37 protein-coding genes and 1 tRNA gene are annotated in these 43389 nt (G+C 60.9%); 13 read left to right on the forward strand and 25 right to left on the reverse strand.

Annotation, left to right across the window (positions count from 1 at the left end; translation table 11 throughout):
- Nucleotides 1-520 precede the first annotated feature (520 nt).
- Nucleotides 521-2836: a YhgE/Pip domain-containing protein gene (locus ACTHXA_RS13525; protein ID WP_441673254.1), complete on the reverse strand. Its 2316-nt coding sequence runs from the start codon at nucleotides 2834-2836 to the stop codon at nucleotides 521-523.
- Nucleotides 2833-5769 (reverse strand): MMPL family transporter, encoded by a 2937-nt coding sequence (locus ACTHXA_RS13530; RefSeq protein WP_441673256.1) that lies wholly within the window; start codon nucleotides 5767-5769, stop codon nucleotides 2833-2835. Before ACTHXA_RS13530 ends, ACTHXA_RS13525 begins: the two co-directional genes overlap by 4 nt.
- A gap of 209 nt (nucleotides 5770-5978) precedes the next feature.
- On the opposite strand from ACTHXA_RS13530, the gene ACTHXA_RS13535 reads away from it, so the two are divergent.
- On the forward strand, nucleotides 5979-6179 hold the full coding sequence (locus ACTHXA_RS13535; protein WP_441673258.1) for a hypothetical protein: 201 nt from the start codon (nucleotides 5979-5981) through the stop codon (nucleotides 6177-6179).
- A gap of 128 nt (nucleotides 6180-6307) precedes the next feature.
- The gene (locus ACTHXA_RS13540) at nucleotides 6308-7360 is read left to right on the forward strand and encodes a hypothetical protein (RefSeq protein WP_441673260.1); all 1053 of its coding nucleotides are present in this window, start codon (nucleotides 6308-6310) and stop codon (nucleotides 7358-7360) included.
- Between the two features lie 136 nt (nucleotides 7361-7496).
- On the opposite strand, the gene ACTHXA_RS13545 is transcribed toward ACTHXA_RS13540, so the two are convergent.
- The 5 genes from ACTHXA_RS13545 to ACTHXA_RS13565 all read right to left on the reverse strand — a co-directional run bounded on the left by ACTHXA_RS13545 (nucleotide 7497) and on the right by ACTHXA_RS13565 (nucleotide 11811).
- The gene (locus ACTHXA_RS13545; protein WP_441673262.1) at nucleotides 7497-8174 is read right to left on the reverse strand and encodes a vitamin K epoxide reductase family protein; all 678 of its coding nucleotides are present in this window, start codon (nucleotides 8172-8174) and stop codon (nucleotides 7497-7499) included.
- A gap of 3 nt (nucleotides 8175-8177) precedes the next feature.
- The gene (locus tag ACTHXA_RS13550) at nucleotides 8178-9047 is read right to left on the reverse strand and encodes a thioredoxin domain-containing protein (protein ID WP_441673264.1); all 870 of its coding nucleotides are present in this window, start codon (nucleotides 9045-9047) and stop codon (nucleotides 8178-8180) included.
- A 106-nt stretch (nucleotides 9048-9153) separates the two neighbouring features.
- Nucleotides 9154-10518: an FAD-binding protein gene (locus ACTHXA_RS13555; protein ID WP_441673266.1), complete on the reverse strand. Its 1365-nt coding sequence runs from the start codon at nucleotides 10516-10518 to the stop codon at nucleotides 9154-9156.
- Between the two features lie 104 nt (nucleotides 10519-10622).
- Nucleotides 10623-11669, reverse strand: coding sequence for a LacI family DNA-binding transcriptional regulator (locus ACTHXA_RS13560; protein WP_441673268.1), 1047 nt, complete (start codon nucleotides 11667-11669; stop codon nucleotides 10623-10625).
- 70 nt (nucleotides 11670-11739) lie between these two features.
- Nucleotides 11740-11811: transfer RNA gene (locus ACTHXA_RS13565), tRNA-Lys, on the reverse strand.
- Between the two features lie 120 nt (nucleotides 11812-11931).
- Between ACTHXA_RS13565 and bcp the strand changes: the two genes are divergently transcribed.
- Nucleotides 11932-12417 (forward strand): thioredoxin-dependent thiol peroxidase, encoded by a 486-nt coding sequence (gene bcp, locus ACTHXA_RS13570; RefSeq protein ID WP_441673270.1) that lies wholly within the window; start codon nucleotides 11932-11934, stop codon nucleotides 12415-12417.
- A 12-nt stretch (nucleotides 12418-12429) separates the two neighbouring features.
- Here the strand turns inward: bcp and ACTHXA_RS13575 are convergent, their stop codons facing one another.
- Nucleotides 12430-12825 (reverse strand): hypothetical protein, encoded by a 396-nt coding sequence (locus tag ACTHXA_RS13575; RefSeq protein WP_441673271.1) that lies wholly within the window; start codon nucleotides 12823-12825, stop codon nucleotides 12430-12432.
- A 185-nt stretch (nucleotides 12826-13010) separates the two neighbouring features.
- Here ACTHXA_RS13575 and ACTHXA_RS13580 point away from each other — a divergent pair, with 185 nt between their 5' ends.
- Nucleotides 13011-13259 carry a WhiB family transcriptional regulator gene (locus ACTHXA_RS13580; protein ID WP_441673273.1) on the forward strand — a complete coding sequence of 83 codons (249 nt, stop codon included), beginning with the start codon at nucleotides 13011-13013 and terminating at the stop codon, nucleotides 13257-13259.
- A 142-nt stretch (nucleotides 13260-13401) separates the two neighbouring features.
- On the opposite strand, the gene ACTHXA_RS13585 is transcribed toward ACTHXA_RS13580, so the two are convergent.
- From ACTHXA_RS13585 to ACTHXA_RS13595, 3 genes are read right to left on the reverse strand one after another with little or no spacing between them, the layout of a single operon-like run.
- A complete protein-coding gene (locus tag ACTHXA_RS13585) occupies nucleotides 13402-14937 on the reverse strand; it encodes a sensor histidine kinase (RefSeq protein ID WP_441673275.1) in 1536 nt (511 codons plus the stop codon).
- Between the two features lie 9 nt (nucleotides 14938-14946).
- Nucleotides 14947-16473 carry a nucleotide-binding protein gene (locus tag ACTHXA_RS13590; RefSeq protein WP_441673277.1) on the reverse strand — a complete coding sequence of 509 codons (1527 nt, stop codon included), beginning with the start codon at nucleotides 16471-16473 and terminating at the stop codon, nucleotides 14947-14949.
- 2 nt (nucleotides 16474-16475) lie between these two features.
- Nucleotides 16476-17093, reverse strand: coding sequence for a hypothetical protein (locus tag ACTHXA_RS13595; RefSeq protein ID WP_441673279.1), 618 nt, complete (start codon nucleotides 17091-17093; stop codon nucleotides 16476-16478).
- A gap of 124 nt (nucleotides 17094-17217) precedes the next feature.
- Between ACTHXA_RS13595 and ACTHXA_RS13600 the strand changes: the two genes are divergently transcribed.
- Complete coding sequence (locus tag ACTHXA_RS13600) at nucleotides 17218-17490, forward strand: helix-turn-helix domain-containing protein (protein ID WP_441673281.1); 273 nt, start codon at nucleotides 17218-17220, stop codon at nucleotides 17488-17490.
- 26 nt (nucleotides 17491-17516) lie between these two features.
- Here the strand turns inward: ACTHXA_RS13600 and ACTHXA_RS13605 are convergent, their stop codons facing one another.
- Nucleotides 17517-18116, reverse strand: coding sequence for a hypothetical protein (locus tag ACTHXA_RS13605; RefSeq protein ID WP_441673283.1), 600 nt, complete (start codon nucleotides 18114-18116; stop codon nucleotides 17517-17519).
- A 180-nt stretch (nucleotides 18117-18296) separates the two neighbouring features.
- Between ACTHXA_RS13605 and ACTHXA_RS13610 the strand changes: the two genes are divergently transcribed.
- Nucleotides 18297-18821: an Rv3235 family protein gene (locus tag ACTHXA_RS13610; RefSeq protein WP_441673285.1), complete on the forward strand. Its 525-nt coding sequence runs from the start codon at nucleotides 18297-18299 to the stop codon at nucleotides 18819-18821.
- Nucleotides 18822-18833: 12 nt separating this feature from the next.
- On the opposite strand, the gene ACTHXA_RS13615 is transcribed toward ACTHXA_RS13610, so the two are convergent.
- The 3 genes from ACTHXA_RS13615 to ACTHXA_RS13625 form a co-directional block, all read right to left on the reverse strand.
- A complete protein-coding gene (locus ACTHXA_RS13615; RefSeq protein WP_441673287.1) occupies nucleotides 18834-19568 on the reverse strand; it encodes a tyrosine-protein phosphatase in 735 nt (244 codons plus the stop codon).
- Nucleotides 19569-19576: 8 nt separating this feature from the next.
- Nucleotides 19577-22633, reverse strand: coding sequence for a preprotein translocase subunit SecA (secA, locus tag ACTHXA_RS13620; RefSeq protein WP_441673289.1), 3057 nt, complete (start codon nucleotides 22631-22633; stop codon nucleotides 19577-19579).
- A 92-nt stretch (nucleotides 22634-22725) separates the two neighbouring features.
- On the reverse strand, nucleotides 22726-23475 hold the full coding sequence (locus ACTHXA_RS13625; RefSeq protein WP_441673291.1) for a TetR/AcrR family transcriptional regulator: 750 nt from the start codon (nucleotides 23473-23475) through the stop codon (nucleotides 22726-22728).
- A 105-nt stretch (nucleotides 23476-23580) separates the two neighbouring features.
- On the opposite strand from ACTHXA_RS13625, the gene ACTHXA_RS13630 reads away from it, so the two are divergent.
- A complete protein-coding gene (locus ACTHXA_RS13630; protein ID WP_441673293.1) occupies nucleotides 23581-24540 on the forward strand; it encodes an NAD-dependent epimerase/dehydratase family protein in 960 nt (319 codons plus the stop codon).
- A gap of 19 nt (nucleotides 24541-24559) precedes the next feature.
- Here the strand turns inward: ACTHXA_RS13630 and ACTHXA_RS13635 are convergent, their stop codons facing one another.
- The 7 genes from ACTHXA_RS13635 to mtrA all read right to left on the reverse strand — a co-directional run bounded on the left by ACTHXA_RS13635 (nucleotide 24560) and on the right by mtrA (nucleotide 31479).
- Entirely contained in the window at nucleotides 24560-24889 is a 330-nt protein-coding gene (locus ACTHXA_RS13635; protein ID WP_441673295.1) for a helix-turn-helix domain-containing protein, read from the reverse strand.
- Between the two features lie 70 nt (nucleotides 24890-24959).
- Nucleotides 24960-25244: a type II toxin-antitoxin system RelE/ParE family toxin gene (locus ACTHXA_RS13640; RefSeq protein ID WP_441673297.1), complete on the reverse strand. Its 285-nt coding sequence runs from the start codon at nucleotides 25242-25244 to the stop codon at nucleotides 24960-24962.
- 359 nt (nucleotides 25245-25603) lie between these two features.
- Nucleotides 25604-26293 (reverse strand): ribosome hibernation-promoting factor, HPF/YfiA family, encoded by a 690-nt coding sequence (hpf, locus tag ACTHXA_RS13645; protein ID WP_441673299.1) that lies wholly within the window; start codon nucleotides 26291-26293, stop codon nucleotides 25604-25606.
- Nucleotides 26294-26424: 131 nt separating this feature from the next.
- Nucleotides 26425-27105: a ComF family protein gene (locus tag ACTHXA_RS13650; RefSeq protein WP_441673301.1), complete on the reverse strand. Its 681-nt coding sequence runs from the start codon at nucleotides 27103-27105 to the stop codon at nucleotides 26425-26427.
- Nucleotides 27106-27193: 88 nt separating this feature from the next.
- A complete protein-coding gene (locus ACTHXA_RS13655; RefSeq protein ID WP_441673303.1) occupies nucleotides 27194-28888 on the reverse strand; it encodes an LpqB family beta-propeller domain-containing protein in 1695 nt (564 codons plus the stop codon).
- On the reverse strand, nucleotides 28885-30792 hold the full coding sequence (gene mtrB, locus ACTHXA_RS13660) for an MtrAB system histidine kinase MtrB (protein WP_441673305.1): 1908 nt from the start codon (nucleotides 30790-30792) through the stop codon (nucleotides 28885-28887). Before mtrB ends, ACTHXA_RS13655 begins: the two co-directional genes overlap by 4 nt.
- Nucleotides 30793-30795: 3 nt before the next feature.
- Complete coding sequence (mtrA, locus tag ACTHXA_RS13665; protein WP_441673307.1) at nucleotides 30796-31479, reverse strand: MtrAB system response regulator MtrA; 684 nt, start codon at nucleotides 31477-31479, stop codon at nucleotides 30796-30798.
- 140 nt (nucleotides 31480-31619) lie between these two features.
- On the opposite strand from mtrA, the gene ACTHXA_RS13670 reads away from it, so the two are divergent.
- From ACTHXA_RS13670 to ACTHXA_RS13690, 5 genes are read left to right on the forward strand one after another with little or no spacing between them, the layout of a single operon-like run.
- Complete coding sequence (locus ACTHXA_RS13670) at nucleotides 31620-33383, forward strand: glycerophosphoryl diester phosphodiesterase membrane domain-containing protein (protein WP_441673309.1); 1764 nt, start codon at nucleotides 31620-31622, stop codon at nucleotides 33381-33383.
- Nucleotides 33384-33385: 2 nt separating this feature from the next.
- Nucleotides 33386-34057: a DUF4129 domain-containing protein gene (locus tag ACTHXA_RS13675; protein WP_441673311.1), complete on the forward strand. Its 672-nt coding sequence runs from the start codon at nucleotides 33386-33388 to the stop codon at nucleotides 34055-34057.
- Nucleotides 34054-35427, forward strand: coding sequence for a DUF4350 domain-containing protein (locus ACTHXA_RS13680; RefSeq protein ID WP_441673313.1), 1374 nt, complete (start codon nucleotides 34054-34056; stop codon nucleotides 35425-35427). Before ACTHXA_RS13675 ends, ACTHXA_RS13680 begins: the two co-directional genes overlap by 4 nt.
- Nucleotides 35417-36370 carry an AAA family ATPase gene (locus tag ACTHXA_RS13685; protein WP_441673315.1) on the forward strand — a complete coding sequence of 318 codons (954 nt, stop codon included), beginning with the start codon at nucleotides 35417-35419 and terminating at the stop codon, nucleotides 36368-36370. The genes ACTHXA_RS13680 and ACTHXA_RS13685 overlap by 11 nt, the downstream gene beginning before the upstream one ends.
- Before the next feature lie 2 nt (nucleotides 36371-36372).
- Nucleotides 36373-37680 (forward strand): DUF58 domain-containing protein, encoded by a 1308-nt coding sequence (locus ACTHXA_RS13690; protein WP_441673317.1) that lies wholly within the window; start codon nucleotides 36373-36375, stop codon nucleotides 37678-37680.
- Nucleotides 37681-37844: 164 nt separating this feature from the next.
- Here ACTHXA_RS13690 and ACTHXA_RS13695 read toward each other — a convergent pair whose 3' ends face one another.
- The 3 genes from ACTHXA_RS13695 to ACTHXA_RS13705 all read right to left on the reverse strand — a co-directional run bounded on the left by ACTHXA_RS13695 (nucleotide 37845) and on the right by ACTHXA_RS13705 (nucleotide 42328).
- Nucleotides 37845-39647, reverse strand: a complete 1803-nt coding sequence (locus ACTHXA_RS13695; RefSeq protein ID WP_441673318.1) for a fibronectin type III domain-containing protein — start codon at nucleotides 39645-39647, stop codon at nucleotides 37845-37847.
- 165 nt (nucleotides 39648-39812) lie between these two features.
- Nucleotides 39813-41330, reverse strand: a complete 1518-nt coding sequence (locus tag ACTHXA_RS13700) for a fibronectin type III domain-containing protein (RefSeq protein WP_441673320.1) — start codon at nucleotides 41328-41330, stop codon at nucleotides 39813-39815.
- Nucleotides 41331-41332: 2 nt separating this feature from the next.
- Nucleotides 41333-42328 (reverse strand): stage II sporulation protein M, encoded by a 996-nt coding sequence (locus ACTHXA_RS13705; RefSeq protein WP_441673322.1) that lies wholly within the window; start codon nucleotides 42326-42328, stop codon nucleotides 41333-41335.
- Nucleotides 42329-42344: 16 nt separating this feature from the next.
- Between ACTHXA_RS13705 and ACTHXA_RS13710 the strand changes: the two genes are divergently transcribed.
- Nucleotides 42345-43214 carry an RDD family protein gene (locus tag ACTHXA_RS13710; RefSeq protein ID WP_441673324.1) on the forward strand — a complete coding sequence of 290 codons (870 nt, stop codon included), beginning with the start codon at nucleotides 42345-42347 and terminating at the stop codon, nucleotides 43212-43214.
- Nucleotides 43215-43389: the final 175 nt, after the last annotated feature.

Below are 43389 nucleotides of genomic sequence, written 5' to 3' on the forward strand. Positions count from 1 at the left end.
AAAATGGCATTAGACAATAAAAGTGCACACTGTTGAGTTCTCAAGAATCGGATACACTCTTCGCAGCCACCCAATATCTCTCGATATCTTCTGGTCTTTTGCTCGGAGGCAACTTCTCTAGCTTACATCAGATTTTCTACTGTGTCAAATCCGCTTTTCTGTGATGTGAATCATCAGATTTGGCGATTTGAGTTCTCGTCACCCTGCTGGGCATCGGAGTTGACTCGCTTTGACCGAGAGGCTGTTAGGCCCTGATGTCGTGTTGCCGTTTCGGGCAACTTGTATAACTTACAACTGTTTCTCTGGCCGTGTCAAATCCGCTTTTCTGTGATGTGAATCATCAGGATCTGCGAGTTGAGTGCTCTTCGTTCTTGGAACATCGGAGCTTGCTCGATATCTGACTCGGGCGGTGAGGCCCTGTTGTGAAGTTATGTTGCTGTCGTTTCCGGCAGCTGGATAAGCATAGGACACACTTTCGTGAAATGCCAAATCAGCCTTCCAAGTCGGGCACGTGCATGACTCAAACCCTGACTTGATCGGGCTTTGTTCCCTGCGCATTCAACGTATTCGCATCAACTCGTCTTTTCCTGGCAAGGACGATTGCGGTGATCGCCACGGCGATCACCGCAATAAGTACGAGCCCTGCCACACCCGAGAACACGGTGACCGCTGCGCCTCCGGCATAGATGGGTTGGAGTGCCGACACAATTTGGCTAAGCGGCATGAAGCCTGACACCGCGGCCACCCACTCCGCACTGAATTCGAGCGGGGTGAAGCCGCGCAGAAGCAGCAACTGCACCAGTAAGAGTGCTGCGGAAAACACCGTCGCAGTTCTTCGACTGAGGAGCGAGGCGAGCAGCAGATGCACAGCGGCGATGGCAAGGGTCGCAACAACGGCGATGAGGAACGTTCCCAAGAAGCCGAGCCACGGGGCACCCAAAAAAATATGCGCCGCTAATGACAGGGCTGCGGCGACAATCCCTACCGGAATCGTCAGCTTTCGTGCCGCAGTGAGCAAAATCGCCGATGTTTTGGCGCTCGACTCGAGCACGTCGTCGGCAACAACCCGCCGACGAGCCGCGGTAATCATCGCTGCGAGCCAGATTCCCACGGCTAGCCCAATGGCTCCGAGCACGCCACCGAACGTGGGGTCGTTTTGTGCCGTGGTTTCGGAGACGATCGGTTCAGACACCACGTCAGCAAAGGTCTGGGGATCTCCCACTGCGGTTGCCGCTTGATCTGCGCCGTCCTGAAGTCCCTGCGCCATGGTGCCGGCGCCGTCTTCGAGTTCGCCGATTCCGTCACCGAGTTCGCCGCCACCTTCGAGGAGTTCCTGTTGGCCATCGCTCAGCTCGCCCAACCCATCGGCCAATTCGCTGGAGGCGTCTCCGAGTTGGCTCGCGCCGTCCACGAGTTGCGGCCCACCGTCGATGAGAAGCGTTCCACCCTCAATGACCTGTTCGCCACCGGTGGTGAGTTCTTCAGACCCATCGATGAGTTGGTCGCCGCCACTGACGAGTTCACCGCCGCCAGCGGATAGCTGTTGCGCACCATCGTTGACTTGCGAAACGCCGTCCGTATACGCAGTGATTCCGTCCGCAAGTTGGCTGAGGCCGTCTCCAGCACCCGTGAGCGCACCGAGCCCGTCGATAGCGGCATCCAATTCTGTTTCGATTGTGCCGAGGTCAATTCCCGAGGTGTCGATTGCATCGCCGAGGGCCGCAAGTGAATCCCGGCAATCTTGCGCCGTGGAGGGATCAACGGCTTCAAGCTGTTCGCAATACCCGAGCAATGCACTCGGGTCGAATCCCTCGAGTCCACTAATCAGCGGTGCGAGCTGTTCGAGCTGTCCTGCAGCTTGCTCAATTTCTGGCCCATAGTCCCGGAGTTGCCCGGCCATTTCGTCGAGTTCATCCGCTGCAGTGCGCAGATCCCCAGAGTTGCTATCTAATTGATCCAGACCGTCCGCGAGCTCATCGACTCCATCGGCAAACGTCCCGACCCCGTCAACGTAGGTGGTGACACCGGTCGAATATTCGGATACGCCGCCCACATACTGGTTCACCCCGTCGATATAGGTTCCGACGCCGTCGGTGTACTCCTCGACGCCACCCCGCAAGCTGTCGACACCGCCCGAGAACTGCACCGCACCGTCGTGAGCCGAAGCAGTACCGTCGGCGAGTTGTTCACTGCCGTCCATGAACTGAGCGAAACCACTGTCGAGCTCGCCCACACCATCCCGGAGTTGAAATGCCCCGTCTGCTGCTTCTTGGAGGCCTTCAGCCGATTCGTTCAACCCGTCGGCGAGCCCCAAGGCAATTGAATTCGTGATGGTCTGGCCGAATTGCGCGGTGAGCCCCTCGAACACGTCCTGACTTACCGCGCCAGTGAGCCAGTCTTTCGATTGGTCGGTCGTGATGTCGATGCGGGCGCTGTGCGGCTCCCCGCCCGAGAGGGATGCGATGCTTTCGGAGAAGTCTTCCGGGATCGTGACCGAGACGAAGGCGTTACCGGCGTTAAGTTCTGATTGCGCCGTTTCTTCGCTCGCGAGTTGCCAATCAAATTGGTCAACGTTCTCCGTGCTGGTGAGCCAACTCACAAGCAGTCGACCCGCGACGATTTGTGTCTCGGAACCGTCCATATTCGCTTGGGTTGCGCCCTGATCGTTGTTGACGATGAGGGCCGGAAGCGTCCCGGTGCGCGCTTCGGCGCCACCGAGTGCCGCAAAATACATCCCGACGAGCGTGAGCGGTAAGAGCACCGCGAGGAGCAGATTCCGTGCTCGCGCCCCGGCGAAGCCAGTCGCGGCATTTCGGGTTCGGGTGCTTGCGCTCATGCTCTCGCGTCCTTTCCAATAACCAAGCCAGACAAATGATTGGCAGCATCCGGGGCGATACGAAGTTCATGCAGTGATCTACCGAGATCGCTGAGGTCAGATTCGGGTTGCTGCAGATCCACGGACTCTTCGACACCAATCACGAGCGTGGTATCGGTCTTGATCAGCCGCGTCACTGCGCGTACGACCGATACGACTAATGGAGCCGCCGAGTCTGTGTGCGCCATCGCACCAAAATCCAACACGAGCACTTCTGGCATTTCCACAATCGTCATTCCCGCGATCGCGACCGCGCGCGCGATCGGGTCCAGTGCATCCAATTTGCTTGCGGCACTCAGGCCGCCCGGGTGACCAATCGCGCGGAGTGCAGCATTGAGTTCGTCAATGACGAGGCGAATCTCCGACTCGGGGATTTCTGACCGCAGGGTGCTTCGTCCATAGGTGCCGTGCCTGCCGATTAATTGGCCGAGATTCAGCGAGCGCGTCCGGTCACTCATGCCATCCAAGTTGCTGATTCCAACCCGAGAAATGAGGCTGGCGCTGTCTCCCGGAACCGTTCGACCGAGGATCTGTGCCCGCCCGTCGACAGGGTCGATGCGTCCCGCAATCGTGGCCTCGAGAAGTCGGCGGGACGCCACGTCACCGTAAAGCAGCAGCAGTCCGCCTGCTGCAATCTCGCAGGTGACCGGCGTGCTCGGCGCGTGTTCATCGTCGACTCGAAGGTCCTCGAGCGCAATTGCTGCCTGATGGTCCTCGGCCCAGCGCGCCCGGTCGCGATACTCACGCAGTGCCTCACCTTCAATATCGAGATCGGGCAGGATGCGATCAAGCCAGGTTGGCAGCCGCCAGGCTCGTTCCCCAAACATCGACATGAGCGCCGGTACGAGTGTCATGCGCACCAGGAAAGCGTCAAAGGCGATTCCAGCGGCAAGTCCGAGCGCGATCACCTTAATTACGCCGGCGCCCTCGGGCACGAACGCAACGAACACGAAGAACATGATCAGCGCCGCGGCAGTCACGACGCGAGCCGCGTTCGAGAATCCCTCTTCAATCGCATCCCGTGCCTTGGCCCCGCGAACGTGTGCCTCGCGCATCCCGGAGACAAGGAAGACCTCGTAGTCCATCGCGAGTCCGAACACGATCGCCAAGAGAATGATCGGCAGGAACGCGATGATTGGGCCCGGCACGATGCCCATGAAGTCGCCGAGAATACCGTCTTGGAAAACGAGTACGACGACGCCGAAGGCGGCAAATGCGGAGAGCAAGAAGCTGAGTGCCGCTTTGAGTGGCACGAGCACCGAACGGAAGACCATCATCAGCAGGATGAAACTCAGCCCGACGACCACACCCGCAAAAGGCAGCAGTGCGTTGTTCAGCCGATCGGTGATATCGATTTGCACCGCCGTGGCACCGGTGACGGAGCTCACCGCACCGTACTCCGCCTCGATTTCGGGTGCGAGCGCTCGGATTGCCTCTACGGTGTCGAGAGTTGCGGGGTCCGCCGGCCCCGTGGTTGGAACGACCTGAATGATCGCGGAGTCGACGGTCATGTTCGGGATGGCGCCACCAGCGTCCGAGACTCCCTCGGTGTCGGCAACCAGGTCGCTGATTGCCTCGAGGTCTTCAAGCAGGGTCTCATTCGATACCTGTGTGATGTCGAGCATGACCAGGAGCGGGCCGTTCGTCCCCTCGCCGAAGTGCTCAGTGATGATGTCGTAGGAGTCTCGGGCTGTCGCACCCTCTGCTTCACTCTTGCCCGAGGGCAGCGACGTCTCCATGTGCAACGCGGGAAGCGAAAGGGCGCCGAGCAAGCCAACGACGAGGATGGCGAAAAGGATGGGGGCACGCAGTACCGTACGGACCCACCGCCGACCCATGGTCGGTTTGGCATTCTGTCCAGTCTCTCTACGCCACGCCCGCGTGCCCTGTTTTGGCCGCAGTTTTTCGCCGGCAAAGCCGAAGAGCGCGGGTAACAGGGTCAGGGATGCGAGCAGCGCCAGGAACACACCCGCGGCCGCCGCGATGCCCATTACCGAGAGGAAGGGGATGCCGACAATCACCAGTCCGAGTAACGCAACCATCACGGTTGCTGCCGCGAACGCCACAGCCGAGCCGGAAGTGCCCACGGAGGTTGCGGCGGATTCTTCTACGGCTTCACCTTTGGCGAGCTGGTTTCGGTGCCGCGACAAGATGAAGAGGGCATAGTCGATGCCGACTGCTATTCCGATCATGACGGCCAGGAGCGGGCTCGCGCTCGAGACAGTGATGAATCGGGTCACAAAGAGCAGTGCGCCCATCGTGGTACCAACCGCGACAAGTGCGGAAGCCAGTGGCAATCCAGCCGCCAGTACCGATCCAAAGGTCACGATCAGGACGATGGCGGCGAAGAGCACCCCAATGGCCTCCGTGATCGTCACGCCATATTCAATGTTCTGGTACAGCGTCCCACCAAACTCAACGGTGAGCCCGAGTGGTTCGAGAGTCTCCGCAATCTCAACGACCGCGGCTTTGTCCTCTTGCAGGTCGCTAATGATTTCGGTGTCGAACTGCAGCTGAATGATTGCTGCCTGACCGTCTTCGCTCAAGCTTCCGGTCGCGTATTCCGAATTCGGGTCCAGCGCCTGCGCCATGTGCTCGAGTTCGTTGAGCTCTTCTGTGACTGTAGAGATCGCTTCGCGATGATCGGCAATACTGCCGTCTTCCGCTTCAATGACAACTTGCGCGCTCGTCCCCGCCACTTCCGGGAACACCTCGCTCAGCCGGTCAAGGGCATCCTGCGACTCGGTCCCGGGAATCTCGAAGTCTTCTTTCATCTCGCCGCCGAAGCCGAGCCCCAGTCCGAGGGTGGCGGCAAGCAGCGCCATCCAAGAGATCAGTACCGGCCAGCGGTTGCGAAATGAAAATTTGCCGATCCGGTACAGAAGCAGCGCCAAGTGTTTTCCTCACCTAAGAACAAGCCCGTGGCGAGTGATTTTGCGCAGAACAATACCCAGTCCACAGTGCGATGCCCATAAAACTATCGCGAATGTCTGAGTGTGTCGCGGCTTCGCGAGTGTGTGTGGCCGACCTGCAGTTGACAGCAGCTACGCTGTTCCTATTGGCGATCATCGTCGGAAGATTTGCACTTAGCTAAGGAGCCCAGATGCGAAAGTACCTCCTCAACGGCGCACTTATCTCAGCAGTGTTCAGCATCGTGCCAACGATGAAGCGCGCGCAGGAAGCCCGCTCGCCTTGGACGACGGTAATGCAGTTCGTGCTTTGGGGCGCCACCGTTGCGCTTGCCGTACTCGCAGTGCGTGAGAACGCGGAAGCAGTCCGCGAAGAAGAGGCGCTCGAAGCCTAAACACCTCCGCGTCACACCAGTCGCGTAGCCGAAAACTTTCTGAGTACTCGGCCGAATATCCGTGTGGCGGCAGCAAAACTCCAGATCCCGGACCTAGGCTTCACGGAAGCCACGAAAGGGGTCTTCGGATGTTTGGCTGGTTCCGCAAACTTACACAGCGGACGACGGATGAGGAATTCGCACCGTCGTCCCCCTCGGACGCGCCGGAAGATACCGGCCTCGCTCCCGAGCAAAATCAACTTCCCACTCCGGCCGCACCAGCCGAGCCTTCGCGCACCCGCGGTCCGGAACCGGCACCCATTCGGCACGCGCAGCCACAGCGACGCGTACAGCCACAGCAATCGGTACCGCTCGAGGAGCAACTGGTCGAGGTGTACACGCCCGAGCCCATGCCTGAGCCACCGACGTTCGCACCGCCCGAGCCGGCAGCGGCTCCGGTGAACCAGGCGCCGGCGCCGCAGGCTCGCCCTGCACTCTCCGAGGCTTCGTCAGCGCGCAGTGTGCAGGAGATCGCGCAGCCGAAGAACGCTCGGCAGGAATTCGCACAACGTGAGTTCGCCCAAAACACACGTCCCGAGCCCGTGGTCGAATCGACGGTCACTCAGCCTGATGCTCCCGCCGAAACTCCCGTTGCGCAGACCACCGCAGCGCACGCACAAGCAGCCTCGGCGGTCACCGCGAACGATGCGCCTTCCGCCGAACTTGAAATCCAGGCCGAAGCTGAGCCAGAGTCCCCGCTCGAGGCGGAGTTTGACGGTCTTCTGTCGGCACCTTCGCCGCGACCGGCGATGCCCCTGAGCGCGCACCCAAATTTCGCGGGGCTTGGCCTGGCGAAATGGGAGCCGGTGGCACCACGACTGCTTGAGCCTGAGGCAGCACTGACCCCCGAGGCACAGGAACAGCTGCTCAAACTTTTTGACGACCTGTTTGGCCCCTGCGGACGGTATCGCCTCGAGTGGCGTACCGAACGTCACCCGGGCGATGACGCAATGTTTGCCGAGATCATGACCTCGGACTTGGTTCGCCGAGTCCAGAACACGATCGCCGACGTGGCCGAACTTGAACGGCCCACGCCGCCGAAGGCAATCGGCCCGGCGTTCCGGGACCGCGAAGAAGAAGTCCACGAGGAGTCCAGCGGCAGCGAGGACCAAGCCGCGGCCGAGTACCGCCGGGCAAGCTAGCGACTCGCGGGAGCTCGCAAGCCGCGCTCCCGCATCCGAAGACCCTAAAAGGCTCGGGCGAGGTGATGAAAATCACCTCGCCCGAGCCTTTTGCATAGGAGTTCACTCCGAGCCTGCCGGCAAGAATCGGTGGCAGCTAGATCATGGACAAGCGGATCGCATCCCACATACCCGCGAGCACCAAGCCGATCACTGCGAGGTACCAGATCACGATGACCACCCAAGCCCACTGCGTCAGGGCCCGGCCGGCCGGGATCGCGGCCTTACCGAGGCGGCCCTGCGCAAGATTACCGATGGTCGTAATCGACACCAGCGGAATTGTGAATGCCCAGATGATCATGCACCACAGGCACAGTGCGCGGAGCTGAAAACCGCTGAACCACTGTAAATAAGTGATCAGTACTGCGGCACCGATCAGTCCGATCTGCAGACAGATCCAGTACCAGTTCGGAAGCTTCGATCCGGTGAGCAAGACGACGCCTGTGACCACCGTGATCGTGAAGCAAATGAGACCGAGGATGATGTTCGGGAAGCCGAGGACGGCGCCCGCGCTCGAACTCATTGCCGGTTGGCAGGTCACGAACAGGTTGATGTCGCACACGAGTTGCGCATCGGGTTCCGTGAGTGAGTGCAGGTACTCGAGCGTGAGACTGAAGCTTGCAAGCAACCCAACGCCGCCAAAGACAATCAGTGCCCAGGCAAGGCCACGGTCCCGAAAAAGCCAGGGAAGTGGTGCCTCGTTTCCTGCCGCCGCTGCATCCGAGGGTTCGACTGTGTCGACCGTCTCGATGTCAGTGCTGTCGGCTGCGGCCATCGGTTATCCCGCCGGTGTTTCGACTGGGGTCTGCGCTGTCGTCTCTGCGGGAGTCTCTACGGCCGTCTCCGCAGGAGTCTCCACGGGCGCGGCGCTCGATGCCCCAACCAGTGCGCGGAGTTCGTCTCCGCTCGCGGGAAGCGTTTCCTGAAGTTCACCGTTGACGAGCACGGAAGGCGCGCCGTTGATGCCTGCACCGCGTGCATCGTTCGTCGAGTTGTTCAGCCACGCGGCGTAGTCACCGTTCTCGGCCGCCTCAATGGCTTCTTCCGAGGTCACGCCCATCGCGGGCAGCATCGCCGCGTAGTCGCCGTAGGTCATCGTCGATTGCTGTTCAGCGGGAACTGCGAACAGGCCGTCCATGACGGTGAAGAACAGCTCTGGCTGGTACTGCACGACCGCAGCAGTGGTTGCGCCTGCGAGCAGGCCGTACTCGCTCACGTAGCGGATCATGTGGAAGTTGACCTTGGTGTCACCGTCACCGATGATCTGCTGAATGTCACCGCCAATGGCTGCGTGGTAATCGACACAGTGCGGGCAGGAGTATTCGAAGTAGAAGTCGATCGTATTCGACGCATCCTCGTTGCCCACGACTATGCCGCTTTCTGAGGCGACGATCGGTACCTCAACCTGTTCACCGGCCGAGTTACTCACCGCAACGGTCCCAGAGGACTCGGGAATGTTTTCGTTGCCGAACCAGCGCGGCCCAAACACCACGAGGAGCACGATGCCGGCGATCACGACGATCGCGCCAATGACAATGCCGAGCTGAGTGAACATCCGGTTGCGACGCTTGCGCGCTTCTTCCTTTTGCCGAAGTGCGTTTGCTTCTTCGCGAAGCTTGCGGATGTGTTCGCGATCTTTAGTCGCCATAGTGCTGAGGTTTCCGTTTCAGATTGGTTCGTCGTCACGCAGCTGCAAAAATTAGTTAAGGATGCAACTGCCATGCAGCAGGGTACCTGGTCACCCCTTGGACTGACTAGTGGGCCAAGAGCCTGCGTAGGGCAGGGTTGTCGGTGCGTCCGTGTGGGTCCAAGTCAGTCCGGATGTGGCCAAAGTCACCATAGCGAGGCATTACGTACGCCGCCTCCGGACCATTGAGCGTGTGCCAGCCGCCCCAGTTGGGCAGCCCACCAAGGTCGATGAAGAGGTTCTCAGCCTCACGCAGTGCCTTTTCATTGTCCGAGGTGAAGTTCCCGGGAAGCTGCATGCAGACGGCCACGACATCTTGAGCATATGCGGGTGATAGCCAGACGCTGTCCCCGGCCACGAGTGAAATCCGCACATTTGCGGCGGCAAACTTCTTTTTGTCCTGGGCCACGAGCTGTTCAATCGCAGCAACTACTGCGCGAGCATTCTTGGTTGGAAACTGGTACTCAACTTGCAGCCCATAGTCCGCATCCCCACTAATCTGGCGCTTCGATCGCACACCTTCGCTGTCTCCGCGATCAAAGAGGTTCGCCACCCGATCAATCGTGGGCGCGAGGAAGGGCAAAAACTTCGCGAGTCGGGCGCGAACTCGCGATCGCTTCCGCGGCTTCGCTTCAAGTTCGGCGGGCGGTGTCTTGGCGGCGATGGCAGGCTGGTCTTCTTCGAGCCAGCCGACCGTCAAGAATGCCTGGTCGGTGTGCGGCCGCCAGTCCACGCGATAAAAATCAGTCTTTGCACGAGCCTCGGGAATATCAGCGATAAGTCGCTCAATGTCGCGACGCTTGCGACTCACCCGCAGCGCCTTATTGCGCCGGAATCGCACGGTGACCTCCGCAATTACGCCCAGCGCGCCCAAGCTGAGGCGTACCGCTGGCAGGTACTGCGTGTTGAGACGCTCAGAGATCGTGAGGACCTGTCCCTCTGTGGTAACGAGGGTGACACCGTAAATCAGCGCCGAGAAACTCGCTTCGCGCGGAGCGTAACCGTGGGCGCCGGTGGACACGGCACCGCCCAGCGTCGCTTCACCGTCGCCGGGAGCACCAACCATGGTGGCACCATATTTTTCGAGTTCGGCAACGGCTTCGTCCACCGTGGTGCCGGCGAGGAAGGTGGCCACCCCTGCCTTGTCATCAACCCGGACCATGCCGCGCAGCTGACTCGTGTCGATTTGCACGCCGCACGCTGCTGCTATGCCAGTGGTCGCAATGCCGGATCCGGTGGCGTGCAGTTGCTCACCATTGAGCGCCGCTTGCCGAACCGCAGCCACGATCTCGTTGACCGTTGACACTTTGACGATCCTGGAGGGAAAGCTGCTTGCCGTACCCGCGCGGTTTTCCCAACGCAGCCCGGTTCGTTCGCGAGAAACATCGGTACTCTGTGCGGCTTTCGTTGCGAGCCCGCTCGATGTGGTCACCAGTTCCGCCTTCCTAAGACTTGGCCTGCACCCATTCTGTCCGATTCCCGTGACCGCCACACAACAGACGGCCGTGTAATCAGGACTTTGGCGCTCATAGAACTCTACTCGGTGACGCGCTCCTCAAGTGGCGTCGCGGTGGATGCGCGAATCACCAAATCCACCGGACTCACCTCGACGAGGGGGTTGTCGGGAACTTCGTCGAGGACCCGAAGCATGAGTCTGAGGCAGGCAGCACCGAATTCTCGAGGATGCAGGTCCAGGGATGTGATCTCGGGTTCAGTAAAACTCAGCAGCGGCGAATCGGCAGCGCTTGCTAAGAGGAGATCACGACCGGGAGTCCGCCCCACCGCAGAAGCAGCCGCAAGCACCTCGAGCACAGTGCCGTCCGTCATGGAGATGATTGCGTCAATTGCGCGGTCGCGGACCAATTCGTCGGCAACCCCGCGCACCTCCGCCGCGCTGCCGGGAAAGCTGGTGTCGCGGATACGTGGCTTGATCCCACGAGATTGGCACCAGTTCACGTAGGCGGCTCGGGCCGAACTCGCCCAGTCGGTGGAACCGACCGGGGCGATCAACGCCGGGTTCTGCGCGCCCTGCACGGTGAGATGGTCGAGCAACTGTTGAAAGGTATTCGCGTGATCGCCGTGCACGATACCGCGCACCGCATCCGCAGGCGCGGGCGGCCGCTCCCCCGTCACCACCGGAATCTTCGCTTCCCCAGCATCCCGCAGCATCGGATCGTCCTGTTGGGGGTCAAAAACCACCAGACCGTCGACCTCGGCCATTGAATTTGCCGCGTGTTCCCCCGCCATAACGGCCACGAGTGTTCCCGATTCGCGGGCAGCATCCACAGCCCCGAAGGTCACATCCATGTAGTAGCCGCGTTTGCTCGCATTGGGCGGCAAACACAGTCCGATGATGCCGGAGCGCTGCGTACGCAAATTACGTGCGGCGCGATTCGGTCGATAGCCGAGTTCCGCGGCGGCTTGTCGCACCCGTTCGCGAGTGGCTTCGGCGACGCGCCCTCGATTCGTGAGCGCAAAGGATGCCGCCGACCGCGATACCCCGGCGAGATCCGCGACATCCTGCAATGTCACCACCGAACGACGACTCGCTGCCCGAGCCGAAGCATCCTCGTCGAAAGCCATACTGAAAAGCTAGCACCAACGAAAATGCTCCGGGCCACAGCAGAATTCTGCTGTGGCCCGGAGCTTCACGTGCGCCCCCCGGGGCTCGAACCCGGAACCCATTGATTAAGAGTCAATTGCTCTACCATTGAGCTAGAGGCGCCTGCCGCAGTCGCGACTGAGCGAGCTTAGCACCATTCCCTCACGGCGCGCAAATCATTTCTCGCGAAGCACTCACGACCCGCAGTGCACAATGGAACGGTTACCGATCTTAGGAGCCGATTTGACGAAGAACCCAGCTGAAACTGCTCGACTGCAGCCCGGCGACACCGCACCGTCGTTCACGCTAGAGAACCAGGATGGCGAGAAAGTTTCACTCGCCGACTACGCGGGTCAGCAAGTCGTGTTGTACACCTATCCGCAGGCATTTACGCCAGGATGTACGAAGGAAGCGTGTGACTTCCGCGACAGCGAGGCTCGCCTCACGGCCGCGGGCTACACCGTCCTCGCGGTGTCTTCTGACCCGATTGAGAAGCTCAAGCGATTCAAGGATGAAGAGCAGCTGCCGTTCACCTTGCTCAGCGATCCGGACCACAAGGTGCAAGAAGCGTACGCAGCTTACGGTGAAAAGCAGAACTACGGTCGCACCTATGTCGGGGCGATCCGGTCGACGTTCCTCATCGATGGTGATGGCAAGATCATCGAGGCGCTCTACAACGTCAAGGCAACAGGTCACGTGGACCGCGTCTTGAAGAAGCTCGCGGCCTGAGCCGCGGTTCGATCAGCGGCGCCGCAGGTGTTCGGTGGCGGTGGGGTGGAAGAGCAGCACCAAGACCACAAGTGACACCAACGCGAGCGCCCAGCCGAGGACCTGGGCGATATCGCCCTGCAGGATCACCACCGCCACCGCTGTCTGCAGCACTTGCCAGACGATTCCTGCACTGCGCGCCCAGGTCTGGCCGCGAAGTATTCCAAGTGTGACTGCCGCCAGAAATGCGGCGCCGATTGCAGCCAAGATGACGAGCGCGATCGAGGTTGCCACCGAGAGTGCGGGCTGGGTGATCAGTTCGTAAATAAGAAACCCGGCAACACCGATCATCATGATCGATTCGAGCCCAATCAGTGCCGTTAGCACCAAAATGGGCCACTGTGGGGCCACTTTTGCGTGTTCGCTCATGGCGCCTCCGAAAACATTTTCCTTGAACCGCGTGCAACGGCGTGGCAAGATAATACTCCAGATCATGACAACAACCGCTGAGTTCCGTATTCCTCAGATTTCAGCGACGGCAAGTTGTCTCGCAGCTCCCAATTCGGAGCTATTTTCTCGTGCGCGATCTTCGCGTAGACAAGGAGCACCATCCCATGGATTGGCGTGACAGTGCAGCATGCCTCGAGTACGACCCCGAGCTTTTCTTTCCTGTAGGAAATACCGGGCCAGCACTCGAGCAGATTGACTCGGCGAAAGCAGTGTGTGGCCGCTGCCGAGTAACGGAGCAGTGCCTCCAGTACGCACTCGACACCAATCAGGATTCTGGAGTGTGGGGTGGCCTCTCCGAAGATGAGCGCCGCGCACTTCGCCGCCGCGCCGCACGCGCGCGCCGCGCTTCCTAGCGAGCACTAGCGACTTTCGAGCCAAATGAAGTGGGATGAGCCTGGCTCATCCCACTTCAGTTTGTGTTCCAAGCACCTCCGCAGATTCGTGCGCGGTTGTGCGCGTGGGCCTGGCTCGGTTTCGATCTCGACCAGTTTCGGCCTAGATCGTGTCGACAGGTTCGGTGTTTGAGGTCACGCCCCAGCGCTTCGGGATGCGGATCCCAACTTTCGTTCCCTCGTCCGGAACCGAGTGCCAGCCAATCGTCCCCGCGAGTTCCCCTTCAACCAGGGTTCGCACGATCTGGGTGCCAAGTCCCTTCCCCTCGTGCCCGCCGACCATCCCACGGCCGTTGTCGCGAACTTCGATTTCGAGGAAGTCTTCTTCCCGCTTGACCTCGACAATCACATAGCCGTCGGTGTCATCATCGCCAAAACCGTGCTCCACGGCATTGGTCACGAGCTCTGTGAGTGCAAGCGCCAGCGGAGTGGCGTATTCGCTCGGAACCGACCCAAAGGTGCCGCTGAGTTCTGGCCGAATGCGCGCCATCCCCTCACCACCAGCCACTTCGGTTGCAAGTCGCATGACTCGAAGAAATACCTCATCGAATTCAACGGACTGCGAGAATCCGCCAGAAAGGGTGTCGTGTACCACGGCAATTGAGGAGACCCGGCGCATTGCTTGTAGCAGTGCCTCTCGAGCTTCCTCAGAGCGTGCGCGGCGCGCCTGGATGCGCAGGAGCGCCGCCACGGTCTGCAAGTTGTTCTTCACCCGGTGGTGAATCTCGCGGATCGTGGCGTCCTTGGTAATCAGCTCTTGTTGTTGGTGCCGCACCTCGGTGGTGTCACGACACAGTAGTATCGCGCCGAGTCGCGTGCCCTGTCGGTGCAGCGGGATCGCCCGCATCGTCACATTGACCCCGCGTGCATCCACGTCGGTCATCCAGGGTGCGCGACCGGTCACCACTAACGGCAATGCCTCGTCCACGGAGACATGTCGTTTGTCGTCAACAAGGGTCGAGGCGACATCGGCAAATATTTCACCTTCAAGCTCTCCGCCGAAGCCGAGCTTATTCATCGCCGAGAGCGCATTCGCGCTCGCAAAGGTCACTACCCCGTCCGGGTTCAGGCGAATGACGCCATCGGATGCGCGGGGGGCACCTTGGCGGGGGAAGTCCGGAGCATCGGGGTCGGGAAATTCTGCGGCCTCGATCATTGCGAAGAGGTCTTCGGAGATTTCTCGGAAGGTGAGTTCTTGTCGGGTGAGGTGACGGGGGCCCGACAGGTTGGTGTGTCGTGTCACCACCGCGATGGGTGATTCCGAGCGGACGCTCTTGCCATCTTCCAATCGCATCGAATACACCGGCGTGATCGTGAGCTGAGCGGGGATCTCGTCAAACCAGTCGGGGGCTGAGGATCGAAGCGTGGTGCCTGATTGATAGGCGCGCTCGACTTCTTCTGCCCACTGCTCCCGAATTTCTTGGCCGATGAGGTCTCGGTAAAACAGTGTGGGCGCACCAGAAGGACGCACCTGACCGACCGCGACGAAAGTGTTCGCATCATTGCGAACCCAGAGCACGAGGTCGGCGGTTGCCAGGTCGGCGAGCAGCTGCCAATCGCTGATGAGCCACGCGAGCCAATCGCGATCAGAGGCACCAAGGGTGCTATAGCGCTGGATGAGATTGGTAATGCTGGACACGCACCAAGCCTACGAGACTCCAACTGGCAATTTTGCACTTTCGATCACGAGTCGCTCTGCAAGTGCTCCCAGTTGGCGACTAAATTGCGAGCGCGGCGCCGCATCCAGAATCGAAATTGCCCCGGCAATCGCCCGGTCAGCTGCCTTGGGATCGTTCGGCAGCATCGCAACCTCTTCGATGCCGCCAAATCGCCGCAGGACCTGACGAATCTGCGCAGCCGCGTCCACGCCGGAGACGCTCCCGCGCATCCGATTCACGACCGTTGCCACGTGACAGCGCGGACCGACACTTTCCATCAGTTGTGACTGGGCACGGAGGAATCGCTGGATGCCCAGCGGTGTGGCATCTGCGAGCGCCAATACGACATCGCTGAACTCGAGTGCGGTGTGGGTCGAAGCGTTGCGGCGAGGTGCGGCAACATCACTGAGAATCTCTTCATCACGCTCGAGGCTGAATCCCACATCGACAATCACAATCTCGGCTTCTTGACGGGCTTGGTCGATCACACCGCGCACGCGTGCGCGGCTCAGTTCCGGCCAACGTTCCGGATTCACGATGCCGCTGAGCACCCGAATCGTTGCGGAAAGCGTCTTCACCTGCGAAGACACACGCTCGAACTCCGTCGAGTTCAATGCGTCCGCGCCCGCGAGACGACAAGCAGCGGCAAGCCCCGGTGCTTCATCCGATATTCCGAGCAGCTGGGCCACTGCACCACCGTAGGGATCGGCATCAATCAGCACGACCGACCTACCCCGGTTTGCGTATGCCGCCGCGAGTGACAGGGCGATACTGGTTCGTCCTGGTGAACCGTACGGGCCCCAGACCGTGATGACCTTTCCCTGCTGGTGTGGCATCGCATCCGGACTGGCTATTGCTGGTGCAGGATGCTGGCCTGCGGCGGGCACAGTGTCGCGGGGGTCGGGATTTTGCGATCCGAATCGGCATCGCTGTGGTCTCGGTTGTCGCGGTACATCATTGTCGACGCTTTGGTCTCTGTTGGGCAGGTTCGCCGACTGGCGCTTATTGCGCTTCTGGTTTTTCTCTTGATTGCGGCGGTCCCGGCGAGACAGTGGCGGGGTGGGATTCACTGGCCCGTGATCCCCCGCGACAGCAATGTCCATTGGCCCCGTAACAGCGGTTGTTCCCGAGGTTCCTTCGAACTCTGCCCCAGTCCCATCGGGTGCCGTTGTGTGCGCTGATGCTGAGACTCCTACCAGCGCTTCGAGCTCGGGCCACTCGACCCCCGCATCCAGTCGGTCAACTACGCCCAACGCGAGCGTATTTCTGCGTTCAACCTCATCGCCCATGAGTACAAGGATGCGCGATCCCGCGGAGTCGCAGGCGTGGAGGCTCCGAGCATTGAGAGTTTCCGGGCCTCCCTGTGCGATTACCGTATCGGGGCGCAATCGCGTGACGGATTCAATCAAGGCATCGGCACCGGCAACGCGATCCACGACGTCGTGGCCGGAAACGAGTATGCCTTCGAGAAGCCTTGCTTCGATATCGAAATCCAGGGCAAGCAGTATGCGTGCCATCGCTATTCCCCGACCGACTGATAGACGGGAATGATCTGCAGCTGTGCACCGTTGGTCGTGGCGGTGAGCACTTCGGCAAGCTCGCTGTCGGGGATACGAAGTTCCACCTCGACCTGACCGCTATGCACGAGCTGCTCCGATTCAAGGACGCGAACCACATGCGCTTGCTGTACGAGCACCACCGGTGTGCCATAGGTCCCGGGGCGCTCCCCCGGCGCCGCCGACCACAGCTCAACGGCAGTACCGGTGGAGACATCTTCCGGCAAGGCACCGCCAATCGTTACGACCACGGAGGCCGAGGTATCGTCGGCAACGCCGAGCGCACTCATCGGAATCAGCTCCCCCGCACCAATTGGTCGTGTGGTGATCACCGCGCCTTCCGGCACCGCATCCGTTGTGAGGTAGAGGCTGTTGGTCGCCGACACCGGAACCTCGACGACGGCAAGTTGCTCCACTGCAAGGCCATCGCCCTGAGCGATCGGTGCTGCTGCGGCATAAATCGAAACGGTTTGCTTCGCCGAGGACACCACCCAGATCACGCCGAGCACCGAAGCCAACACGAGGAAGCTTCCGATCAGCAGGCGTGGATCGATACGAAATCTGCGCTGAGGTGATGTCATGGAAGCTCCGGATCTGGACGGGATATCGAACGGGTTCGGGAATCATGTTGCCGGATATCGAATGACTCGCCGGGAGTTATCCACAGGCAGCGCAGTCCGAGTTGGGAAGATGAATAATATTCACATGCCAGCGAACTCCGCTCACCACTTTGAGCGCTTCCTTACGCTCGCCGACGTCGCCGACATTCTCAATGTCGAACTCGACGTGGCGCGTTCCCTGGTCGAATCAAACGAGCTTGCGGCAATTCGAATCGGCCGGGTAGGCCAGTGGCGAATCGAGCAGCGCGTGCTTGAGGACTACATCCAGGACCAATACGAGCGCCAGCGCCGAGAAGCGCTCTTTGCCGAATCGCAATTCGACGATATCCCCGAGCTTTCCTTCCCTGGGGAAGACTGAGCCACTCGAGACTGAGCCGTTCGCAGCTAGTCGGTCCACACGCGAATGAGTGTCACATCCGCAAGCGGAATCAACCGATACGTTGCTACGTGACGTTCACGCCGAGGGGTATCGACATCGTGCACCGCCAGGTCGATGTGGTCCCGCCCCACCCGATCGATCGTGCCGTACACGGTTCCCAGCACCGTAGTGAGTTCGCAGCGACTGCGCCTACGCGCGAGGTCGCGAAGCGGGATGCTGATGCCAAGCCTGCCGGTAACGGACCCCGGACGTTCCGGTAGCGGTTCGAGCGAGCGCGTGATCTGCTCACGACTGAGCGTGACCGCCCCGATGCCGGCAAGCGGCACGATGCACGCACCAAAATTGCGTTCTGCACCCACTAGGTCGGCGCCAAACCAATCCGCACCAAATTCTGCCGGGCGAATCTCGACGCGTTCGCCGGTGTGCAGCTGCAGGCCGATCTTTTCGTGAGGTGCGATCGCTCGGTCGAGCGCCGCGAGTCGATCGCGAAGCGTGAGCCGCGTGACGCGCAGTCGTTCCTCATCGATGGCGGCGCGTCGACGCTCCTCTTCGAGGCCCGCGTCGAACTGGCTCGCGAGGTCATCGAAGAGTTCGTTCCAGCGCACGTCCACATTGTGAGGCACGAGACATCATTCTTCGCCAAGTTATCCACAACACGCCAAATTCAGATGATGTTGTCCACAGTTCAAGAAAAGTTTCCATTGGACCCCGCGTTTCGCGGTTCAATAATCACGAATTGGTATACCGACCAACGTTGGTGCGGCCCGAAAGGCAGTCATTAGTCAATGTCCAGTCAATCTCACTCTACCCGTTCCATATCCACCGCAATCGAAACTGTGCAGACCCCTTCGGCAGCCGATATTCCCGCTCCCGCGAAACCCACGCTCCGTGTGGTGGCAAAAACACACGAAGAGCCGCGAAAAGAGTGTCTCGGTGAAGGCGTCCTGACCGGAGGACAAGTCGCCTCCTCGCTGCCGAATCCCGAGCAGCTCCTGCGGAACCTCGGGCGCAGCGTATTTGAAGCAATGGCTGGGGTACGGGAAGTAGAACAGATGGCGCGCTGGATCGCACCGGATGTGTACTCGGGCATCCTCGCTCGTGCCCAGCATGCCGCACGCGCGCGTCGTGTTCGTGGCCGGAGCATGCGTCGCCCAATGATCGAAACTCGATCATGCCACTGGCAGTCACCGCGCCCCGGTGTGGTTGAGGCGACGGTCTTGATTGATCTCGGCACACGTGTGCGAGCAGTTGCCATTCGGCTCGAGGTCTTCCGAGGCCGCTGGCGGGCCGAGCGCCTCAACGTGCTGTAGGCGCCATTCACACTAGGACGCGACGAGCCAATCTGCCGCGCGGTCAATCATCCGTTCGGTCACGCCCTTGTCGGCGAGGAACGCTCGCTCATCAAATTCAGCGAGAAACGCCTCCAGCGCCGTCCGCCGTGAGCCAACGAGTTCCGCAAGCGATTCCTCCGGCTGCCAGGATTCATAGGGATGCGAGCGGCCGCGATGGCGTTCATTCACGGCACGCACGGCAAGCTCATCCTGCTGCAGTAGCGCTTCTCGATCGGCACCCTGGGTGAGTAGCGTCACGGTACTCACAAGCCCGGTGCGGTCGCGTCCGGCGGAGCAACACACAAGCGTGCCGGGCCCGTTCCCAAGGACTTCCGCGACTGCCTTCGCCACGCGGTCCCCGAACATCTCGAGAAAGTCGAGATATCCGGATGGGTGATTCATGTACGGCTGAAATCGTTTCTTGAAGGCGGGATCGCTGGGGTCTTCCACCGGGACGAAGCGGTATTCAATCCCCGCGGACTCCGCGTGTTCCGGTGCGCCACCCGGCTCACTCGGATCCCGAAGATCGATAATCCGCCGGACACCATCCTGCGCGGCGGCGGTAAATCCCGCCGCATCCCACGCCTCTGGCTTCCCTGAGCGAAATAGTGCTCCTTGACGGATGGCACCGCCGGTAACCGGCAGCCCGGCGAATTCACGCGCGTTGAACGCTCCCGGCCAAGCAAAATCTTGGCCGGTGACCAGTCGCCCGGTCGATTGCTCCATCACGAAGCCTATGACTTCGAGTTGCCCGAGGGCTTCGATCCCGCAGGTTTCGACGAGGAAGGCTTAGTGCTAGCTGGCTTGGGCTTTGTGGCGCCCGCAGCGCTCTGATTCGTTTTCTGGCCAAAGGCCCCCACCGAGGCCTTCTTCTGTGCGGATGCCCGGGCCTGCTCGCGGGCCAGGTCCGCAGCAGATCGGGTTTGGCCAGCGGCGTGCTTCGCCGGGTTCCCCGACTTCGCCTTGGCCTTTTTCGCGGCAACCTTCGGTGGCGTCTTAGCTCCGGGTTTGCTGCCGGCGATCGTGCCGGCCGGTGCGGGGTCGGCCTCGGCCCGTGCTTCGCGGAGTGCCGAAGCGGTGCCCTGCGACATTTCCTTGCGGATCGCGGCACGCGTGGCACTCGCATTCTCGCGACCAGAGCCGTCAGTGACGCGAACATTGCCCTGTTGGTCGGCGGCCGAGTAGTTGAGCTTCTGCTGCGGCTGCTGCTCGAGCCCCTTGGCCTGAACGTGCACGTGACGCTTCTTCGAGCCGTCTTCCGCTTCCACTTCGTGCACCTGCACGTCGAGGTTCATCAAGAATCCGATCGATTCTTCACGAACGCCACCGAGCATCTGCTGGTACATCTCGAAGCCTTCGCGCTGGTATTCAACCAGCGGATTGCGCTGTGCCATCGCGCGCAGGCCAATACCGTCCTTAAGGCTATCCATCTCGTAGAGGTGGTCGCGCCACTTACGGTCGATGACCTGCAAGACCACCTTGCGCTCCAATTCACGCATCGCGGATTCGCCGAGCAACTCTTCACGGTTCTCGTACGCAATCTTCGCGTCCGCACGGACTTCTTCGATGACGTCTTCCGAGGTGATGCGGCTTTCGCCGTACTCCTCGATGATTTCCTCAATCGTCACGGTCATCGGGAAGAGCTGCTTGAGGTCAGTCTCGAGCGCCTCAATATCCCACTCCTCCGGTGTCCCGGCGAGGGTGTGCTCGTTCACGATGTCGGTAAGCGCCCCCTTAAAGAAGCTCCTTACCTTGTCAGCCAGATCATCGCCCTCGAGAATCGCGCGGCGGTCGGCGTAGATTGACTCGCGCTGCTCATTGAGCACGTCATCGTATTTCTTGACGTTCTTACGGATCTCCGCGTTCCGCGATTCGACCTGCGTCTGCGCTTTGCGGATCGCGCCCGAGACGATGCGCGATTCGAGCGCCATATCATCCGGGGTGTTGTCGTTATCCATAATGGCCCGCGCTGCACCCGTGTTGAACAGTCGCATGAGGTCATCGGTCATTGACAGGAAGAAGCGGCTCTCGCCCGGGTCACCCTGTCGGCCGGAACGACCGCGCAGCTGGTTGTCGATACGACGCGATTCGTGGCGTTCGGTACCGAGCACGTACAGTCCACCGAGCTCAGCGACTTCCTCGGCCTCTTCCTTGACTTCCGCTTTGACGCGCTCGAGCACCTCGGACCACTTGGCCTCGTACTCCTCCGCGTTTTCTTCGGGGTCGAGCCCGAGTTCAGTCATCTCAGCAACCGCGATGAACTCGGCGTTACCACCGAGCATGATGTCGGTACCGCGGCCGGCCATATTCGTAGCAACGGTGATGGCGCCCTTACGTCCGGCCTGCGCAACGATCGCGGCCTCACGAGCGTGGTTCTTTGCGTTGAGTACCTCGTGCTTGACGCCGCGACGGGCGAGCAGCTTCGAGAGATATTCGCTCTTCTCTACCGAGGTCGTACCGACAAGCACCGGCTGCCCGGTCTCGTAGCGTTCCACGAGGTCTTCGACGACCTGGTCGAACTTCACCTTCTCGTTCTTGTAGACGAGGTCAGACTGATCGATACGCGCGAGCGATTTATTCGTGGGAATCGGGATCACACCGAGTCCGTAGGTGGACTGGAATTCCGCAGCCTCGGTCTCTGCAGTACCGGTCATGCCCGAGAGCTTGTCGTACATGAGGAAGTAGTTCTGCAGCGTCACGGTCGCCAGCGTCTGGTTCTCGGCCTTGATTGTGACGCCCTCTTTGGCTTCGATCGCCTGGTGCAGACCCTCGCTGTATCGACGACCCGCAAGGATACGACCGGTGTGCTCATCAACGATGTTCACTTCGCCGTTCTGCACAACATACTGCTTGTCGCGAGCGAAGAGTTCCTTCGCCTTGATCGCGTTATTCAGGAAGGAAATGAGCGGAGTATTTGCCTGCTCGTAGAGGTTGTCGATACCAAGCGCATCCTCAACCCGATCAATACCGGGCTCGAGGATACCGATCGTGCGCTTCTTTTCGTCGACCTCATAGTCGCGTTCATCCTTGAGCCGTTTCGCGATTTTCGCGAACTCGGTGTACCAGCGGTTTACATCTCCGGATGCGGGGCCCGAGATGATGAGCGGGGTACGGGCTTCGTCGATCAGGATCGAGTCAACCTCGTCAACAATCGAGTAGTAGTGACCACGCTGCACGCAGGATTCGACGGAGGCGGCCATGTTGTCGCGCAGGTAGTCGAAGCCAAACTCGTTGTTGGTGCCGTAGGTGATGTCGGCGGCATACTGTTCGCGGCGCTGTGCGGGTGTCAGGCCAGACACGATGCAGCCGGTCTTCATTCCGAGCGCACGGAACACTCGGCCCATGAGATCGGACTGATAGGAGGCGAGGAAGTCGTTCACCGTAATCACGTGAACACCCTTGCCCGGAATCGCGTTGAGGTATGCGGCGAGGGTTGCGACTAACGTCTTACCTTCACCGGTCTTCATTTCAGCAATATTGCCGTCGTGCAGGGCGCCACCACCCATGAGCTGCACGTCATAGTGCCGCTGCCCGAGCGTGCGTCGTGCGGCTTCGCGGACCGCGGCAAAGGCTTCCGGGAGCAGTCCGTCGAGGATGTCCTTATCGGACTTACCCGCTTCAGATTCCTCCTGATACCGTTCGCGGAAGTCCTCGGTCATTTCGCGCAGGTCGTCATCGTCAAGCTCTTCGAATCCCTCTTCGAGCTTGTTCACATCCTTCGCCATGCGCTCGAGACGACGAATCTGCCGACCCTCGCCAAATCGCAGCATTTTTTCGAGGATTGAAGCCAAACCGATCTCCTGACAAATCTACAGATGGGGCCAGACCCCAATACATCGCATCATCGTACTTCGCCAGGCTTAAATTCGTTGTGGATGCGTTGCTAATTCAGCGCGAGAATTTGGGCCTGGCAGCGGAGCACGTGCTCGAGATAGGCGGCTCCGGATTCCATACTGTCACGATAGTGACCGTTGAGTTCAAAGGAAATACTCCCGATCAACTCGGTCCAGGAGCGAATCACGGCGATAATGACGGAACTCGCGACTCGCTCGGGCGACTCGCTCAGCGACTTGGCGATCAGCCATTGGCGAACTCGGTCAATATCCGCGGCAAGCGCTGGGGTCAAGTCGGGTTCGGACTCCGGGGCCGGCTCCTGTCCGGAAAAGGCAGACTCCCTCGCGAGCAGAGTCACAAAGGCTTCGATGAGTCGTGTCGCCGTGCTTAGCGTGCGCAGTGGTGCGTCATAACCGATCACCGGAGTGCCGTAAATCAGCGCGAACTCGTGTGGATGCGCGATGGCCCAGTCTCGCGCGGCCATGCCACCACTGACCCATGCAGTAGCCCCGCCCGATCCCTCCTGCTCATAGGCGGCGGCAATGCCTCGTTCCACTGCCTCGCCGATCGAGTCGTAGGCGTCGATGATGAGCTCGGTCAGTAGGTCATCGCGGCCGTCGAAATAGCGATAGAGCGCGCCGACAGTCACCCCGACCTCACGAGCCACGGCACGCATCGACAGCGAGCCCGGCCCCACGCTGGCCAGTTCACCACGTGCAGCCTCGAGGATGCGCTCACGCATTGGCGCATTGCCAGCTTTCTCGGCATCGGCGGGTGCAACACGATCTTGTTCGCTCACGTTTTACCTCAATTCCACGATCACTATTGACAGGCGTGAACACTGTTCACCATACTAGATATGCAAGCGTGAACACTGTTCACTATCGGTCAGTAGGAGGCCATTATGTCCCGCATCACCGTCATCGGCGCCGGCCCACTCGGTCGTGCCACTACCCGAGCACTTCTGGATCGCGGCGACGAGGTCACCGTTGTCACCCGCTCCGCCACAGTGATTCCTGGAGCAAGCGCTGTCGCCGTCGACATCACCGCACCAGGGAGCACCAGCCAGTTCCCCGACTCTGACGCAATTGTGGCCTGCTGCAATTTCCCCTACGGCGCCTGGCACCGGCACTGGCCACCGGCGATTGAGAACCTCATCGCCGCGGCCAAACAGCAGGATGCGACGCTCGTAATCGCGGGCAATCTCTATGCCTACGGGGAATCCGCGACACCGTTCAAAGAGAGTGATGAGTTTCGGGCGAACTATCGCAATGGTCGCGTGCGCGCGGCAGTGTGGAAAGCAGCCCTCGAAGCCCACACCGAAGGGCGCATCCGTACGGTCGAGGTGCGCGGCAGTGACTATATCGGCCCACACACCGGCGAGAACGCGCACGGCGGCGAACGGCTACTTCGTCCCGCACTCGAAGGCAAGACCGCATCCATCGTCGGAGATCCTGACCAACTGCATACCTGGACCGCCGTGAGCGATTTCGGTGCGCTCCTCGCGCGTGCGACGACCGACTCCCAGATGTGGGGCCGCCCCTGGCATGTTCCGAATGCGCCGGCGTGCACGATCAGAGAACTTGCGGCACAAGCACTGGAAATCTCAGCGGACGAAAACAGAATCCCCGTCAGCGCTCCCCCACGGATCCGAAAAATGCCGCGAGCGCTGCTGAGCATCCTGTCGCTCGTTAGCCCGGCAATGGCAGGGATTCGTGACGCGGCATATCAGTTCGACGCGCCATTTCTTGTCGATGATTCGGATGCGCGTACGCAGTTGGGAGTGACGCATACGCCGCTCCGGGAGACGCTCACCGAAGCGGTCCGCGCACTCTCGCATCACCGGCAGCCGGAAACTGCCTAAGTTCAGAGGACCGCAGGACCTAATCCTGCGGGGATAACAGGAGCTTTCGGTTGCCGAATGTGGCAGTGACTTCGACGGTACCGCCGAGTGCTTCAACGTAGGACTTGAGAGTGGCGAGCCCAGAACGGTCGAGATCCCCGGCTTCTAATGCAGAGATCGTGGGTTGCGTGATGTCCATGCGATCGGCGAGTTCCTTCTGGGTAACTCCTTGCTCCTCACGGATCTCGCGAAGCCTGTAAGCGCGCTCTTCGGCTGCCATCCGTGCCACATGCTCGGCAACGGCATCATCCTCGATGGGACGCTTGGCACGAACGTCACTCCATGCGGCGGTCTTCGTCTTGCTGCTCATGTCACTCCTCATCGTTCATTAGCCACTCATCGAACCTGTCATCGGCTATCGGAATGTTCTCGCGGTACCACTACTTCCACTTGCCAGCCTTGTCTCCAGCGACGAGCAAGATCGCTCTGCGCTTCGGATCGAAAGCGAACAGAATCCTGATTTCACTACGCCCGGCCGAACCGGGCCCCAGTTCCTTCATGTTGTAATGCCGAGAACCCTTAATCCGATCAGCGGTCGGCCTCCCAAGCGTGGGCCCGTTAGTCTCCAGCCGTGATATCGCTGCCGCGACCAAGTTGTAGGTCTCGTCATCCAGCCCAAGGACCCACGTCTCAACATCCAGCCAGAGTCGAACATCCCATGACATATCACCAGTATAGACCATAGGCAATATCGATTGAAGGCTATGTTGGCTAGCACGCCGCACGGTCCACGAGATTTCCAAGTAAGACCGCTGTGCTCCATGCAAATCCCAACTAGTTCCAAGTTTCAAAGCAGCGTGGTGTTGCCGCACTCGGCGTCCCGCCGCGACCTGAAAAAGTGCCACGGGATGGATTTTGCCGGGCGTGTCGTCGCGTGTCGCGCCCATCGTGGCACTTTTTCAGAACGGCGAGCTGGAGCAGAACCAAAACGGCGAGCTGGGGCGTACCAAAAACGGTGGCCCTCCGATATTCGGAGGGCCACCGTGAGTAGTTCAGTCAGCAGCGGTTCACGCTGCAACTGGAGTTACTGGACGACAGCGGAAGCGGTCGATTCCTCAGCGACCGCAGCCTCATCTTCATCACCGAGCGCGATGACACCGTAGTCCCAACCACGACGACGGTAGACCACAGCGGGTCGATCCGTGTCCGCCTCAATGAAGAGGAAGAAGTCGTGACCCAGCAGTTCCATGTGGTCCACTGCCTCATTGGGGGTCATCGTCTTGGGCGCGAACACCTTTTCACGAATCACAATGGGGCTGTAGTCCTCATAGCCGTCACCGTCCGATTCAACTGCGGCGGCGGGAACGGCCCTGCCCGAAACGACGTCAATAATGCCCGTATCTGCGGGAACGATGTCGAGTTCCGCAAAGTCACCTGCTGTTGCTTCGGCAAGGCTCTGGCCACGGTGAGCCTTCTTCTTGTCCTTCGCACGGCGCAAGCGTTCGACGAGTTTGTCGAGAGCGATGTCGAAAGCTGCGTATTTGTCGCCAGCTTCGGCCTCCGCACGGATCGTCGGGAAGGGCCCGAAGATCGTGATCTCGACTTTTCCTCGATCGAGGTGGTTGCCAGCGCGGTCAGTGCGGCGCTTAACTTTCACCTCGACGGACTGGGCTCGGCCGGAGAGTTGCTGCACCTTCGCAGTGACTTTTTCATCCGCATACTCGCGAAATCGGTCGGGAATTTCGGTGTTTCGGCCGCTGATGGTGACGTCCATCTCACCCTCCTCTATTGGAACTCGGGTGCGGAATATTGAGCCACACCCGGTCTGGAATGTGTGTGTCTTTCCATCATATGCGTCGTATTCCGAGTCGACCTTGAGAATTCGCCTGTTGGCAATATTCCGACCTATTTCATGTGATATCGGCGTTCCACTCGTGCAATTGCCACGGCACCGATAACGGTTGCATCGACCGCTCGAAGCGCCCGTGCCGCTTCCGAGAGGGTCGCACCGGTAGTGACCAAATCATCCACGATCAAACAGCGTCGGCCCCGCACCGCTTCACTTGCGACAAATGCACCGTTTAGATTCGCCGCGCGCTCGTCGCGGCCAAGCGATGATTGGTCGGCAACTTTGCGCACGTGTTTGAGTGCGGCCACGGGTTTCGCTTTCGGCACAGCGCGTTCGAGCAATAGTTGGATGTGGTCATAACCGCGGCGTGCGCGTGCGGCTCGTCGTGATGGGACGGGAATGAGCAGGGTTGCTTCGCTACTCGATCGTGCCCACATGTGTTCTCGCAGCGCGAGTCGAAGCAGCGCCGATAGTTCACGGGCCAAGTCGACCCGGCCACGCTCTTTGTATGACTCGAGCACTGCCCGGAGTACCGGCGCGTAGGGCATCGCGGTCGTCACGTTCAAGGATGAACCGGCGAGGGCATCCTGAATGGTAACCACCTGCGGCGACACTGCCTCTCGAAGCGCGTCAAGGCAGTCACGACAGATTCGAGAATCCGCCGCTTGGCAACCGCCACAAGCCACTGGAAACAGGGTGGCGAGAGCCTCGCGTATCGCCGCAATCTCTCCACCCATAGCTGCAGCGTGGCACGGTCGAGTGGATCTGCGGCCGAGATTTCCACAAGTTCGGATTGCCGCGTCACTTATGGATACGCGTCGGTAGCTATACCTGCGCGTATAAGAAGGTAATGATCACTTCGGATGCTTGCCAGCGGGTACCGCGCGGGGCGTAGAGGGTGCCCTGCCGGTCAACCACGCGCATCCCGGCGAGAGTGTTTGACCCCGCGGCCTGCATTGCCGAAGGGATGCTGCCCAGCGTCGTGAAGGAGCCACCGACCTGGTAGAGCCGCACATCGGTGGTACCTTCGCTACTTCCTACGAGCATCGCCACGGAACTCGAATCCACCCAGGCCACGTCATTGGGCTGCTCACCTGGGACCGGGAGCACGATCGGATCGCCGATTTGGGTGGGGGTGCCGTTCTCATCGCGCACGATCGGCGAAACCGCGAGCTCCACGCCACCGTCTGCCTCGTAGAGGAACACGATTCGAGTCCCGTCCCGCGAAATCTGGTGCGAGACGAAATCGGGGGCGATCTGTGTGGGGAGAGCCAATTGGAAGGTGGAGTACTCGCCGATCCGCGTGAGGTAGAGGCCCGGTTGCGTGGTCGATTGCGACCACACCCAATCCCAGTTATCGAGTGCCGGTTCCACCTGACCGCCGCGGCCGTCGATGAACGTGGCCTGCTCATCCTCGAAGCGCATTGCGTAGGTGCCGTCCTCCGTAAGCAAGGCCACCGTGCCGCGGGATGCGGAGAGCGCGCCGCGAATCGGCTCAAGTCGCTGCACTTCGGCAGACACGGTATCGGCTCCCTCGGGCGGACTAATCGAGCCACCACTGAGATAGCCGAGGGTGCCGTCCTGCTGCACCAGCGGTGATGAATTCACTTGCGGTGAGGTAATAACGTCTTCCGGACTCGGCAGCGCGACGTCAAGCCGAGCGCCGTTCACCTGCAATTCCACGCCCGTGATGTCGGGGAAGGAAGTGAGCGTTTGCTCGAGTTGCAACCGAATGAGTGACAGGGCACCGGCGGAAGTCTCGGAGAGCGCATCTGAGAAATTCACAATCGCGACCGCGCCGTTCATGCGAACAGGTCCGAGCAATCCGGTGCCGTTGGGGAAGGCCGTCGTCACGGCAGCTCCCGGCAGCATCCAGTCGGCCGGCCCGCCCAGGAGACCTTCGACCGCACGAGTGGCTGCCTGGTTGTCATCCGGGTACCAGCGCAGGTCCGGCGAGGTGAACTGCTGCGCACCATCGAAAAACGTGAGTGTGCGCGGTTCAAACAGGTCGGTGAAGGCCTGTTGAATCAGAATGATGCCGTCAGGTGCCTGCGAGATCCGCCATTCGCCATCAACATTCTGCAATCGGAATCGAAGGGTTTGGGTATTCGGCGAAATTGATTCTTCATATACGCCGCTCGCATTGACATTGCCGTAGGCGGGGACCGAGACAACCACTTCGTCATCGGTCTCGGATTTCATGGACACCTGCCCCTCGGTGACGACCACATTGCCATTCGGGTCCCAGTTCGCTGCCGCTTCACCCGTGAGGTATTGCCGGGCTGTTGAAAAGTCATTCTGCATCCCGGTACCGGCTTCGATAAAGCCCTGCACTATTTCTTCCCGGGTGGCGCCGTCGGTGGGACCCGCCGGGAAATAGCGGATGCCTTGCGGGGATTCTTCTTCCTGCTGGTCGCCTCGTTCTACCGGACCCGAAAATGGGATGTGTGCGCAGGCCGTCATCACCACTACCAGGACAGCGGCAAGCATCGTCACGAGGGATCCACGCAGCGGCTTCATTGGTCGTCCTCCCGGTTGCGATGCTCTTGCGGGTTGCGGTCGATTGCGATCGCGCCAGTCTTGGGGTCGGTGGAGGCGAGGTACTCCCACTGATCCGCATTGTCGTGACCGTTCAGCGGCAAGTCGATGGGCTGTGTATCAACACTCTGGTCATCAAAAGCGCGCGTTCGGCGATCGTTCGCATCCACCGTATAGGTGCTCGCGCCGGCGTCATCAGGAATCAGCGGCAGTGGTGAGGACACGATCGGTTGGCCGATCTGCCGCGGCAGTGTGAGCCGGAAGTTTGAGCCGAGTTCGGGAACTGACCAGAGTTCGAGCCGCCCGTCGTGAAGCTGCGCATCGTCCTGGGAAATCGCGAGGCCGAGGCCCGAACCGCCCATGGTGCGCTTTCGGGAGGGGTCCGCGCGCCAGAAGCGCGAGAACACCTGCGTCTGCTGTTCCTCAGTCATCCCGACGCCATAGTCACGCACAGAAATCGCTACTGCGGTGGCGTTCCCACCCACAGAGACCAGGATGGGCTTACCCTCACCGTGTTCGATGGCATTTGCCACGAGGTTCCGAACCACGCGGTTCACTCGACGCTCATCGAATTCCGCTTCAATATTGCCGGCAGTGGCACGAAGGATGAGCACCTCGCCCTGCTCGAGCGCGACCTGGGTCATGCTCCCAATCACGTCTTCCGCAATCACAATGAGGTCATTGGGGTTCCGCAGCAGCTGCACCGCACCCGCGTCGTAGCGAGAGATCTCGAGCAGGTCGGCAAGCAACAACTCAAATCGCTCGATCTGATCGTGCAGCAACTCGGCCGAGCGTGACAGCGTCGCGTCGAGCTCGTCTTTCTTCGCATACACGATGCCGGCCGCCAGGCGAATAGTCGTCAGCGGCGTGCGCAACTCGTGGGACACATCCGAGACAAATCGCTGCTGTACCTTCGAGAGGTCCTCGAGCTGCTCAATCTGGTGCTGCAGGTTATCGGCCATGTCGTTGAACGATCGCGCCAGCGTACCGATATCGTCTTCGCCTCGTTCCGGGATGCGTTCCTCAAGCCGCCCGGCAGCAAGCTTTCGCGAAGTTTGGGCTGCGATTCGAATGGGTCGGATCACGGCGCGCATAATTGCGCCAACAATCGTGCCCACCATCAACACCAGAATCGCCATCGACACGGTCAGCGTTCGCTGCACGAAATCGAGCGTGTCTTGCGAGGGTTGCATGGAATACACGAGATAGAGCTCGTAGGTTCCCGCGGTTGGGACGTTCAGGGTCGAGCCGACGACCAGGCCGGGTTCGGCACGATTGCCCTCCCCTTCCAACGCTACGGACTGGTACGCGGCGATTCCGGGGTCTTCTTGTAAGGCCTCGCGGAGCTCTTCACTGACAAGATCCGGCGGCACGCCTTGGGACGCAATGTCCTGCAGCGATACGACGTCACTCGACATGCTTTCGGAACGATAGAACGCGAATCCCTCAGCATTTGGGGCCTGGGCGAGGGCCGCATCCAGTGCCTGCTGTCGAAGCGCGGTGATCGCGAGTTCGTCGGTTTCGATCCCGGTATCAAAGGTCGCTTGCGCATTCGAGGTGGCGTATTCGGCTTCCTGCAGCACCTGGTTCGTGCGGCTCGTGTACAGGTCACGAGCGATCGTGTTTCCCATGACGATGGCCACAATGACCACAGTGGCGGTCGTTAAAATGACGGCGATCAGGGTCGTCCGAAACGGCAGCGAGGTGCCCCACAGGTGCCGAATATTCGCGAAGAATCCGCTCGGTCGCCACCACTTGCCGGGGGCGTTATCGGGGCGACCTATGTCGTCGTCACTGCCCAGACTCGGCGCAAGCGTGATCGGCTCGGCCTCGGCTTCGGGTTCTTGCCGTTCCTTCCGAGATCGTTTGAACCAGGATCGTGCCATGCGCTACGCGGGGGTGTGCCCGGCGCGATAGCCAACACCACGCACCGTGGTCACAATCTTGGGGTGATCCGGGTCGATCTCGACCTTGGCACGCAGACGCTGCACGTGCACGTTCACGAGTCGAGTATCGGCCTTGTACTGGTAGCCCCAGACCTGTTCGAGGAGTTCCTCGCGGCTAAACACCTTATTCGGAGTCGAAGACAGTGTGAGCAGCAGATCGAATTCCAGCGGCGTCAGGTTGATTGGTTCACCATCGCGCAGCACTTCGTGCGCGGCAACGTTAATGGCGAGGTCCCCCACGCGAATGATTTCCGTATTGTCGCTCGGCGTCGAGCGAAGTCGAGTCTTGATGCGCGCGATGAGCTCTTTGGGGTTGAAGGGCTTGACGATGTAGTCATCTGCGCCCGCTTCAAGCCCTCGAACGACGTCAGTCGTGTCGGACTTCGCGGTGAGCATGATGATCGGCACGCCCGACTCGGCACGAATCAAGCTGCAGATCTCGATGCCGTCCATTCCCGGCAGCATGACGTCGAGCAGGACGAGATCGGGGTCGACTTCGTGAAAGCGATCGAGAGCCTTTGCACCGTCGGCGCAGAATTCCGGTGCGTAGCCCTCGGCACCAAGCACAATGCCAATCATTTCGGCGAGCGCGGTGTCATCATCTACAACCAGAATCTTATCGGACAACCCGAAACCCCTCGTTCTTTTTCGACTGCGTCTATTTTGCCGCAGGCCACCGCAGCATTCCTCATGCCAGAGTACCCTGTTGCTGCCTCCAAACGTGTGATGTTGGCGCTGTGCCCAGTCGTGTGTGCGACGATACTTCGGTGACTGATCAGCACTCTCCGCAGGACGTTCCGAATCCGAACTATCAGCAGCCCGCCTATCCGGGCGGCGCGGCATCGTGGGATTACGACACCGCAAGTTCTGGCCAGCAGGTTCCCCCCTCGAACGGGTGGACGCCGGCACCAAAGGCCGGTCTCATCCCGCTACGACCGCTGTCTTTTGGTGAGATTTTCGGCAGTACCTTTAAACTCCTGCGCACGAATGCCGGAGTATCGATCGGCGCCGCACTGATCGTGCAGGGTGTCACCGCGCTCATCGCGGCAGGGCTCCCAACAATCATTGCGGTCTGGAACATTAACCGGATCAGCATGGCCAGCCGTGCCGATGAGGCCATGATTCTCAACGCGCTACCGGGTTGGCTATTGCTCTCGATGATCCCGGGGCTCATCCTCTCGTTCATCGGCTCGGCACTCTTGCAGGTGGTCATCATTCAAGTCGTGGCCAAGAGCGTCCTCGGTCGAAAGGCTCGACTTGGCGAGACGCTGCGGATGGCGTGGTCGCGAATTTGGCCGATCCTGGGCTACTTCGGCCTGATGTTTGTCGCCATGCTGGTCGTCTCTGCCGTGTTCGTGGGGATCATTGCGTTGGCGGTGTGGATGGCAGAATCCTCCGGCGTCGTAGCGCTGTTGATCGCGCTCATCGTCGTGGTGCCACTGTCGCTCGGCGCCGTCGTCGCGATGATCTGGATCACTACCAAACTGACGTTTACGCTGCCCGCCATTGTGCTCGAGAAGATGGGGCCCATCCAGGCGATCCGCAGGTCGTGGGGTCTTTCGAAGCGCTATTTCTGGCGCACCTTCGGCATCATCATCCTGCTGCAGCTGATTGTTCAGGTCATGTCGCAGGTGGTCGGCAGCGTGATGGGCTTCCTGATGGGATTCATCAGTGCATTCGTCGCGCCAACCGGCGGCATTGCAGAAGGTCAGGAGGGCGCGTTCATCGCGTTCCTTATTGTCATCATCGTGGTCACGGTGTTGCTGAGCGTGCTCGTCGCGGCGATTGGCCAGGTGCTCATCACCGGCAATGCGGCGATTATGTACACCGATCTCAGGATGCGTAAAGAGGGACTCAATATTCACCTCCAGAATGCGATGGAGAAATACGCCGAGGGTCAGGAACCTGAAAAGGATCCCTGGCTTGCACCCGACCTTGGTCCGCTCCCGGAACCGCAGCCGTATGGTGCGCCGGCTGGACAGCCCGGATACGCGAACACCGCACCCGGATACCCGGCCCCCGGCTACCCCTCGGGCCCCGGCTACTCCTCGGGCCCCGGCTACCCGGGACCGGGCTACGGGTCACCGGAGTATGGAGCACCCGGCTATGGCGCGCAGGGCTACGGGACGCCAGGCTATGGTGCGCAGGGCTATGGAACACCGGGATACGGGACTCAAGAGCAAGCTGCTCCTGGCTCCCCGGCACCGGAGTATGGGACGCCAGGCTACGGCGCGCCCGGAAATGAATCGGCAGCACCCGGATACACAGCTGGGGTACCCGAGTATGGCTCAGCAGCCCAGCAGGCTCCTCACCCGCACGGCAACCAGCAGTCGCAGCCAGGCGACAACCAGCAGGTTGACCCGGTTGCACCAAGTTCGCCGTATGGTCCGGACTCCAGCACCGACGCAGACACCGGTGCTGACAGCAGCGACCAGTCCACGGAGAGCTGGGTCAACCGCGACAAGTGGAATAACAGCGGTGAGCGTTCCGATGAGAGCCCCACCAACAACGCATCGGATAACAACCGCTAGTTATGACGCTTCCGTACACTTTTGCCGAAGCGCCTCCGCTCGAGCCCGACGAGGACGCCGCCCGCGATTGGCTCATCGAGGAACTCGCACGAAGCGAGTATCAGGATGCAAAGCCAAATCCAATCGATCAGTTCTTCAATGACGTGTGGGAGTGGCTTTCCTCACTCTTTGTCGTGGATGGTTCAGGCGCATTTGGCATCAATCCTGCGTGGGTGTTCATCATTATTGCGATCATCCTGGTTGTCATTTTGATCGTGATTTTCGGCCGCCCCAAGGCTGTCGCACGCCGACGTGCCGCGAACCAGTCGGTCTTCCTCGATGACGACAATCGGACAGCTGCGGAACTACGTGCCGCCGCCGATGCCGCCGCACGCGAGGGCAACTGGGATCTCGCGATTACCGAACGCTTCCGCGCCATCAGCCGCTCACTGAGCGACCGCACGCTCATCGCGCTTCGCCCCGGAACCACCGCACAGGGCGTGGCCCAGGCAGCAACGAAACCGTTCCCGAATGAATCACCGGCACTTCGTGGTGCCGCGAACGCCTTTGACGCGGTGCGATACCTCGATAAGCGCACGGATAGCTCCGTCTACGAGCAGGTCCGGGGCCTGGACCAGCGTCTCGAGAGCTCCCGACCAGCATCCCTCCTGCCCGCGAATCAGGTGGCAGGATGACCACGACCACAAGAACCGCGGCCACGGAAGAAACCGCGGCAAACAGTGCAACACCAACCGACGCTGCCGAATCGCTCACGCCGAATGCGCGTCAGTGGTGGCAGCGCTACCAGCGCTGGGTTTGGGGTGTGCTTATTCTGCTGCTTGTGGGCGGGGTGACCATTGCGACATACGGCGGCTTGTCGATTAACTCCGATCGCTTTCTCGACCCGTCATCGGCCACACCAAACGGCAGCAAGGCCCTGGTCAACACCATCGCAAACCAGGGTGTTGAATTTACTCACGCGGAATCGCTCGCCGAACTCGACCTCGTCATGAGTGAAGACGGATCCACAACGCTCGTCGTGGAGGACCCGTATTACGCGCTCGAAGCCGAAGATTGGGAAGCACTCCTCGCGTCCGGGGCCGACCGTTTCCTGGTGCTCTCCACATCCCTACCTTCACAAGCGGTCGCCGAGCAGGTCGCATCCTATAAGGGCAATTTTGAGCCGCGCACCGATGCCGACGGCAATGTCATCAACGAGGACATGCCCGAGACCTTCCCCGCTGAATCTTCTGAGGTGGGGACGTGTCCCGATGCCCTCGCTGCGAACGCCCCCGAAATCACCAACCTGGGTGGGCGCGAATTCACCCCGACAGATGATGCATCCGGCTGCTACCCGGTCCGAGATGGCTATGCGCTCGTGATCGGCGAGGTTGATGGCGTTGAAATCGTCGTCCTCGGCACTCCATCAAATCTCACCAATGAGCAGATCGTCTCCGACGCCAATGCCGCCATGGCGATCAATGTGCTCGGTGCCCATGACAAGCTCGTCTGGTACACCCCGAACGCGGCAGATTATTCGGAAGGTCCCTCCTTTGGGTCCTATATTCCGCAGTGGCTATTGCCCTCGCTGCTGCTCATCTACCTTGCGGGTTTCACGGTCGTAGTCTGGCGCGGTCGCCGGTTCGGTCCACTTGTGACCGAACGGCTTCCCGTCACGGTTCCCGCGAATGAAACCCTTGAGGGTCGGGCGCGGCTCTACGATGCGAGCAATTCGCGGCTGCGCGCACTCGATTCAATCCGCATCGGTACCATCTCGCGACTGGCCGACCTCGCCGGGCTCGGAAACAACGCATCCACACAACAGGTGATTGCCGCGACCGCAGGGCTCGCTGGAGTATCGCTGGATCACGCGCATCGAGTATTACTCGCTGCCGAGCCAGAAACCGACCGAGAACTCGTCGAATTCGCCAACGCAGTCGCCGAACTTGAACGACGCGTCCGCGCCACGACCGGCCGCACCAAGCCGACCAGAGCATCCACCACTCGACACGACACGAACAACGCCACTAACAAGGGAAAGCAGGGTAACGAGCATGACGAATGAGATCCGCGAAAAGCTCGGACAGGTTCGGAGCGAGGTCGCGAAATCTGTCGTCGGCCAGGATCAGGCCGTCGAAGGCCTTGTGATCGCGCTGCTCTCGGGCGGCCACGTGCTGCTCGAGGGTGTGCCCGGTACCGCAAAGACGCTCCTTGTGCGAACGCTGAGCCAAGTGCTCGCGCTCGACACGAAGCGCGTGCAGTTCACACCGGACATGATGCCGGGTGACGTCACCGGTTCGCTGGTCTACAACAACAAGCTCGGCGACTTTGAGTTCCGTGAGGGTCCGGTGTTCACGAACCTGTTGCTCGCAGACGAGATCAACCGCACGCCGCCAAAGACGCAGTCCTCGCTCCTCGAGGCGATGGAAGAGCGTCAGGTCTCGGCCGACGGTGTCACGCGACCCTTGCCTGAACCGTTCATGGTGGCCGCGACTATGAACCCGATCGAGTACGAGGGCACGTACACACTCCCCGAAGCACAGCTTGACCGATTCCTGCTCAAGCTGGTGCTCGATTTGCCGCCGCGCGACGCCGAAATTGAGGTACTGCGTCGCCACGCCGGGGGCTTCAACCCGCGGGATCTCGCGGCTGCGGGTGTGAGCACAGTGCTCAGCGCCGAACAACTGCGTGCCGCACAGGCAGAGGCGCGCGCAACCCGAGTGAGCGGCGATATTGTCGCGTATCTCGTTGATCTTGCCCGTGCGACCCGGCAGTCGCCGTCGGTGCGGATGGGAGTCTCCCCTCGCGGTGCCACAGCCCTGCTTAATGCGGCCAAAGCGAGCGCCTACCTCTACGGATATGACGCGGTCACTCCGGACCACGTGCAGCGGATGGTGCTTCCCACCTGGCGTCACCGCCTCGCCCTTGAGCCCGAAGCAGAGATTGAGGGCGTTTCGAGTGACTCGATTCTGCGCTCGATCATGCAGCAGGTGCAGGTGCCGATCTAATAATGGCCATCAGCGGTATTTACGTCGGAGTGCTGCTGCTGGGATTGCTGCCGGTCATGCTCTTCGGCACCTCCCCCAGCAGTGCCTTCGGCACGCTCGGAATCGTGATCGCGATTTGGCTGGTACTCGGCATTCTTGACTGGCTCCTGGCCGCTCCCGCCCGTCGCGTCGCGGTGGAGCGAGACCTTCCGGAGCGAAGCCGGCTCGGCGACACCGTCACTTCGACCCTGTACCTCACCAACGTGGGACCGCGGGATCTGCGCGCGGTTGTGCGCGATGGCTGGGAGCCCTCCGCTGGCGCACCGCGGATGCGGGAAAAGGTGCAGGTACCGGTCGGCGAGCGTCGCGCGGTCAGCACCGTGCTGACGCCCTGGCGCCGAGGTGACCGTCGCAGCGAGTTCGTCGTCATCCGTTCCTGGGGACCACTTCGCCTCACCGCCCGCCAAGCCGTGCTCAAGGTGCCCGGCCGAGTGCGCATCCTGCCGCCCTTCAATTCGCGGAAGCACTTGCCATCGCGAATCGCGCGGCTGCGCGAGTTGGATGGGCAGACCACATTGCAGGTGCGCGGTCAAGGAACCGAGTTTGACTCGCTGCGCGACTATGTCCGCGGCGATGACGTGCGCTCGATCGACTGGCGCGCGACTGCGCGTAAACAGGATCTCGTGGTGCGTACCTGGCGACCCGAGCGCGACCGTCGGGTAATCATCGTGATCGACACCGGCCGCACGGCCGCCGCACGTATCGAAGATGAAGCGCGGATCGACACTGCGATTGAGTCGGCGCTGCTGCTCGCTGCGCTTGCCACTCGTGCCGGTGACCGAGTGGATCTCGTGGCCTACGACCAGCGTGTTCGCGCCCGCGTGCAGGGACTGTCAGGGTCGCGGTTGCTGTCGGAGATCACCGATTCGATGGCCAACGTCGAGCCTGAGCTGATCGAAATGGATTGGCAATCGGTACCGCGCCTCGTGCGGGAAGTCACCACGCATCGCGCGCTCGTGGTGCTGCTGACCACCGCCGATAACTTCGGCACTTCGCGTGAACTGCTGCAGATGCTGCCGTCGATTACGCGCCAACATCTCGTGATGGTCGCATCGGTCACCGACCCAGAAACCGCCGAACTTGCCGAGCAAATGTCCGATCGTGACGAGGTTTTGCGCGCCGGTGCTGCCGAGCGGGCACTGCTCGACGCGCAACAGGTGCGTCGTACGATTACCCGGCTCGGGGCGGATGCGGTATCGGCGACGCCCTACGACCTGCCGCCGCGGGTGGCGGACCGGTACCTCGAGTTGAAGAAGGCTGGGCGGTTGTAGGCGAGGCTCTTCGGCGCATCCGGCTGTTTTCAGACGCGAATGCACCCAGCAGCACGCTGGCTGACGTCAAACTGGGTGGCACTCCATTTGGAGTGCCACCCAGTTTGTTCATTGATTGCTTCGTACTGCGCGCGGAATCGCGGCAGCAGGATGCTTATTGTCGGCTATGCCTGCTGCCGGCGAATGAAGTAGATCGTTGCACCGCCCGCGAGAAGGGCAAGTGCCGCTGCGCCGACCATGATCATGTCGCTCGCACCGGTCTGGGCAAGATTATCGTCGCCCTTCGCGTCACCCGCACCGTTGTCGTCACCGTCGTTGCCATCGGTGCCGCCGGCACCGTTCGCGCCGTTGTCTTCGGTCGCAGTCGGGGTCGACGATGGCTCGGCGGTGCCAGAGCCGTTGTCGTCACCGTTGGCGTCGTCGTCGCCCTGCGCACCGGCGTCCTCCGAACCATTGGCGTCGTCGTCATCCGAACCGTTGTCCGCGTCGGGCTTGCGCAGCTCAACACTGTCTACAAGCGAGCCGTCGTGAGTGTTGTGTACCTTCACGGTCAGTGAGTCTTCGGTGATCGCAATGTTGCTGAAGTCTGCCGTGTAGTCCTGGCTCCACATTGCGGTGGAGTCGTGAGTGAGGTCGTAGTCGACGAGCTCGGGATCATCGACACCGTTGGTGTCCATAAAGTCGTAGAACTTCGAACCGCTCGAGGAGCTGCCCGTGAGGTAGAGGACCTGGCCATCTTCCTGCGTGAGGACATCGCCGGGGCCCGCTGGCGCATCCGGAACAACCGGGGTGCTGCCTTCCATGAGGTGAGTTCGGGTGTAGATGTGGTCGTGGCCACCGAGCACGAGGTTGACGCCCGCATCCGAAAGCGACTGGGTGAAGCCCTCGCGCATGATCTCAATATCGGGGTCGTAGTAGTGGTTCGCCTGGCTGAACGGGCTCTGGTGGAAACCGACGATGATCCAGTCCGCGTCGTCACCCTGCTGCGCGATTATCGATTCGGTGTATTCGGTGGCGCGGTCGATTCCCGCTTCGATCTGTGGGCGGAGTCCCGCGAGGAACTCGGCGCGCTCTTCATCCGTTTCGAGCTGCCCAAGCTCGAAGTAGTCGTAGATCGAAATCGTGTTGATGTCGAGGCCGATGACGAGCGCGCCATTGTGCTCGTACCAGTAGCTGCGGTCGTCCGCGTTGGGCATGTTGAAGTACTCGTCGTACGTCCAGCCCTCGTCGTCGTGGTTGCCAGAGAGCGTTGCGAGCGGCACCTCGCGGAGGACATCGGCACCCTCGGCGAAGAACAGGTCGTACTGTGGGTCGCGATCGCCAAGCAGCGATTCGAGATCGCCGTCATCGCCGTAGCCGTCAATCTGGTCACCCGCGCTGAAGAGGAAGGACGCATCCGGGTACATTTCGACCGAAGCGTCGAGGGTTTCGTACCAGCCCTGAGCATCCTGTTCGAGCCCGCCGCCTTCGCCGAGTTTCGAGCTTGAGCCCGAACCGATCTGCGCGTCACCGAAGAAGTTGAAATTAAAGTCGCCGCCGAAGCCCTCGGTCGAATAGGTGTAGGTCTGCGACCAGCCACCCTCTTCGCTACCGACACGGTAGATGTACTCGGTGTTCGCTTCGAGACCGGTTGCCGTCGCCTTCGCGGTGGTCAGCCCCTGGTCGTTGTCGGCAGTCATCTCGGCGTCAAAGATAACCGCTTCGGTGGCGGGGAACTCCTCGCCAGTCTGGGCGGATGCCGGAGCAATCTGCACCTGCTCGGCGGTGGCCGAACTGGTAAACCAGTTGAAGTTGAGCTGCGTTTCGTTGGCACCGGGGTTCAGACCGAGGTGCGATACCGGGTTTGTCTCGGTTTCAACGACGGTTGGAGCCACGGCGGCAAAACTGGCAGTTGGGATGAATAGCGCAGCAGATGCGATTACAGCGGCTGCCGTAATCGTCGCGCGCTTGCGAATTGAACGATTCACAAACAATCCTTTAGTAGAGAGGGAGAATACCGCCATCTACGTTCGGCCTTGCAGGTGAACCCCTCGGGGCAACCAAATGGCCCTCGAGTGAATAAACCGCTTGTGCGCATGAATACGCGAAATAGCTCCCGAGCGCGAGCGCACCGGTATTGTCCGGCCCATGCGTCACGCATCGACAGGTGAGCGCAGCAGCGTCACCTCGTCGACGAGCGAGGCGTCCACGGTGTTGAGCACCGTGACCGTGAGCGCAGTTTCGGTGACTTCTATCGCGCCGAAATCGGCCGTGTAGTCCTGCTGCCAGACGGCGGTGGAAGGATGCATAAGGTCGTAGTCGACGTGATCGCGGTTGTCGATCCCGGTGGAATCGCGGAATCGGTTGAATTTTGAGCCGCTTGCGGAGTTCGCGGTGACGTAGAGAGTGTGTCCCGACTCAGGCACGAGAGTGTCGCGCGGCGCCGCCGGCTCTTCCGGAACGACGGGAACGTTGCCTTCCATGAGGTGGGTGCGCGTATAGATGTGGTCGTGGCCTCCAAGCACGAGATCGACGCCCGCCGCGGAAAGCTCGGCGGCGAAGTTCTCGCGAAGGGCTGTGACGTCACCGTCACCGTAGTGCAAGCCTTGTCCGAATGGACTCTGATGCATCGCGACCACGATCCAGTCGGCATCCTTTCCCTGGGCGTCGACGACCTCGCGGAGATACTCGGTAAGTTCGGCGATTTGGGCCGCGGCCTGCTCCTCGCTCACCGTGCCGCCCGTGTCGATATTCGAGTCCAAGCCGATGAACAGCATCCCACCGCGCGTAAACCAATAGTGACGGTCCTCGCTCACGTTCGGCATGTGCCAGTGGGCATCGTGGCCTTCGACACGGATATCGTGATTCCCCGGCACGACAGCGAGTGGATGCTCGCGAAGCGCCTCGGGTTCGAAATACGCCTCGTACTGGGCCGCAAGGGCGACGTCGTCGGGCTGCGTGGTGACCGATTCACCGTTGATCTGGTCGCCCAAGCTGAGCATGAAGGATGCGTCGGGATACGTTTCGAGGGACGTCGCGAGACTTGCCTGCCAACCCTCGGTGTCGCGCTCGAGACCGACATCCCGCAGGAATTCTGGAATCGAGCGCGAACCGAGCTGCGCATCCCCGTAGAACAGGAAGCTGAAGCCTTCGGTCTCGTCCGGAACGGTATAGCGATATACCGGTGACCAGCCGCTTTCTGCGGCACCGACTCGGTAGGCATAGCTCGTACCCGGTACGAGGCCGGTCACGGTGGCCTTCGCGCTGAACGCGCTGTCCCACAGACCGGCTTGCGCGAGCTCGCCCTCAAGTGGCGTCATGGCCGCCGCAAAAGTCGCAGCAGCGCTTTCCGGAAACGCATAGTCGGCCGGAATCGCGCCACTTGTGGGAGTCGAAGGCTCCCCCGCCACTTCTGCCCGCGAGGATGCCGTTTGGCTCGTCGCGGTTTCAACCGGCAGGGTTTCAATTGGCACAATCTGGACCTGTTCAGGCAGATTCGCGTTCGTGAACCAGTTGAGGCCGAGTTCGGTGGCGTCAGCTCCCGGACTCAGTACGAGCTTCGAAATTGGGGCCCGCGCATCCTGGAAGAACGTTGCGTGGACGAAGTAGCCGCCGACAATCGAGACCGCGACGACCACGGCCACCACCAGAGTGATCCGCGAGCGAGGCATAGTTAGTCCGCGTGGACGCGCTGGTACCCCGCCTCGGATTCGCGGAGGTCGCCGTCATGGCCAGCCCGATACGCGCGCCGACCGAGCACGAGTGAATACGCGAGATAGCTCGCGAGCGCGAGCGCGCCGATGCCGATCTTGATCGCCCAGGGCCAGTCTTGGCGAGTCACGAAGCCCTCAATCAGCCCCGAAATAAAGAGGAAGATCGTGGTGCCGATCGCGACGATGATGAGCGTTCGCCCCGCCCGACCGACTGCCTCCATCCGAGTTCGATTCCCCGGCACCACGAAGGACCAGAACACCGCGAAGCCAGCGCCTGCGGCCACGAAGATCATGGTGAGTTCGAGCAGCCCGTGCGGTGCGATCCAGAGGAAGAATGCGTCAAGGTGGCCGAAGGATGCAAGTACCGCAGCCGACTGCCCGAGTGCGACCGCGTTCTGAATGATGACCATGATCGGCCAGATGCCGGTGATTCCGAACGCAATACACTGCAGTGCGATATACGCGTTATTCGTAAACACTCGCGCCGCGAACGCAGACTCGGAATACTCCGAGTAGTAGTTGATGAAGTCTTCTTCGGCATACTGCTGCAAGCCCGCTTCGGTGCCGTAGAAAGACAGCAGTTCCGGGTTCGCCATATGCCAGATATACGACAGCGCGCCGATCGTGATGGTCAATACCGCGGCAGCGAGCGTCCACCACCGCACGCGGTATAGGGACGCGGGCAGCTGTTCCACGAAAAACTCGCGCAATACCAACAGTGGGTTCCGTCGAATCCGTGTGAACCGCATCCGCGCTTGCGAGAGTGTGACCGACAACGCAGTCGTCTCGGAAGTCTCGCCATAGGTCGTTCGCAACGCCGAAAGGTCGGTCGCACCGTTTTGGTACCCGGCAATGAGCTCATCGGATTCCGCACCGCTGAGGTTGCGGCTGCGCGACAGATCACGCAACCGCTGCCAGTCGTCGTGGTGCGCTGAGGAGTACGCGTCGATATCCATGTGATGCAATGATGGCATGGTGACCGCAACAACCGCGAACAGCGTTAGCTATGAAGACGATGAGATTGTCATCGGCGAGGGCGTTGCGCTCGGGGTGCCACCCGCCGGGTTCGTGAGCCGCGCGGGTTCCGCACTCATCGATGCGATTGTCGTTATCGGCGGCTATCTCGTGTCCCTCCTGGCCCTTGGGTGGCTCCTTGAGAGCTACATCACCGCTACCGGCGTGATGTTTGAGGATGCGTGGATCGCGGTCATCCAAATCGTCTGGCTCGTCCTCTGGATGATTTTCGTACCGGTGGTCGTGGAGACCCTTTCCCACGGGCGGTCACTGGGCAAACTGACGTTCGGATTGCGTGTGGTCCGGGATGATGGCGGCGCGATCGGTTTTCGCCACGCGCTCATTCGTGGTCTTGTCGGCCTGCTCGAGATCTACGTCACACTCGGTGCCGGAGCGCTGCTTGCGGGACTGCTCAACTCGCGTGCGAAGCGGTTGGGGGATATGCTCGCGGGCACCTATGCGCAGCTTGAGCGGGTGAACCGTCCGTTTCCGCTCAATCTGCAACTTCCGCCATCGCTCGCGGGGTGGGCGCAGGTCGCTGACGTGTCGAAACTGCCGGACCGCTCCGCTCGTAAAATGCACGACTTCTTCCGCCAGGCGACCCGCCTTGATCCTCGTGCTCGTCAACACCTCGCGGGCGACATCGCACGTCAGGTGCGTCCCCACGTGCATCCGATTCCGGATGTGGATGCGGAGACTTTTATCCTCGGCGTCGCGGTACTTCGCCGCGACCGCGAATACCAGGGCATCATGACTCGGCAAGCCCGCGTGGATCGTCTTAGCGCTTCGGTAGCCGAGCTCCCGCACGGGTTTCCGTACCGCGGCTAACCCCGCACCTCGCCCCGTCCCGCCCCGGGGAAATCTTGGTCACATATGTGACCATCCCCGCCCGGGGAGCGAGCGTTTGTGACCAAGATTTCCGGGGGGGGTGCCGGGGGTTAGTGACGGCTAGGTCGTGTCCTGTAAGTGTTGTTGATGGTGGGCGTGTCCGCTTTTAATCGCT

The sequence above is a fragment of the Gulosibacter sp. genome (assembly GCF_052090685.1).
Taxonomy (GTDB): domain Bacteria; phylum Actinomycetota; class Actinomycetes; order Actinomycetales; family Microbacteriaceae; genus Gulosibacter.

Excerpts from the sequence above, each read along its gene's own strand:
- ACTHXA_RS13590 (WP_441673277.1), bottom strand. The coding sequence starts at position 16,473 with ATGGCACGCATACTGCTTGCCCTGGATTTCGATATCGAAGCAAGGCTT.
- ACTHXA_RS13690 (WP_441673317.1), top strand. The coding sequence starts at position 36,373 with ATGGCCATCAGCGGTATTTACGTCGGAGTGCTGCTGCTGGGATTGCTG.
- ACTHXA_RS13630 (WP_441673293.1), top strand. The coding sequence starts at position 23,581 with ATGTCCCGCATCACCGTCATCGGCGCCGGCCCACTCGGTCGTGCCACT.
- ACTHXA_RS13685 (WP_441673315.1), top strand. The coding sequence starts at position 35,417 with ATGACGAATGAGATCCGCGAAAAGCTCGGACAGGTTCGGAGCGAGGTC.
- ACTHXA_RS13540 (WP_441673260.1), top strand. The coding sequence starts at position 6,308 with ATGTTTGGCTGGTTCCGCAAACTTACACAGCGGACGACGGATGAGGAA.
- ACTHXA_RS13545 (WP_441673262.1), bottom strand. The coding sequence starts at position 8,174 with ATGGCCGCAGCCGACAGCACTGACATCGAGACGGTCGACACAGTCGAA.
- ACTHXA_RS13535 (WP_441673258.1), top strand. The coding sequence starts at position 5,979 with ATGCGAAAGTACCTCCTCAACGGCGCACTTATCTCAGCAGTGTTCAGC.
- ACTHXA_RS13580 (WP_441673273.1), top strand. The coding sequence starts at position 13,011 with ATGGATTGGCGTGACAGTGCAGCATGCCTCGAGTACGACCCCGAGCTT.
- ACTHXA_RS13595 (WP_441673279.1), bottom strand. The coding sequence starts at position 17,093 with ATGACATCACCTCAGCGCAGATTTCGTATCGATCCACGCCTGCTGATC.
- ACTHXA_RS13560 (WP_441673268.1), bottom strand. The coding sequence starts at position 11,669 with ATGGCTTTCGACGAGGATGCTTCGGCTCGGGCAGCGAGTCGTCGTTCG.
- ACTHXA_RS13525 (WP_441673254.1), bottom strand. The coding sequence starts at position 2,836 with ATGAGCGCAAGCACCCGAACCCGAAATGCCGCGACTGGCTTCGCCGGG.
- ACTHXA_RS13705 (WP_441673322.1), bottom strand. The coding sequence starts at position 42,328 with ATGGATATCGACGCGTACTCCTCAGCGCACCACGACGACTGGCAGCGG.
- ACTHXA_RS13635 (WP_441673295.1), bottom strand. The coding sequence starts at position 24,889 with ATGAGCAGCAAGACGAAGACCGCCGCATGGAGTGACGTTCGTGCCAAG.
- ACTHXA_RS13680 (WP_441673313.1), top strand. The coding sequence starts at position 34,054 with ATGACCACGACCACAAGAACCGCGGCCACGGAAGAAACCGCGGCAAAC.
- ACTHXA_RS13675 (WP_441673311.1), top strand. The coding sequence starts at position 33,386 with ATGACGCTTCCGTACACTTTTGCCGAAGCGCCTCCGCTCGAGCCCGAC.
- ACTHXA_RS13615 (WP_441673287.1), bottom strand. The coding sequence starts at position 19,568 with ATGGAGCAATCGACCGGGCGACTGGTCACCGGCCAAGATTTTGCTTGG.
- ACTHXA_RS13710 (WP_441673324.1), top strand. The coding sequence starts at position 42,345 with ATGGTGACCGCAACAACCGCGAACAGCGTTAGCTATGAAGACGATGAG.
- ACTHXA_RS13700 (WP_441673320.1), bottom strand. The coding sequence starts at position 41,330 with ATGCCTCGCTCGCGGATCACTCTGGTGGTGGCCGTGGTCGTCGCGGTC.
- ACTHXA_RS13640 (WP_441673297.1), bottom strand. The coding sequence starts at position 25,244 with ATGTCATGGGATGTTCGACTCTGGCTGGATGTTGAGACGTGGGTCCTT.
- ACTHXA_RS13650 (WP_441673301.1), bottom strand. The coding sequence starts at position 27,105 with ATGGGTGGAGAGATTGCGGCGATACGCGAGGCTCTCGCCACCCTGTTT.
- ACTHXA_RS13600 (WP_441673281.1), top strand. The coding sequence starts at position 17,218 with ATGCCAGCGAACTCCGCTCACCACTTTGAGCGCTTCCTTACGCTCGCC.
- mtrB (WP_441673305.1), bottom strand. The coding sequence starts at position 30,792 with ATGGCACGATCCTGGTTCAAACGATCTCGGAAGGAACGGCAAGAACCC.
- ACTHXA_RS13655 (WP_441673303.1), bottom strand. The coding sequence starts at position 28,888 with ATGAAGCCGCTGCGTGGATCCCTCGTGACGATGCTTGCCGCTGTCCTG.
- ACTHXA_RS13550 (WP_441673264.1), bottom strand. The coding sequence starts at position 9,047 with ATGGCGACTAAAGATCGCGAACACATCCGCAAGCTTCGCGAAGAAGCA.
- ACTHXA_RS13575 (WP_441673271.1), bottom strand. The coding sequence starts at position 12,825 with ATGAGCGAACACGCAAAAGTGGCCCCACAGTGGCCCATTTTGGTGCTA.
- hpf (WP_441673299.1), bottom strand. The coding sequence starts at position 26,293 with ATGGACGTCACCATCAGCGGCCGAAACACCGAAATTCCCGACCGATTT.
- ACTHXA_RS13610 (WP_441673285.1), top strand. The coding sequence starts at position 18,297 with ATGTCCAGTCAATCTCACTCTACCCGTTCCATATCCACCGCAATCGAA.